The organism is Acinetobacter tjernbergiae DSM 14971 = CIP 107465 (genome assembly GCF_000374425.1).
Taxonomy (GTDB): domain Bacteria; phylum Pseudomonadota; class Gammaproteobacteria; order Pseudomonadales; family Moraxellaceae; genus Acinetobacter; species Acinetobacter tjernbergiae.
In genome coordinates, this window is the sequence record NZ_KB894354.1 from 172,131 (window position 1) to 229,133 (window position 57,003).

The 57,003-nt window shown below is 38.0% G+C and carries 61 protein-coding genes and 1 tRNA gene (2 of these 62 running past the window's edge); 37 read left to right on the plus strand and 25 right to left on the minus strand.

Translation table 11 applies throughout. The annotated features are described in order from the left end of the window. Nucleotides 1-171, minus strand: the 5' portion of a protein-coding gene (gene dapD, locus C502_RS0102120) for a 2,3,4,5-tetrahydropyridine-2,6-dicarboxylate N-succinyltransferase (RefSeq protein ID WP_018677217.1). 651 nt of this gene lie to the left of the window's left edge; only the first 171 of its 822 coding nucleotides appear in the window; the start codon lies at nt 169-171; the stop codon falls past the left edge of the window. A gap of 289 nt (nt 172-460) precedes the next feature. On the opposite strand from dapD, the gene carO reads away from it, so the two are divergent. Beyond that, on the plus strand, nt 461-1,216 hold the full coding sequence (gene carO / locus C502_RS0102125; protein ID WP_018677218.1) for an ornithine uptake porin CarO type 5: 756 nt from the start codon (nt 461-463) through the stop codon (nt 1,214-1,216). Between the two features lie 56 nt (nt 1,217-1,272). Here the strand turns inward: carO and C502_RS0102130 are convergent, their stop codons facing one another. From C502_RS0102130 to C502_RS0102155, 6 genes are all read right to left on the minus strand, one after another. Next, nucleotides 1,273-2,196, minus strand: a complete 924-nt coding sequence (locus tag C502_RS0102130) for a CysB family HTH-type transcriptional regulator (protein WP_018677219.1) — start codon at nt 2,194-2,196, stop codon at nt 1,273-1,275. Between the two features lie 76 nt (nt 2,197-2,272). Then, complete coding sequence (locus tag C502_RS0102135) at nt 2,273-3,343, minus strand: sulfate/molybdate ABC transporter ATP-binding protein (RefSeq protein ID WP_018677220.1); 1,071 nt, start codon at nt 3,341-3,343, stop codon at nt 2,273-2,275. An 11-nt stretch (nt 3,344-3,354) separates the two neighbouring features. After that, nucleotides 3,355-4,248 carry a sulfate ABC transporter permease subunit CysW gene (cysW, locus tag C502_RS0102140; protein WP_018677221.1) on the minus strand — a complete coding sequence of 298 codons (894 nt, stop codon included), beginning with the start codon at nt 4,246-4,248 and terminating at the stop codon, nt 3,355-3,357. Beyond that, a complete protein-coding gene (gene cysT / locus C502_RS0102145) occupies nt 4,245-5,078 on the minus strand; it encodes a sulfate ABC transporter permease subunit CysT (RefSeq protein ID WP_005215272.1) in 834 nt (277 codons plus the stop codon). The genes cysW and cysT overlap by 4 nt, the downstream gene beginning before the upstream one ends. Nucleotides 5,079-5,156: 78 nt before the next feature. Then, entirely contained in the window at nt 5,157-5,759 is a 603-nt protein-coding gene (locus tag C502_RS0102150; protein WP_018677222.1) for an RBBP9/YdeN family alpha/beta hydrolase, read from the minus strand. 31 nt (nt 5,760-5,790) lie between these two features. Continuing rightward, a complete protein-coding gene (locus C502_RS0102155) occupies nt 5,791-6,798 on the minus strand; it encodes a sulfate ABC transporter substrate-binding protein (protein ID WP_018677223.1) in 1,008 nt (335 codons plus the stop codon). 409 nt (nt 6,799-7,207) lie between these two features. Between C502_RS0102155 and pabC the strand changes: the two genes are divergently transcribed. From pabC to C502_RS0102190, 7 genes are all read left to right on the plus strand, one after another. Next, on the plus strand, nt 7,208-8,053 hold the full coding sequence (gene pabC, locus C502_RS18030; protein ID WP_018677224.1) for an aminodeoxychorismate lyase: 846 nt from the start codon (nt 7,208-7,210) through the stop codon (nt 8,051-8,053). Then, nucleotides 8,022-9,089 (plus strand): endolytic transglycosylase MltG, encoded by a 1,068-nt coding sequence (gene mltG, locus C502_RS0102165; protein ID WP_018677225.1) that lies wholly within the window; start codon nt 8,022-8,024, stop codon nt 9,087-9,089. The genes pabC and mltG overlap by 32 nt, the downstream gene beginning before the upstream one ends. Nucleotides 9,090-9,097: 8 nt before the next feature. After that, on the plus strand, nt 9,098-9,697 hold the full coding sequence (gene tmk, locus C502_RS0102170) for a dTMP kinase (protein ID WP_018677226.1): 600 nt from the start codon (nt 9,098-9,100) through the stop codon (nt 9,695-9,697). A gap of 10 nt (nt 9,698-9,707) precedes the next feature. Beyond that, complete coding sequence (locus tag C502_RS0102175) at nt 9,708-9,986, plus strand: DUF7660 family protein (protein WP_018677227.1); 279 nt, start codon at nt 9,708-9,710, stop codon at nt 9,984-9,986. 340 nt (nt 9,987-10,326) lie between these two features. Beyond that, a complete protein-coding gene (locus C502_RS0102180; RefSeq protein ID WP_018677228.1) occupies nt 10,327-11,910 on the plus strand; it encodes a hypothetical protein in 1,584 nt (527 codons plus the stop codon). 248 nt (nt 11,911-12,158) lie between these two features. Then, a complete protein-coding gene (locus tag C502_RS0102185; RefSeq protein WP_018677229.1) occupies nt 12,159-12,626 on the plus strand; it encodes a hypothetical protein in 468 nt (155 codons plus the stop codon). Between the two features lie 321 nt (nt 12,627-12,947). Then, a complete protein-coding gene (locus tag C502_RS0102190) occupies nt 12,948-13,307 on the plus strand; it encodes an immunity 22 family protein (RefSeq protein WP_018677230.1) in 360 nt (119 codons plus the stop codon). Between the two features lie 65 nt (nt 13,308-13,372). Here the strand turns inward: C502_RS0102190 and nadB are convergent, their stop codons facing one another. Next, nucleotides 13,373-15,010, minus strand: a complete 1,638-nt coding sequence (gene nadB, locus C502_RS0102195; RefSeq protein WP_171067602.1) for an L-aspartate oxidase — start codon at nt 15,008-15,010, stop codon at nt 13,373-13,375. 369 nt (nt 15,011-15,379) lie between these two features. Here nadB and C502_RS0102200 point away from each other — a divergent pair, with 369 nt between their 5' ends. The 11 genes from C502_RS0102200 (at nt 15,380) to miaE (ending at nt 24,694) form a co-directional block, all read left to right on the plus strand. Then, a complete protein-coding gene (locus C502_RS0102200; RefSeq protein WP_018677232.1) occupies nt 15,380-16,756 on the plus strand; it encodes a Do family serine endopeptidase in 1,377 nt (458 codons plus the stop codon). A gap of 115 nt (nt 16,757-16,871) precedes the next feature. After that, entirely contained in the window at nt 16,872-17,321 is a 450-nt protein-coding gene (locus C502_RS0102205; protein WP_018677233.1) for an acyl-CoA thioesterase, read from the plus strand. 157 nt (nt 17,322-17,478) lie between these two features. Continuing rightward, nucleotides 17,479-19,296 (plus strand): translation elongation factor 4, encoded by a 1,818-nt coding sequence (gene lepA, locus C502_RS0102210; protein ID WP_018677234.1) that lies wholly within the window; start codon nt 17,479-17,481, stop codon nt 19,294-19,296. A 69-nt stretch (nt 19,297-19,365) separates the two neighbouring features. Continuing rightward, on the plus strand, nt 19,366-20,229 hold the full coding sequence (lepB, locus tag C502_RS0102215; RefSeq protein WP_018677235.1) for a signal peptidase I: 864 nt from the start codon (nt 19,366-19,368) through the stop codon (nt 20,227-20,229). A 24-nt stretch (nt 20,230-20,253) separates the two neighbouring features. Beyond that, the gene (locus C502_RS0102220; RefSeq protein WP_018677236.1) at nt 20,254-20,631 is read left to right on the plus strand and encodes a DUF4845 domain-containing protein; all 378 of its coding nucleotides are present in this window, start codon (nt 20,254-20,256) and stop codon (nt 20,629-20,631) included. Next, nucleotides 20,600-21,295, plus strand: a complete 696-nt coding sequence (gene rnc, locus C502_RS0102225) for a ribonuclease III (protein ID WP_018677237.1) — start codon at nt 20,600-20,602, stop codon at nt 21,293-21,295. The genes C502_RS0102220 and rnc overlap by 32 nt, the downstream gene beginning before the upstream one ends. Before the next feature lie 4 nt (nt 21,296-21,299). After that, on the plus strand, nt 21,300-22,325 hold the full coding sequence (era, locus tag C502_RS0102230; protein ID WP_018677238.1) for a GTPase Era: 1,026 nt from the start codon (nt 21,300-21,302) through the stop codon (nt 22,323-22,325). A 16-nt stretch (nt 22,326-22,341) separates the two neighbouring features. Further along, nucleotides 22,342-22,542, plus strand: a complete 201-nt coding sequence (locus tag C502_RS0102235) for an NF038104 family lipoprotein (RefSeq protein WP_026315713.1) — start codon at nt 22,342-22,344, stop codon at nt 22,540-22,542. Between the two features lie 9 nt (nt 22,543-22,551). After that, a complete protein-coding gene (recO, locus tag C502_RS0102240; protein WP_023274570.1) occupies nt 22,552-23,259 on the plus strand; it encodes a DNA repair protein RecO in 708 nt (235 codons plus the stop codon). Nucleotides 23,260-23,313: 54 nt separating this feature from the next. After that, nucleotides 23,314-24,042: a pyridoxine 5'-phosphate synthase gene (pdxJ, locus tag C502_RS0102245; protein ID WP_018677241.1), complete on the plus strand. Its 729-nt coding sequence runs from the start codon at nt 23,314-23,316 to the stop codon at nt 24,040-24,042. A 4-nt stretch (nt 24,043-24,046) separates the two neighbouring features. Then, the gene (gene miaE / locus C502_RS0102250) at nt 24,047-24,694 is read left to right on the plus strand and encodes a tRNA-(ms[2]io[6]A)-hydroxylase (protein ID WP_018677242.1); all 648 of its coding nucleotides are present in this window, start codon (nt 24,047-24,049) and stop codon (nt 24,692-24,694) included. A 24-nt stretch (nt 24,695-24,718) separates the two neighbouring features. Here the strand turns inward: miaE and C502_RS0102255 are convergent, their stop codons facing one another. Together C502_RS0102255 and C502_RS0102260 are read right to left on the minus strand one after the other, a co-directional pair. Next, entirely contained in the window at nt 24,719-25,294 is a 576-nt protein-coding gene (locus C502_RS0102255; RefSeq protein ID WP_018677243.1) for a peroxiredoxin family protein, read from the minus strand. A gap of 136 nt (nt 25,295-25,430) precedes the next feature. Further along, nucleotides 25,431-25,506, minus strand: a tRNA-Asn gene (locus tag C502_RS0102260). A 235-nt stretch (nt 25,507-25,741) separates the two neighbouring features. Between C502_RS0102260 and C502_RS0102265 the strand changes: the two genes are divergently transcribed. Further along, a complete protein-coding gene (locus tag C502_RS0102265; RefSeq protein WP_018677244.1) occupies nt 25,742-26,173 on the plus strand; it encodes a hypothetical protein in 432 nt (143 codons plus the stop codon). A 23-nt stretch (nt 26,174-26,196) separates the two neighbouring features. Here the strand turns inward: C502_RS0102265 and C502_RS0102270 are convergent, their stop codons facing one another. Then, nucleotides 26,197-26,637 carry a PaaI family thioesterase gene (locus C502_RS0102270; protein ID WP_018677245.1) on the minus strand — a complete coding sequence of 147 codons (441 nt, stop codon included), beginning with the start codon at nt 26,635-26,637 and terminating at the stop codon, nt 26,197-26,199. Nucleotides 26,638-26,823: 186 nt separating this feature from the next. Between C502_RS0102270 and C502_RS0102275 the strand changes: the two genes are divergently transcribed. After that, nucleotides 26,824-27,243 (plus strand): GFA family protein, encoded by a 420-nt coding sequence (locus tag C502_RS0102275; RefSeq protein ID WP_018677246.1) that lies wholly within the window; start codon nt 26,824-26,826, stop codon nt 27,241-27,243. 65 nt (nt 27,244-27,308) lie between these two features. On the opposite strand, the gene C502_RS0102280 is transcribed toward C502_RS0102275, so the two are convergent. Beyond that, nucleotides 27,309-28,544 (minus strand): pyridoxal phosphate-dependent aminotransferase, encoded by a 1,236-nt coding sequence (locus C502_RS0102280; protein ID WP_018677247.1) that lies wholly within the window; start codon nt 28,542-28,544, stop codon nt 27,309-27,311. A 215-nt stretch (nt 28,545-28,759) separates the two neighbouring features. Between C502_RS0102280 and C502_RS0102285 the strand changes: the two genes are divergently transcribed. Then, on the plus strand, nt 28,760-28,942 hold the full coding sequence (locus C502_RS0102285; protein WP_018677248.1) for a hypothetical protein: 183 nt from the start codon (nt 28,760-28,762) through the stop codon (nt 28,940-28,942). A gap of 110 nt (nt 28,943-29,052) precedes the next feature. On the opposite strand, the gene C502_RS0102290 is transcribed toward C502_RS0102285, so the two are convergent. The 3 genes from C502_RS0102290 to C502_RS0102300 all read right to left on the minus strand — a co-directional run bounded on the left by C502_RS0102290 (nt 29,053) and on the right by C502_RS0102300 (nt 32,855). Next, a complete protein-coding gene (locus tag C502_RS0102290; protein WP_023274571.1) occupies nt 29,053-30,426 on the minus strand; it encodes a CmpA/NrtA family ABC transporter substrate-binding protein in 1,374 nt (457 codons plus the stop codon). Between the two features lie 284 nt (nt 30,427-30,710). Then, nucleotides 30,711-31,517: an A1S_2505 family phage non-structural protein gene (locus C502_RS0102295; protein WP_018677250.1), complete on the minus strand. Its 807-nt coding sequence runs from the start codon at nt 31,515-31,517 to the stop codon at nt 30,711-30,713. A gap of 186 nt (nt 31,518-31,703) precedes the next feature. Next, a complete protein-coding gene (locus C502_RS0102300; RefSeq protein ID WP_026315715.1) occupies nt 31,704-32,855 on the minus strand; it encodes a GGDEF domain-containing protein in 1,152 nt (383 codons plus the stop codon). A 258-nt stretch (nt 32,856-33,113) separates the two neighbouring features. Between C502_RS0102300 and uvrB the strand changes: the two genes are divergently transcribed. The 3 genes from uvrB (at nt 33,114) to rarD (ending at nt 36,899) form a co-directional block, all read left to right on the plus strand. Next, the gene (uvrB, locus tag C502_RS0102305; RefSeq protein WP_026315716.1) at nt 33,114-35,138 is read left to right on the plus strand and encodes an excinuclease ABC subunit UvrB; all 2,025 of its coding nucleotides are present in this window, start codon (nt 33,114-33,116) and stop codon (nt 35,136-35,138) included. A gap of 120 nt (nt 35,139-35,258) precedes the next feature. After that, nucleotides 35,259-35,843, plus strand: coding sequence for a lipocalin family protein (locus C502_RS0102310; RefSeq protein ID WP_018677254.1), 585 nt, complete (start codon nt 35,259-35,261; stop codon nt 35,841-35,843). Between the two features lie 105 nt (nt 35,844-35,948). After that, nucleotides 35,949-36,899, plus strand: coding sequence for an EamA family transporter RarD (gene rarD / locus C502_RS0102315; protein ID WP_018677255.1), 951 nt, complete (start codon nt 35,949-35,951; stop codon nt 36,897-36,899). Between the two features lie 42 nt (nt 36,900-36,941). Here the strand turns inward: rarD and C502_RS18730 are convergent, their stop codons facing one another. Continuing rightward, nucleotides 36,942-37,082, minus strand: a complete 141-nt coding sequence (locus tag C502_RS18730) for a hypothetical protein (protein ID WP_228129318.1) — start codon at nt 37,080-37,082, stop codon at nt 36,942-36,944. Nucleotides 37,083-37,563: 481 nt separating this feature from the next. Here C502_RS18730 and C502_RS0102320 point away from each other — a divergent pair, with 481 nt between their 5' ends. The 4 genes from C502_RS0102320 to C502_RS0102335 all read left to right on the plus strand — a co-directional run bounded on the left by C502_RS0102320 (nt 37,564) and on the right by C502_RS0102335 (nt 41,166). Beyond that, entirely contained in the window at nt 37,564-39,021 is a 1,458-nt protein-coding gene (locus C502_RS0102320; protein WP_018677256.1) for a glyceraldehyde-3-phosphate dehydrogenase, read from the plus strand. 124 nt (nt 39,022-39,145) lie between these two features. Further along, nucleotides 39,146-39,613: a hypothetical protein gene (locus tag C502_RS0102325; RefSeq protein WP_018677257.1), complete on the plus strand. Its 468-nt coding sequence runs from the start codon at nt 39,146-39,148 to the stop codon at nt 39,611-39,613. A gap of 132 nt (nt 39,614-39,745) precedes the next feature. Next, nucleotides 39,746-40,486 (plus strand): hypothetical protein, encoded by a 741-nt coding sequence (locus tag C502_RS0102330; protein WP_026315717.1) that lies wholly within the window; start codon nt 39,746-39,748, stop codon nt 40,484-40,486. Continuing rightward, nucleotides 40,486-41,166: a hypothetical protein gene (locus tag C502_RS0102335; RefSeq protein ID WP_023274572.1), complete on the plus strand. Its 681-nt coding sequence runs from the start codon at nt 40,486-40,488 to the stop codon at nt 41,164-41,166. The genes C502_RS0102330 and C502_RS0102335 overlap by 1 nt, the downstream gene beginning before the upstream one ends. Before the next feature lie 19 nt (nt 41,167-41,185). Here the strand turns inward: C502_RS0102335 and C502_RS19415 are convergent, their stop codons facing one another. Together C502_RS19415 and C502_RS18035 are read right to left on the minus strand one after the other, a co-directional pair. After that, nucleotides 41,186-41,401, minus strand: a complete 216-nt coding sequence (locus tag C502_RS19415) for a hypothetical protein (protein WP_018677260.1) — start codon at nt 41,399-41,401, stop codon at nt 41,186-41,188. A gap of 84 nt (nt 41,402-41,485) precedes the next feature. Beyond that, nucleotides 41,486-42,229: a hypothetical protein gene (locus tag C502_RS18035; RefSeq protein ID WP_018677261.1), complete on the minus strand. Its 744-nt coding sequence runs from the start codon at nt 42,227-42,229 to the stop codon at nt 41,486-41,488. A gap of 312 nt (nt 42,230-42,541) precedes the next feature. On the opposite strand from C502_RS18035, the gene cgtA reads away from it, so the two are divergent. Both cgtA and proB read left to right on the plus strand, forming a co-directional pair. After that, a complete protein-coding gene (gene cgtA, locus C502_RS0102345; protein WP_018677262.1) occupies nt 42,542-43,762 on the plus strand; it encodes an Obg family GTPase CgtA in 1,221 nt (406 codons plus the stop codon). Between the two features lie 15 nt (nt 43,763-43,777). Further along, entirely contained in the window at nt 43,778-44,911 is a 1,134-nt protein-coding gene (proB, locus tag C502_RS0102350; RefSeq protein ID WP_018677263.1) for a glutamate 5-kinase, read from the plus strand. A gap of 35 nt (nt 44,912-44,946) precedes the next feature. Here proB and C502_RS0102355 read toward each other — a convergent pair whose 3' ends face one another. Beyond that, nucleotides 44,947-45,621: an HAD-IB family hydrolase gene (locus C502_RS0102355; RefSeq protein ID WP_018677264.1), complete on the minus strand. Its 675-nt coding sequence runs from the start codon at nt 45,619-45,621 to the stop codon at nt 44,947-44,949. Next, on the minus strand, nt 45,588-46,796 hold the full coding sequence (locus tag C502_RS0102360; RefSeq protein WP_018677265.1) for a DUF1615 domain-containing protein: 1,209 nt from the start codon (nt 46,794-46,796) through the stop codon (nt 45,588-45,590). Before C502_RS0102360 ends, C502_RS0102355 begins: the two co-directional genes overlap by 34 nt. Before the next feature lie 83 nt (nt 46,797-46,879). Between C502_RS0102360 and dusB the strand changes: the two genes are divergently transcribed. Further along, complete coding sequence (dusB, locus tag C502_RS0102365; protein ID WP_018677266.1) at nt 46,880-47,905, plus strand: tRNA dihydrouridine synthase DusB; 1,026 nt, start codon at nt 46,880-46,882, stop codon at nt 47,903-47,905. Between the two features lie 57 nt (nt 47,906-47,962). Here the strand turns inward: dusB and oxyR are convergent, their stop codons facing one another. The 4 genes from oxyR to rubA form a co-directional block, all read right to left on the minus strand. After that, nucleotides 47,963-48,868, minus strand: a complete 906-nt coding sequence (gene oxyR, locus C502_RS0102370) for a LysR family transcriptional regulator OxyR (RefSeq protein ID WP_018677267.1) — start codon at nt 48,866-48,868, stop codon at nt 47,963-47,965. 6 nt (nt 48,869-48,874) lie between these two features. Beyond that, nucleotides 48,875-49,819 (minus strand): esterase EstB, encoded by a 945-nt coding sequence (gene estB, locus C502_RS0102375; RefSeq protein ID WP_023274573.1) that lies wholly within the window; start codon nt 49,817-49,819, stop codon nt 48,875-48,877. 81 nt (nt 49,820-49,900) lie between these two features. After that, nucleotides 49,901-51,082, minus strand: a complete 1,182-nt coding sequence (rubB, locus tag C502_RS0102380) for a rubredoxin reductase RubB (RefSeq protein WP_018677269.1) — start codon at nt 51,080-51,082, stop codon at nt 49,901-49,903. Between the two features lie 83 nt (nt 51,083-51,165). Then, nucleotides 51,166-51,330 (minus strand): rubredoxin RubA, encoded by a 165-nt coding sequence (gene rubA / locus C502_RS0102385; protein ID WP_004663059.1) that lies wholly within the window; start codon nt 51,328-51,330, stop codon nt 51,166-51,168. A 347-nt stretch (nt 51,331-51,677) separates the two neighbouring features. Between rubA and C502_RS0102390 the strand changes: the two genes are divergently transcribed. Both C502_RS0102390 and lysS read left to right on the plus strand, forming a co-directional pair. Further along, nucleotides 51,678-52,115, plus strand: a complete 438-nt coding sequence (locus tag C502_RS0102390) for an SRPBCC family protein (protein WP_018677270.1) — start codon at nt 51,678-51,680, stop codon at nt 52,113-52,115. A gap of 161 nt (nt 52,116-52,276) precedes the next feature. Next, entirely contained in the window at nt 52,277-53,803 is a 1,527-nt protein-coding gene (gene lysS, locus C502_RS0102395) for a lysine--tRNA ligase (protein WP_018677271.1), read from the plus strand. Between the two features lie 64 nt (nt 53,804-53,867). On the opposite strand, the gene C502_RS0102400 is transcribed toward lysS, so the two are convergent. After that, nucleotides 53,868-54,365 (minus strand): DUF2059 domain-containing protein, encoded by a 498-nt coding sequence (locus C502_RS0102400; RefSeq protein ID WP_026315719.1) that lies wholly within the window; start codon nt 54,363-54,365, stop codon nt 53,868-53,870. A 168-nt stretch (nt 54,366-54,533) separates the two neighbouring features. Here C502_RS0102400 and C502_RS0102405 point away from each other — a divergent pair, with 168 nt between their 5' ends. The 3 genes from C502_RS0102405 to cysD all read left to right on the plus strand — a co-directional run. Next, nucleotides 54,534-55,979: a capsule assembly Wzi family protein gene (locus tag C502_RS0102405; RefSeq protein ID WP_018677273.1), complete on the plus strand. Its 1,446-nt coding sequence runs from the start codon at nt 54,534-54,536 to the stop codon at nt 55,977-55,979. Between the two features lie 233 nt (nt 55,980-56,212). Next, nucleotides 56,213-56,311, plus strand: coding sequence for a hypothetical protein (locus C502_RS19710; protein WP_018677274.1), 99 nt, complete (start codon nt 56,213-56,215; stop codon nt 56,309-56,311). Then, a protein-coding gene (gene cysD / locus C502_RS0102415) for a sulfate adenylyltransferase subunit CysD (protein WP_005053074.1) crosses the window boundary here: on the plus strand, nt 56,304-57,003 show its 5' portion. Its footprint extends 209 nt past the window's final position; 700 of the gene's 909 nt are visible here — the first part of the coding sequence; its start codon is at nt 56,304-56,306; its stop codon lies off the right edge, out of view. The genes C502_RS19710 and cysD overlap by 8 nt, the downstream gene beginning before the upstream one ends.

Consider the following 57,003-nt stretch of genomic DNA (forward strand, 5'->3'; position numbering starts at 1 on the left):
TTGGTGAACAACCCACTCACCATCAATTTTTTCAGCGACACGAAGTGTACCGTTGTCTAAAGCCGTCAATGCTTCTTCAACAGCTTGACGAATTTCAGTTGGACAATCCGTTGCACTATAGTTTGCACGGTCTTCAAAGGCTTGCTCAATGATTGTAGAAAGCTGAGACATGATCTTCCTTCTTCCAAAAAATAAATTTCGGAGATTTTACACTAATTTGGATCAAGAATCTTTGAAAAAAGTCGTTACAATAAATTGTTGTAAGAATATGCAATAAAACGGTAATAAATACGGAGTTTATTGTTTTTTATCTATAATTTTTAATTATACAATTATCCTTAATTTGTATCAAAAAATAACAAAAAGTAATCAGTTTTTGTATAAAAAGTTATCGGTCGATCTTTTATGATGCGAATACAGAAACAATTATATTTAATAAGAGCATTTTGAGGAGAGTTCAATGAAAGCTTTGCGTCTTATTTTAGCAGCTGGTGCTTTAACTGCAATTGCAGGTACTACATTTGCAGCAGACGAACAAGTTGTTAAAGAATCAGTTTACGCATTTCCTTCTTATCTAGATCCTGTTTCGGTACGTGCGGAAGTAGGAACCACAGGTTATGGTGGTGCGATTTCTTATCGTGTGAATCCTTATGTAGCTTTAAGCCTTGGTTATAATGGTGGTGATATCTCTTGGTCCGATGAGTTGAAAATTGACGGCACTAAGTATGATATGGATATGGATAACAATAATACCTATCTAAATGCCGAAATTTATCCATGGGGTGCAAGCCAGAATACATTTGCACGCTCACTTTATGTAGCGGCAGGTGTTGGATACTTGGATAATGATTATGGTTTAACCAAGAATGTAGGCGGCAACAGTTTAGTCAAAGTGAATGGTGAGCGTTTCACGACATCTTCAACTCAAAGCGCTAAGATTGACGGTACAATGAGCTATGATAATAACATTTCACCCTATGTCGGTTTTGGTCTAAATACACCTGTATATAAGAATATTGGTGTATTTGGTGAAGTCGGTGCATATTACACAGGCAACCCAACAGTGAGCTTGAAAACTTCAGGCGATGATCAAATCATTGGTAGTAATGGTAATACCTTAGAAAGTGCTGTTGAAAAAGAACAGCATAATATTGAAAACAAGAGTAAATACGAATGGATGCCTGTGGCAAAAGTGGGTATGAGCTTTAAGTTCTAAGCTGTCATTCAATAAAAAAACGAGCGTAAAGCTCGTTTTTTTATGTCTTGATCTATTTATTCGTCAGGATAGGCTACTCTTTTGAGTGCTTTAATATCTGTTTTTGGAGAGCATAAAGAAATAAACTCATAGCCATAACCACGTAATAAATGCCCTTTACGTACGGCAATCCATGTTGTGTTTACACCAAAAATATCTGTTTTGAGTTGTTCTAAACGGTAGTCTTTATCATTGTCATAGGCGACATCATTGACAATACCGACCCCCATATTCAATTCAACATAGGTTTTAATGACATCGGCATCGAGGGCAGACATTACGATGTCTGCATGTAAATGTGCATCTTCAAATGCTTTATCAATTTTTGAACGTCCTGTAAAACCACCGTGATAAGTGATTAACGGATATTCAGCCAATACCTCTAAGTTAATTTTATCTAACTTGGTTAAAGGGTGGTCTTTCGGTGTAATGATGCTATGGTGCCACTCATAATAAGGTACGCTCGCAAGATTATCTTCAGTGGTTAATGATTCAGTTGCGATACCAATATCTGCTTCACCTTGTAGTAGCATTTCTGCGATTTCAACGGGGCTAGCTTGTTGTAAAACCAAATGTACTTTTGGAAATAATTTTTTAAATTGATTCACAATTGGGGGAAGAACATAACGTGCTTGGGTATGTGTGGTTGCAATCGTTAATGTGCCCTCATCAACTTTATTAAAATCATCTGCGAGACGTTTAATATTGTCAGCATCAACCAACATACGCTCCACAATGCTTAATAAAGATTGACCTGGTTCAGTCAAACCAAGTAAACGTTTACCTTTGCGTACAAAGAGCTGTACACCCAATTCATCTTCTAAATCTTTAATGTGTTTACTGACACCTGATTGGGAGGTATAAAGTGCCGCAGAAGCTTCAGTTAAATTAAAGTTTTGGCGAACAGTTTCTCGAATAATTCTGAGTTGTTGAAAGTTCATAATAATTTTTCCACATAAGAGATGAGAAACGGTTAAAGCTTCGCAAGGATATTTTAACCGTTCTCAAGATATTATTCTAAGCAACTTGAGTCGTTTGGTCTGCAAATAAATGAAGTTGAGCCGCACTAATCCAAACGGTTTGATTTGGTCTAAATTGATGTAAGTTTGCTTCTTCTACACTGAGTAAAATCTCAATGGTGCGTCCACTACGATCTTGTAATTCCGCAATAACTTTACCTGCAATCCATACCTCACGTATAAATGTCGCTTCTATGGTATTCGGTTGAGGTCGGGTATGAATATGTAATTCATTTGGTCGTGCAAATGCAATGACTTTTCCTTGCGGTGCTTCCAGTGATGTCGGTAATTGAATGCGATCATCACCGATACGGATAATACCGCCTGTATGTTCACCTTCAAAACGATTTGCTTGACCTAAGAAATCAAAAACAAAGGGGGTTGCAGGTTTTTCATACACTTCACGAGGTGAACCGATTTGCTCAACATCACCTTTGTTCATGACGATGATTTGATCCGCAACTTCTAAGGCTTCTTCTTGGTCATGGGTAACAAAAATTGATGTGATGTGTAGTTCATCATGTAAGGTACGCAACCAACGACGTAATTCTTTACGAACTTTGGCATCTAGCGCACCAAATGGTTCATCGAGTAATAAAACACGAGGTTCAACTGCTAAGGCGCGTGCTAAGGCAATACGTTGACGTTGCCCACCTGAAAGCTGAGCAGGGTAACGATCGGCTAAGAAACCCAGTTGAACCAAGTCTAATAAGCGCGTGACACGTTTTTTAATCTCGGCTTCTGATGGGCGTGTTGCACGTGGGCGAACACGTAAACCAAAAGCGATATTGTCAAACACAGTCATGTGGCGAAATAAAGCATAATGCTGAAATACAAAACCAACTTGGCGTTCACGGACATGAATATTGGTCGCATCTTCACCTTCAAGAAGAACCTGACCATGATCAGCAGATTCTAAACCCGCGATGATGCGTAGTAGAGTCGTCTTACCACAGCCTGAAGGGCCAAGTAACGCAACCAATTCACCTTCAGGAAAGTCTAAAGAGATATTTTTGAGTGCATGGAATGCACCGAAGTTTTTTTCAATATTTTTAACTTGAATACTCATGTGTTTATTCCTTAGTGACTTGGTTGATCTTGGTTAGATTGATATTCATTGTCTTGACGTATTTCTAACCAAGTTTTCAAGATCAAAGTGATGATCGCTAAAAATGCCAGTAACGAAGACACAGCAAATGCAGCACTAAAGGTATATTCGTTATAAAGAATCTCAACGTGTAAAGGTAAGGTATTGGTTTCCCCACGGATGTGTCCTGAAACCACAGACACCGCACCAAACTCACCCATTGCACGGGCATTACACAGAATCACACCGTAAATCAAACCCCATTTAATATTTGGCAATGTCACTTTCCAAAAGGTCTGCCAACCTGAAGCACCGAGGACAATCGCAGCTTCTTCTTCTTCAGTACCCTGTGCTTCCATAAGCGGAATTAATTCACGAGCAACAAAAGGAACAGTAATAAAAATAGTGGCTAAGACAATGGCAGGTACGGCATACAGGATTTTAATATCGTGATCCATTAACCAACCGCCAACCCAACCTTGTGAACCAAAAATCAGAACCAACATTAAACCTGCAATCACAGGGGAGACGGAGAATGGCATGTCAATAATGGTGGTTAAGATGGCTTTACCACGGAATTGAAATTTAGCCACAGCCCAAGCAGCCGCTACACCAAAAACCACATTAATCGGTACAGCAATTGCTGCTGTCAGTAAGGTTAGTTTGACTGCTGACAGTGTGTCTGAATCAGTTAAGGCATTGATGTAAACTGAAAGACCTTGTTTAAATGCTTCAACAAAAACCAAAATGAGTGGCAGCATCAAGCAACTTAAGAAGAAAATCAGTGCAATGCTAATTAAGGTATAACGGACCCATGTTGGTTCACGGGTTGAATCGCGAGACTGCAACTTCACGGCTAAAGCATTGCTATTGGTATTTAAACTCATTGTGCAGTTCTCCCTGTACGACGGCTCGCCCATGCTTGTACTAAATTAATTAAAAATAAGATGGCAAAAGAGAGAACAAGCATCACGACAGCAATCGTAGTCGCTCCAGCATAATCATATTCTTCTAAACGAGAGATGATCATGAGGGGGGCAATTTCAGTCTTATAGGGTTGGTTGCCTGCAATAAAAATAACGGAACCATATTCACCGACACCACGAGCAAATGCCAAGGCAAAACCTGTTAATAGTGCAGGGAATAGGATGGGTAAAATGATTTTAGTAATGGTCTGCCAGCGATTTGCACCGAGTGCAGAAGCTGCTTCTTCTAATTCAGTTTCAATGTCACTCAAAACAGGTTGTACAGTACGCACCACAAATGGCAAGCCAATAAAGATTAAGGCAAGCGTAATCCCAATTGGTGTATAGGCAACTTGGATACCAAGTGGTTCAAGATATTGTCCGATCCAACCTGTAGGCGCATATAAAGAGGTCAATGCAATCCCTGCCACTGCAGTGGGCAAAGCAAAAGGTAAGTCGACTAAAGCATCGACAATTCTTTTACCTGGAAAATTATAACGAACCAAGCACCAAGCCAGTAGTATGCCAAAGATTACATTGACTAAAGACGCAATCAATGCGGCACTAAAGCTGAGTTGTAACGATTTTAAAATTCGTTCTGAAGTTAAAATTTCCCATAATCCATCCCATCCAATCCCTAAAGATTTGATAAATACAGCTGATAAAGGAATAAGTACGATAAAAGACACATAAGCGAGGGTGAAGCCCAAAGACAGACCAAACCCAGGCAGCACTCGGGAACGCTGCGACATGATATTTCCTCAAAGAGAAATATTTGCTAAAACCAGCAAATAAATAACACTAAAACCAAAAAATACTGAGAGCGGAATCTAGGCAAATTTCAAATTAAAATTTGCCTGACGCATTCGATTTACAGGTTGCAGTTTTTTTTCAGGCAACATGTAATTAAGGATGTCTGGAAAAGGGCCAAACCCAGATGCCACATTAATATGACCTACTTGCCCCAAATTGATGGGTGTCAGTTTCCACGCTTGTGCCAGTTGTAAAGCATCGAAATAGCCTAACCAAGGATCATTTTCACTAATCAATAAGGTGGTTGGCACATCAATATTGAGCTGATGAAAATATTGTTTATAGTCAGTCAAACTGTGACGAGCAAAGCCAGCTTCGCCAAAACGTGCAGGATTTGCAGGGGCAACCAAAACTAAGTTCTTTACCTTTGCGCTTAATTCTGGATGTTCTGCAAGTGCAGCAACACTGGTTAAACAGCCAAAGCTATGCGCAACGATTTGTATGGGTGCTTTAACAGCTGCAACGGTTTTGACAAATTGGGCAACCCATTCACTTAATACTGGACGATCCCAATTTTTCTGTTGAACGCGAGAGCTAGACACGAGTTGTTGTTGTAACCAAGACTGCCAATGCTGTGCTTCGCTACCGCCAACACCGGGAACAATTACGGTATGAATCATGTCCGCTCTCCTTATTTACCTAATTAGTAAATTATTTTGTGGTGCTGTTGATCTTGACGATTTGATCGAAAATACCGCCATTATCAAAATGAGTTTTTTGTACTTTTGTCCAACCACCAAACTCTTTATCGATCGTGACAAGCTTAAGAGGTTTAAATGTGGTGCTGTATTTCTTTAAAACAGCTGCGTTGCGAGGACGATAGAAGTTACGTGCTGCAATTTCTTGACCCGCTGGAGAATATAAGTAGTTCAAATAGCCACGAGCGATTTGTAAATTGCCTTTTTTCTCAGCATTCTTTTCTACTACTGCAACGGGTGGCTCAGCGAGAATTGAAAGTGAAGGTGTAACAATCTCAAATTTACCCGGTTGTTCACGTACTGCGAGGAAAGCTTCATTTTCCCAAGCCAGTAACACATCACCAATACCACGTTCAGCAAATGTTGTGGTTGCACCACGCGCACCTGAATCAAGTACTTTGGTTTGTTTATAAATTTGGCGAACAAATTCTTGTGCCTTAGCATCGTTACCACCTTTTTGGTGTTTTGCCCATGCCCAAGCACCTAAGTAGTTCCAACGTGCGCCACCCGATGTTTTCGGGTTTGGCGTAATAATTTCTACACCTGGTTTAACTAAATCACCCCAGTCTTTGATTTGTTTTGGGTTGCCTTTACGCACAAGGAAAACAATGGTTGAAGTATATGGCGTTGCATTTTGCGGAAGTTTCTTCTGCCAATCTGCTGGAAGTAACTTTGCATTTTCTGCAATTTCATCAATGTCCGCAGCAAGTGCTAGTGTTACGACATCAGCATTTAAACCATCAATGACAGCACGAGCTTGTTTGCCTGAACCACCATGAGATTGCTTAAAATCAATATCCTGACCAGTGCGTTGTTTCCAAAAAGCACCAAATTGTTTGTTGAAATCTGTATACAGTTCGCGAGTTGGATCATAAGACACATTTAAAAATTCTTGTGCTGCAAATGAAGAAACTGAGAGTAATGCGGCAATAACACCGACTTTAACTTGAGAAAAACGCATGAGAACCCCTTAAATCGATCTGTTATCAGCAGACCTTCAATCATTGTTTGGAATATGGATGCAGCATAACGTCAGTTTTTTTGCAAAAAAAATAATTAAAATCGAATTTAATATGAATAAAAAAGAAATATAAAAAAGAGATAAGTTATGCTGATTTTTTGATAATAGATTGGTTTATAGCTATAAAATCATTATGTTAAAAGCATTTGGTTTTGAATGCTTATTTAAAAAATTAGTTGAGGTCGATTGGGGGGGGGGAGTTGTTTTGCATACCTCTACTTATTTGAGTTGTTTATAAACCATAAGATTCTCACTCATAATAAATCTGGCGAGGTTTCTGTGATCTGGCTTTTCCGAAGATTATGTTTCAAGGTATGATGAGGACAGACTTTAGACTGAACTCTCGATCATGCAGTGTTATAAAAATGGACAATTGATTGATTCGATCCCATTGTTAGATCGAGCCTTCCATTATGGAGATGGTTGCTTTACCACTGCACGAATTTTTCAAGATCGTTTTGAACTCAAACAACTTCACTTTGCACGTCTAACATTAGCCTGCCAACGTTTAAACCTTGATGCTGATTTATCCTTGATCGACACTGCACTGGCTCAGCTACAACAACAGCACTTTACTCTAAACGGCACGTTAAAAATCGTGATTAGTCGGGGCGAGGGAGATCGAGGATATAGTCTGCCGCTACATGCTGCCGATGTTTATGTCTGGTATTACCCTAAAGTCATGCAAGCTTTTCAACCTGAATGGATTGAGAGTGGGGTGTTAAACCATGCTCTAGGTTTAAACATGCCACATTTAGTGGGTTTGAAAACATTGAATCGCCTAGAACAAGTTGTATTGAAGCAAGAAGTAGACAAGCAAGGTTGGCTTGAAGCACTGGTGAGCGATGTACAGGGTTATATTGTTGAAGGGGTGAGCAGTAATTGTTTTATTCGTATAAATGATCGATGGATTACCCCTGAACTTCGTTATAATGGCGTCCACGGTGTCATGCGCGCCAAGATTTTGTCTCGAATGCAACAAAACAACATTGAGTGTGAGCAAGGCTGTGTAGAAATTAGTGATATTGGACGTATTCAGAGCCTATTTTTCTGTAATGCTTTGCATCCGATGAAAGCAGTGGTCCGATTTAATGGTCGGGCTTTTGAACAGCAACCCTACCTTGATTTATTTGAAACTTTAAAACTTAGCCAGATTGATGAATATGCCAAAGCCGCCAAGCTCAACGAAAAGTAAGAAAAAACCAAAAGCTAAACAGCAGTCTAGATTTTCTATGAAAACCTTGTTGATTGTAATGAGTGTTTTTATATTGCTGACCTTCGGTGTTTTATGGGCAAGTCTATTTAAGAATTATCCGATCGAAGGGAAGAAACAAGTTTTAGTCATCTCTTCGGGTGATACTTACTCAAAATTTATTGATCATTTATCTAAAGAAAATAAAATCAATTTTCCTATTATTTTAAAGCTTTACCAAAAGTTTATGATTCATGATAGCTTGAAAGCTGGCGTGTATGAAGTCAATAAAGGCATGAGTGTTCGTCAAGTACTCGAAATGTTATCTGATGCTGAAAATGCACAAATGAATCGTATTTTACTGATCGAAGGGACAACATTTAAACAATTGCTGCAAAATTTAAAGAAAGATCCGAATGTCAGCAAGACCATTTTAGATCTACCACAAGATCAATTATTAAAAGCTTTAGATATTCCTTATTCACATCCTGAAGGGTTATTTGCACCAGATACTTATTTCTTTGCTAAGGGTGAAACGGATAAAAAAATCTTAACAGATTTATATCGCCGTCAAATGAAATCATTGGATGAAGCTTGGGCAAAGAAAGCACCTAATTTACCTTATAACGATAAATATCAAGCTTTAATCATGGCTTCGATTATTGAAAAAGAAACCAGTTTAGATAGTGAGTTAGAACAAGTTTCAGGTGTGTTTGTGCGTCGTTTAAAAATAGGTATGCGCTTACAAACAGACCCAACCGTGATTTATGGGATGGGTGATAATTATAAGGGTAATATCACGCGTAATGATTTACGGACGCCAACACCTTATAATACATATACGATCAATGGTTTGCCGCCAACTCCGATTGCATTACCAAGTAAAAAAGCAATTGAAGCAGCGATGCATCCTGATGATGCTCAGAATATTTATTTTGTTGCGACAGGCAATGGTGGGCATAAATTTACGGCCTCTCTAGAAGATCATAATCGTGCAGTTCAAGAATATTTAACTGCGTTACGTGCAAAGCAAAAGTAGGATGAATGATGTTTATTAGTTTTGAAGGTACGGAAGGTGTAGGGAAAACGACACTCATTCGTAAAATTCATCAGTACTTTGAACAACAAGGTAAAGAAGTCGTTTTGACCCGTGAGCCGGGTGGAACGCCGTTAGCTGAACAGATTCGCTCCTTATTGTTGGCGGTGAATCATGAAGAGCAAATGAGTCATGATACTGAGCTATTATTGATTTATGCAGCACGTGCGCAACATTTACAACAAGTCATTATCCCTGCTTTAAATGCAGGCAAGATCGTTTTAAGTGATCGTTTTACTGATGCAAGTTTTGCTTATCAATGTTCTGGACGTGGTTTAAGTCAGGAAAAGTTGCAATTGTTAAATCAAACGTTTGTTGCGAAAATGCCAAATATTACCTTTTGGTTGGATGCCCCGATAGAGTTAGGCATGACCCGCGCTCGAGAGCGTGGAGCATTGGATCGTTTTGAACAAGAAAAATTAAGTTTTTTTGCGAAAGTTCGTGAGGGTTATGCAACCTTGTGGCAAGCAGAGCCTGAACGGATGAAGCGATTGGATGCAACGCAGAATGCGGATGTGGTGTTTGAAGAGGCTTTGCAATATTTGAAATAGGCCAGTTCTAATGAATAAAGATCATGATAGCTATCATTTAGATAAGGCAATTGATGCGATATCTAGTCATACTGAACTCGCTGTTTTTATTAAAAAATTACATCAGAATTTTATAGATGATCCAAACAATTGGGAGAATATTAATTTAGCTGATTTCCTTGCCGCTTTAGCTGCATGGACTGAAGATATAGATGGATATTATAAAAATACAGATCAGAGTGAGCGTTTAGATCAGCCTGATTGGAAAACTTTCGCAGAAATTCTTATGGCTGCTCGGATTTATGAGTAATTATCTGTGTTAAGAATATAAGGTCTAACTGTTATTTTTAGCACAGATATTGTTTTTTGAAAATTATTCAGTCTTTATGGTTGGAGTCTGTATATTAATTTAAAACTTAATAAAATAAACTATTGATATTTTTGGAAATGTTTAAATAAAATAAATTGAATGGTTAGATGTTTTTTATTTATAAGTGAATTTATTTTTTATTAATATTATTTTTGATTTAATTTTAACTTTTGTATATATTGGCTTTGTTTTAAATACAGGGGTGTTTTTAGTTTAATTATTTATTTTTACTTAATATTTTTTATTTATATAAACTTATAATTAATAGTGAGAGGGTGCTATGGCTTATTTAAAAAATTTTAAACAATTATCGTTGGTTATTGCATTAAGTATGAGTCTGGTTGCATGTAACGATAGTAATAATGATCAAGATCAAAAAAATGTAGTACAAACACCAGTAGTGACACCATCAGCGAGTATAGCCTTACAAGTATTTGATAACAGCACTGGAATACAGCTTACGACAGCAAAAGTAAGTGTGCTTAATACAGCCTTATCAGCAGACACCGATGCAGAGGGTAAAGCTGAATTAAAAAAGGTGACCATTGGGCGTACCGTTCTTAAAATTAGTAAGGCCGGATATGCAGACCAGTTTATTACCGTTGATTTAGTTGATAAACAGGAATTATCTGGGCTTTTGGTACAACTCATTCCCCTACAATTAGGTGGTACTGTATCTGCTGCGACGGGTGGAACAGTGACACTGACGGGGAGCACTGCACAAGTTATTATTTCACCAAACAGCCTTAAACGTACTGATGGGCAAGCGATTCAAGGCAATGTTTCTGTAAGCTTTGCTTTAATTAACACTGCACAAGAAATTCGCAATATGCCAGGTGATTTATCAACGCAAATTAATAATGTGCGATCACCTCTTGAGAGTTTTGGGGCAATGATTGTGGATTTGCGAGATAGTACAGGCGCAAAAGTTGAACTGATTGCAAATCAACTGGCAAATATCCGTATTCCATTAATGGCGAGGGGAACACCGCCGTCGACAATACCTCTTTATTATTTTGATTCACAGCGTGGGGAGTGGTTACAGGATGGTACAAGGGTGCTTACACTGCAATCAGATACTAATGGAAATAGATTCTATACAGGTAGTTCAACAACACTGGATACGGTGAATGCGGACGTTCCATATCAAACCACAAATGTTACAGGCTGTTTGGCTGAAGCAAATGGTAAGCGTGTTGCGAATGCTCAAATTCTATTAGAAGGAAAGAACTATTCTGGTTATAGCACAGTTAAAACAAATGCAAATGGTGAATTCACCATCTTGGCGAAACAAAATTCGATTGTGCTAATTAATGGGCAAAATAATAATTTGCGTAGTAATACAGTTGAACATACAGTATTAACTGCAAATACAACTTTAAATGAATGTCTTACTTTAACTGAGCCAAGTCAAAATATTACGGTGAGATTATCTTGGGGACAAAATCCTCAAGATATTGATTCACATATGATTGCACCTGATGGAAGTCATATTTATTATCAAAATGAAGGTGCATTATTACAACATCCATTCCTAAATTTAGATGTGGATGATACTGATAGTTATGGGCCAGAAATCGTGACATTAAGTAAATTGATGGTTGGTGAATATCATTATTTTGTCCATAATTATTCAGGAACATCAAATCCTGGGATTCTAGGTTCTCCAATAAAAGTAGAGTTAAACTCTTTAAAAGGAACTCAGATTTTTACACCAACGATTGGTTCTGGTGAAAGCTTTTACTGGAGTGCATTTAAGATTAAAGTTGCTGAAAATTGTGATGTGACTGTAATACCAACAAAACAGTGGTTAAGTGCTGAACCTACAGTTGCAGCATCTGCAGTTAAATATTGTTCTAAATAAGACTCTACTCTGATATTCCACTGTATAACAGTGGAATATCATGCATAAGTATAAAAATTATGCCTTTTAGAATGTTATCCTTTTGTTATTTGTTTCATACTACTTGCTTCGTAGAGGATCAATATCAAAGATTAATTGGGAGGTGCTGAACTTTTTACAATAATTCACTTAAATGCTGTTTTCTGATTGTAAATTTTTAGTCTGCTGATATATCCTATAAATTAATTACAATCAATAAAGGTTTATACATGAGAAAAATGCTTCTATTTTTTTTTCTTACTTGTTCTGCTCATACTGAAATTTTAGCTAATTCAGAAGTAGAAAATACAGAGCAGTTAATAAATAAAAAGACACAAGTAGTAGCAAAAGACAAGAGTAATATTATTAAAAAAGGTGACTCTCCTGTTATTAATATAATACAGGGGGTTAGTGAAAGCACTACAATTAAAGTGCATATTAACTTTGAAAATGAGCCAGATAAACCTTTAAGTGAATATACTGTTGCTTCAAAAGTTAATTACACTGCTTATAAAATAAGAGCGCAATTAGTTAATAAAGATTCATTTGTACCTAAAACAGTGATTATAACTGTTAATGGTGATAGTTTAGGTGTATCTATGGAGTACATTGCAAAAGATAGTCATGGTGAGAATGTTATTTCTTATTATGAAAGTAAATTCAAGCTTAATGATGAATACCGATACGAAGTACAATAAAATAGGTTCTCTATTTATTTACACTGATTATCTATTTGCAGTATTGAGTATTAGAACTCCAAATTTATTCATAGAGGGATTGGTAGGAAATAGTATTGTTGGTCAATCTGTTATTATGCATTTGTAATCTTTAAAAGGTTTGGGTAACTTTTTTTGGTGAGGGAAATCTAAGAAATTCTCAAGATGAGTTTTTATAAATTTATATGGAAGTAGCTTAAATATTTTATGGAAGATGATTCTAAACATTTAGAATTTTTAGAAAAAAGATCAAAATTTAGTAACTTTTAACTAGATGATTTATGTGGGATTAGGTGAAGATTGATGCAAAAAGATAATTATGTTTCTATTTGGGTTGGAGTATTAGATTCTAGCAATTCATTAGATAATTATACCTTTAATAATTATTCCTTAGATGGTGAGTGTGAAGGTTCTACTTTCTCAAATAAATTTGAAATTGATTTCGTTGATGATGATCTTATTGAAAAGAGTTTCTTTAGTTTGAGTAGTGATTTAGGTGTGGTTTTAGATGGTTTTTCTTATTGTGAAAAGATAATAAAAGAAATAAATTTAAAGCTGGATTTTCCTATTAACTCAATAATACTAGTTTATAATTATTTATATAATTTAGAGCGTAAGACATCAGAAGATATTACTTTCTTTTGTGCAGTTCCTTATAAGTAACTAATTGTTTTGTTGGGCTAACATTCATTTTATATAATGCAGCCCAACTACTAATGTTTATTTTATCACTCATTCACCAACAACTGTTCTACCTTAAAATTCGGTGGCGTTAAAACCGTCTTGCGAATCTCATTCGAGAGTTCTGGATAATCCAGTGTGTAATGCAAACCACGTGATTCTTTACGCTCCATCGCACAACGTACAATCATTTCAGAAACTAAAACTAAGTTGCGTAGCTCGATCAAGTTTTTACTAACACGATAGCCTTGATAATATTCGTTAATTTCACGTTTCAGCATTTCGATGCGGTGTAAGGCACGTTGTAAACGTTTAGTGGTGCGAACAATACCCACATAGTTCCACATAGTTGAGCGTAATTCATCCCAGTTTTGTAGAATCACAACATCTTCATCTGCATCAGTCACTTGAGATTCATCCCAAGAGGGTACATCTGGAAATTCAAAGCTAACATTATGTTTGCTTTGAATATCTTCTGCTGCACTCATGCCATACACGAAACATTCAAGCAGTGAGTTGCTTGCCATACGGTTAGCACCGTGTAAACCTGTATATGAAGTTTCGCCAATGGCATATAAACCATCTAAGTCAGTTTGGCTATGCTCATCTACAACGACACCGCCGCAGGTATAGTGTGCTGCTGGAACAACAGGAATCATATCTTTTGTAATATCAATCCCAAGTTCGAGCAAGCGTGCATAAAGAGTAGGAAAGTGCTCGGTGATAAATTCTGGTGATTTATGTGTGATGTCTAACCAAACATGACGAATACCAAGACGTTTGATTTCATAGTCAATCGCACGCGCAACAATATCACGTGGCGCAAGTTCAGCACGTTCATCAAGACGTAACATAAAACGCTCACCGTCAGGCAAACGTAAATAAGCACCTTCGCCACGCATGGCTTCTGTAATCAAGAAAGAACGAGCCTGAGGATGGTATAAGCAAGTTGGATGGAATTGGTTAAACTCCATATTTGCAACACGACAACCTGCACGATACGCCATTGCAATACCATCACCCGTTGCAATGTCAGGGTTGGAAGTATAGAGATAAGCTTTCATTGCGCCACCACAGGCCAATGCTGTGAAAGGGGCTAAGAATGTATGGACTTGTTCACTCTTTTCATTTAATGCATATAAACCAATAGCACGATTATTTTTGTCTTGATGACCAAGTTTATGTAATGTGATGAGGTCAATCGCAATGTAATTTTCAAAAATTGTAATATTTTTTCGTTCTTTAGCACGTTCAACAAGCGTGGTTGAAATTGCTTTGCCTGTTGCATCGGCTGAATGGATAATACGGCGTTGTGAGTGACCACCTTCACGGGTGAGGTGTAATTGCTCATCATCGTCTAAGGTGAATTGGACACCTTGGTTTAATAAGAAATCAACAGAAGGCTTACCGCCTTCGACCGTATGTTTGACTGCATCTAATTCACAAAGATGTCCACCTGCAATCATAGTGTCATTAATATGTTGTTGAATTGAATCAGTCTCGTCTAAGACCGCAGCAACACCACCTTGCGCATAAAAAGTACTGGCTTCTGTGAGCTCTGCTTTTGCTAAAATGGCAATGTTGTAATGACTCGGTAAAGAGAGTGCAAGACTTAAACCTGCACCGCCACTGCCCACAATAATCACATCAAAATGGTGAATTGTTTTTAAATCAGGCATGTCGATCTGCTTCAGTTTTAAACGTTCGCTAATGACAACGCTTTTTTACAAAAAAGGCAAGTGCCAATCTGCTTAGAATTGAACGATTTTTTAGCGAATGTTCACAAATTTTGTTGATATCAATTATCAATAACCTTGAGTCATTAAATGATCATGATTAATACATTGTTTTAATCTGGGTTTAAGCTGTTTATATAATATTCACAATATAGAATAACTCATGGATACAAACTCCATAATTTATTCACAATTCATCACGCTAGATCATTGTATGCATTGAAAATATAAACATATTTTTACGAAATCTTAGCTTGGGTTATGATAAAAACATAATCTTAATATTTTACAGATTATTCGCTCGCAGGTTCTCACTTCATGAAAAGTCGCTATTTACAACAAGGAATGTATGCTGCGGTATTTACGGTAGCAGCTGTACAAGTTAACGCAGCCTCACCAGTAGATTTTTCGAATCTCGTAGAGCAGGTAAGCCCTGCTGTTGTGAGTGTGAATGTTGTGAAAAAAATGACTCAGGAAGAGTTATTACAACAACAAGTTCCAGAAATTCTACGCCGTTTCTTTGGTAACCAAGTCATTATCCCTCAACAGCAGGGGCCACAAGAAAAGACGGCATACGGTAGTGCATTTTTTATTAGTAAAGATGGCTACTTGGTTACAAATCATCATGTGATTGCGGATGCGTCGCGTATCAGTATTACCTTAAATGATCGACGTGAACTTGATGCAACTTTAGTGGGAAGTGATGAGCGTACAGATGTTGCTGTACTCAAAGTAAATGGCACAAATTTTCCAGAATTAAAAGTTGGTAATGTAAGCCAGCTTAAAGTCGGTGAGCCTATTTTAGCGATTGGTTCACCTTTTGGTTTTGATTATTCTGCTTCTGCAGGAATTGTCAGTGCTAAATCACGGAATATGAGTGGTGAAACCTCTGTTCCATTTATTCAAACTGATGCAGCTTTAAATCCTGGTAACTCAGGTGGCCCACTATTCAACCAACGAGGCGAGGTTGTCGGTGTGAACTCACGTATCTTTAGTGGTACAGGTGGTTATATGGGCTTGTCATTCTCGATTCCGATTGATGTAGCGATGGATGTGGTACAACAGCTGAAAACCAATGGTAAAGTGACTCGTTCTTATCTTGGTGTGATGTTGCAAGATATTGATCGCAACCTTGCAGAAGCGTACAAACTACCAAAACCAGAAGGTTCACTAATCAATCAAGTTACGCCAAAGTCTCCTGCTGAAAAAGCAGGTTTAAAATCGGGTGATGTGATTTTAAAAATTAATGGTTCTTCTATTTCACGTACCAGTGATTTGCTGAATGTATTAAACCGTGTAGCGCCGAGCCAAACTGTTCAATTAGAAGTGTTGCGTGACGACAAAGTACGCACTATTTCAGCTACTCTAGGTACTGCACCAGATGATACGCCAGCCGCTGAGGATAAGAATAATCCAACCAGTGGTTTGGGAATGAGTATTCGTAATTTAACTCCTGAAGAGCAAGCAAAATTGGATGTTCGTGGGGGGATTTTAGTACAAGATGTTAAACGTGGTGGCTTAGCCTCGTTATCAAATATTGTTGCAGGTGATGTTATTCTTCAAGTAAATGGCACAGCAATTTCAAACAGCCAAATGTTTGCAAAAACTGTTGCGGCGTTACCAAAAAATAGTGTTGCGCGTATCGCAATTATTCGCCAAGGGCAGCGTGCAATTTTAGGTTTGCGTTTACCGTAATCGCTCCTAAATATTCTAAAACCACTCTGAAATAGGGTGGTTTTTATTTTGTAATACACAAGTGTTTAGACTAGTGTATGCAGTCGAGCATGGATTGATGAAATAAGTAAGATTTATGAGTACTATTTTTGATTTAAGAATAACAGTACAACCTGAACATATTGATGTTTTAGGTCATGTCAATAACGTCATGTATATTCAGTGGATGCAAGATGTAGCAGCAGCCCATATCGAAACATTAGGTTTGGGTCTAGCTCAATACTTAGAGCTCAGACATGCGATGGTGGCGGTTGAACATCATGTTCAGTATCGAAAAGCTGCACTTGAAGGAGAAGAAGTCATCTTGCGGACATGGTTAGATGATATTAATGCACTCTATTCTTTTCGTCAGTACGCATTTTACCGTCCCAAAGATCAAAGTATTTTATTTGTAGGGAATACCAAATGGGCGTGTATCGAGATCGCAACAGGTCGTCCGAAACGTATGTCACCCAGTTTTACCCATGCTTATCAGCCCATCGCTGCTGATTTAAACCCGATGGATTTTTCAATGTTATATGGGTAAATCGAATGGTTGAGATTCTTACCTAGTGGCTTCAAGGGAATAATTATTTTGAATACATTGAAAAGCTGTTCTGTTATAATCGGCAACAATTTTATTTAACCGCTTTGGCTCATAACTTTTTAAAAGTATAGGGCATTCTATTTTCTCAAGGTAACCCATGGCGCAAGCTAAAAAATCCGTAGATATCAAAAATATACGCAACTTCTCGATCATTGCTCATATTGACCATGGTAAGTCCACTTTGGCTGACCGTTTTATTCAAATGTGCGGTGGCTTACAAGATCGTGAGATGCAAGCTCAAGTATTAGACTCTATGGAGATTGAGCGTGAGCGAGGGATTACCATTAAAGCGGCATCCGTTACTTTGTATTACACGCATCCAAATGGTCAAGAATATCAATTAAACTTTATTGATACTCCAGGGCACGTCGACTTTTCTTATGAAGTGTCACGTTCTTTGGCTGCATGCGAAGGTGCTTTATTGGTTGTTGATGCTGCACAAGGTGTTGAGGCACAGTCAGTAGCAAATTGCTATACGGCAATTGAGCAAGGTCTAGAAGTTTTACCCATCTTAAATAAGATTGATTTACCTCAAGCTGAACCTGAGCGTGTGATCCACGAAATTGAAGAAATTATCGGGATTGAAGCAACAGATGCGCCGACGTGTTCAGCGAAAACAGGTTTAGGTGTTGAAGGTGTATTAGAGCGTTTAGTCGATGTCATTCCTGCACCAGAAGGTGATCGTGATGCGCCATTACAAGCGTTAATTATCGATTCATGGTTTGATAACTACCTCGGTGTTGTTTCTCTCGTCCGTATCAAGCAAGGTCGTATCCGTAAGGGCGATAAAATGTTGGTGAAGTCTACAGGACAAGCGCATCCTGTAACGTCTGTGGGTGTATTCAACCCTAAACATACTGAAACTGATATTTTGGAAGCTGGTGAAGTTGGCTTCGTTATTGCTGGGATTAAAGATATTTTTGGTGCGCCTGTAGGCGACACGATTACTTTGTCGAACACGCCAGATGTTGCTATTTTACCAGGTTTTAAAAAGGTTAAACCACAGGTCTATGCTGGTCTTTTCCCAATTGATTCAAGTGACTTTGAACCATTCCGTGAAGCACTACAAAAATTACAAATTAACGATTCAGCATTATTCTTTGAACCAGAAAGTTCAGATGCTTTAGGCTTCGGTTTCCGTTGTGGATTCTTAGGCATGCTACATATGGAAATCGTACAAGAGCGTTTAGAGCGTGAGTATGATCTTGATTTGATTAGCTCTGCACCGACAGTAATCTATGAAGCGCTCACCAAAAAAGGTGACATCATTTATATCGACAGTCCGTCGAAAATGCCAGATGGTTCAACAGTTGAAGATTTACGTGAACCAATTGCTGAATGTCATATTCTTGTGCCACAGGAATATTTAGGTAATGTGATGACTTTATGTATTGAGCGTCGTGGCATTCAAAAAGACATGAAGTTTTTGGGTAACCAAGTGTCGATCACTTTTGAAATTCCTCTAGCAGAAGTGGTGATGGATTTCTTTGATAAGTTGAAATCTTGTTCACGTGGTTTTGCATCTTTGGATTACAACTTTGTACGTTTTGAAAGTTCATCTTTAGTTAAGGTTGATGTGTTAATTAATGGTGAAAAGGTTGATGCCTTGGCTATGATTTGTCACCGTCAAGATGCACGTCATCGTGGTATCGCATTGGTTGAGAAAATGAAAGACCTCATTCCTCGCCAAATGTATGATGTCGCAATTCAAGCGGCGATTGGCGCACAAATCATTGCACGTTCTACTGTAAAAGCAATGCGTAAGAACGTATTGGCAAAATGTTACGGTGGTGATGTGTCACGTAAGAAAAAACTTCTTTCAAAGCAAAAAGAAGGTAAGAAACGTATGAAACAAGTAGGAAGTGTTGAAATTCCTCAAGAAGCGTTCTTAGCTGTATTGAAAGTTGATAGATAAAAAAAGAGAGGCTAGGTAAACGTATTTACCTAGCCGCAAGACGAGCAGCTAGACTGCGGGAGAGGTCGTGTGGATTTTGATTTTAATTTGATTCTGGTACCTGTTACACTGATTTTTTTTCTGGTGTGGCTGCTTGATAAATTTGTACTAAAACAACGTGCAAACAAAGGGCGTGATCAGGAAAATTTTGTCGTTACATGGGCATATGATTTTTGGCCTGTATTGGCTGTCGTTTTAATCCTCCGTTCTTTCTTATATGAACCGTTTAATATTCCATCTGATTCTATGGTGCCAACCTTAGAAACAGGTGATTTTATCTTAGTAAATAAATTTGATTATGGTGTGCGCTTACCGATTGTGAACGCTAAAGTTATTGATGTTGGCGCGCCAAAACGTGGTGAAGTCATTGTATTTCGTTATCCACCACAGCCAACGATTAGTTATATTAAGCGTGTGGTGGGTTTGCCTGGTGATCATATTCAGTTTAAATCGGGTCAGTTGATTATTAATGGACAGCAAATTGCTAAAGTTGCAACTGAATTTAAACGTGAAAAAGATCAATTGGAAACACCAACGGTTTATTACTTTAAAGAAACATTAGGTGAACACCAACATTTGATTCGTTATTTGGATGGCCGTAATCCTCTAGCGGAACAATTCCAGTTTGCAAAGTTACGTGGAGCAGAAGCATTAGTTCCGTTTGTTGCCAAAGAGAATAATGTATTTATTCAGAGTAATGGGCAAGATTGGGAAGTAACCGTTCCAAAAGGGCAATATTTCGCAATGGGTGATAATAGAGATCAGAGTGCAGATAGCCGTTTTTGGGGATTTGTACCTGAAGCCAATTTGACGGGGCGAGCTTTTTATATTTGGATGCATAAAGAGCCTGGTTTTAACCTGCCAAGTTTTAACCGAAATGGTAAGATTAACTAATAAAAATACATAGGGAGTATGAAGATGCGTAAATCTCAACAAGGTGCATCATATATCGCAATATTATTTGGGGTTATTTTATTTGCAATCGCTGTGAAAGCAGCAGTCGCGATTTGGCCTGCCTATTGGGATGATAAAATTGTTGATACACAAATTCAGGAATTACTAAAAGAAAGCCCTGATAATGTAACACCAGCAAAATTTGCTGCTCAAATGGAGCAGCGAATGGAAATGAATAATGTAAGAGACTTGCGATTTTCAGATATTGCTCAAGTTACATACGTAGATGATTTAGTTGTAAAGAAAAAGTATGAAGTGCGTAAGCCTTTCATGCTGAATATTAGTTTAGTGATGAATTTTGAGAAGACTTTTGACAAAAAATCTGCAAAACAAGCTCAATGATACTCGGCTGCAAGTACGAATAGGTCACCAATTTCAGCAAGCTGATTTGTTGAAATTGGCTTTGACCCATCGTTCTGTGAGTCATAAGCACAATTACGAACGCCTAGAATTTCTAGGCGATTCCTTATTGGGAATGATTGTTGCAAACTATTTGTATAATACCTATCCCTTAGAGAATGAGGGGCGTTTAACGCGGATGCGTGCGACCTTGGTTCGACAAGAGGCTTTAGGAAAGATTGCAAATGATTTACAACTGAGTCGGTCACTCATTTTGAGTACAGGCGAATTGAAATCAGGTGGACATCATCGAGAGTCCATTCTTGCGGATACTGTAGAAGCGATTATTGGTGCTATTTATTTAGACAGTAATGATCTCAACTTGCTAGAGCGCATTGTGTTAAAATGGTATGAACCATATCTTGATCATATCGAACCGACAGATCAACTGAAAGACCCGAAATCACGTTTGCAAGAGTATTTACAAGCACGTAAAAAACCTCTCCCAGTTTACGAGGTTGTAGATATTCAGGGTGATGCCCCTAATCAACATTTCAAAGTGGAATGTGATGTACTGGGATTGCCAAAAATTATAGGCGAGGGCTCAAGTCGTCGTTTTGCTGAACAAACAGCAGCGGCAGAAATTTTAAAATTATTGGAGCAATAACCTGATGTCACATTCAGAAGAAAATAAGCCAGAAGCAACTGAACAGCAAGCTGGCAATAATCTAGTTGATCAATTTTTTAGTTCTCAAGGAACAACAATTCCTTCAGATTTTAAAAGCGGTTTTGTTGCAATTGTTGGTCGTCCAAACGTGGGTAAGTCCACTTTAATGAACCATATCTTGGGTCAAAAACTATCAATTACCTCACGTAAACCACAAACTACACGCCACAAAATTGTTGGTATTGATTCGCGTGAAAAATCACAAGCAGTATTTGTGGATACGCCTGGGATGCATAAAAAAGAAGTGCGTGCCATCAATAAAATGATGAACCGTGCTGCACACTCAGCATTGCGTGACGTGAATTTGGTGTTGTTTGTAGTAGATGCGCAGAAGTGGACTCAAAACGATGAATTGGTTTTGGAAAAGCTTAAAAATGCAGAAATGCCAGTCATTCTTGTGATCAACAAGTTAGATACTTTTGAAAATAAAAATGAGGCATTGCCATTGATTCGTGAGCGTGCCAAGTTAATGAATTTTGCTGAAATTGTTCCAGTATCAGCATTACGTGGTGCAAATCTAGATCATTTACGCGACACGATTGAAAAATATCTGCCATACCAACCACCTTTATATTCATTAGATCAAATTACCGATCGTTCTGAGCGTTTCCTTGCGAGTGAAATCATTCGTGAGAAAATTATGCGTCAGTTGGGTGAAGAGCTTCCATATGACTTAACTGTGCAAATTGAATCATTTAAAACAGAAGAAGCCGTTGTTAATGAAAAAACAGGTCGTTTAAAACCACCTTGTACTTATATTGATGCAACGATTTTTGTTGAACGCCAAGGGCAAAAAGCGATTGTAATTGGTGATAAGGGTGCGAAGCTGAAAAGTATTGGTATGGATGCACGTGCAGACATGGAAAAAATGTTCGAACAAAAAATTATGTTGACACTTTGGGTGAAAGTCAAAGGTGGTTGGTCTGATGATGAGCGTGCGCTGAAAAGCTTGGGTTATAGCGATATTTAAGAAAATGAAGACTGGTATGAACACAATTGTTAGATTCTTTACTCTTGTGACATGTGTATGGATGTTACAAGGATGTATTTATAAAGTTGTGACCGTACCAGTTAAAATTGCTTATAAAACCACAAAAGGTGTTGTTAAAGGAACTGCTGCTGTTGTTGGTGCAGTGATTCCTGATAGCGATGATGAAGAGCATAAGAGTGAAAAACAAAAGGACTAGTATCATTCTATGATGCGTAACGAAGTCCTACATGGCTATTTAATTCATCACCGTAAATATCGCGAAAAAAGCCATATTGTGCATTTATATACGCAAGAATATGGTCGAGTAGATGGCATTATAAGACAAATCCCTCCACCGCAATATCAACCGATTCGTCTACAAGCTTCAGGCAAATCTGAACTTAAAAATTTCACCAAATTAGAAATTCTAAATCAGCCTGTATTCTTTCATGGTGATGCATTTTTTGCTGGTTTTTATTTAAATGAAATTCTATTGCGACTATGCCCCCTTGAAGAAGCGATGCTGCGTACTTTTGAGCAATATCAACTGACTTTATTGCAATTACAGCAACTCGCTTCACATGAATCCGCGGCTTTATTTTTGCGGCAAATCTTACGTCAATTTGAGCATGTATTATTACAAGAATTAGGATATGCGATTGATTTCTCGGTTGATGCAAGTCAACAAGAGATTCTACCACTTCAGCATTATCAATTTCAGTTGAATGATGGTTTCATCCCCGTTGCACAAGCTTCACGCTCAACAATTGCGGGTAGTTTGATTGCGACTATGCAAACTTATCAAGATGGGCAGGATTTTTCTCACGAACAGTTGCAATTATTGGGTAAACTATACCGCCAAATGATTAGCTCTTTGTTGGGTGATCGGCCGCTGAAAAGCCGGCAACTTTGGATTCAAAGTACACAAAATTGATATTCCTGATGTATTGAAAATAATTATTCAGGGCTAAACCGATAGGATATTTTTATGGCTGCAATCTTAGGTGTAAACATTGATCATGTTGCAACATTAAGACAAGCACGTGGTACAACTTACCCTGATCCAGTTCAGGCTGCTTTGGTCTGTGAAGAGGCAGGCGCAGAGGGAATTACTTTGCATTTGCGTGAAGATCGCCGCCATATCCAAGATGATGATGTACGCCGCATGCGTCCACTCTTGAAAACACGTATGAATCTTGAATTGGCTGTAACCGATGAAATGGTCGAGTTTGCCAAAGAAATTCAGCCACAGCATGTGTGTTTTGTCCCTGAACGTCGTCAAGAAGTGACCACCGAAGGTGGGTTAGATGTGGTTGGTAATTTTGACAAAGTCAAAGCGGCAACCGAAGCACTTAAGGCAATTGGTAGTGATGTATCATTATTTATTGATGCAGACTTTGCACAAATTGATGCCGCAGTTGCTTGTGGTGCGCCGACCATTGAAATTCATACAGGTGCTTATGCTGATGCCGAGACTGATCAGCAGCAACAAGCAGAATTAGCCCGTATTATTAAAGGTGTTGAATATGCGGCTGCCAAAGGTTTAATTGTGAATGCTGGGCATGGTTTGCATTTGGGTAATGTTGCTGCGATTGCTGCGATTCCACACATCCATGAATTAAACATTGGGCATTCAATTATTGCTGATAGTGTATTTGTTGGTCTAGCTCAAGCGGTCAAAGAGATGAAAGCAGCAATTCAGGCTGCTGCGAGATAAGTTGATGAGTAGTGTAAATTATGATGCGTTGATGCAGCCTGTAATCGAGTTTTTGGGTTGTAGTACTCCTCAAGCATGGTTAGATGAAGCAGTAAATAATCTTGATATTTTAATGCAAGACCATGCCAATTGTGAAAAGAAAGCAGCGGGTACAGCGATGAACTTGATGTTCCGCTACAGTTTCTTTACTGACTTACAGGTGAAGTTGGCACAACTGGTACGTGAAGAAATGCTGCATTATGAACAGGTTTTAGAATTCATGACCAAGCGTGGTCAAGAGTGGAAGGGTTTGAGTGCAGGGCGTTATGCAGGTGAATTGCGTAAAGAAATCCGTACTTATGAGCCTGAGGCTTTGATTGATGTCATGATTATCGGTGCATTTGTAGAAGCGCGTTCTTGTGAACGTTTTTATTCGCTTGCACCGATAGTGGATGATGAGTTGGGACGTTATTATCGTTACTTACTTAAATCGGAATCTCGCCATTTTGAAGATTATTTGGCACTGGCTTTGGATGTTGCAAAAACAGCGAAGCTCAAAGATCCAGAAGAAGATATACAGAAACGAATTGAATATATTCGTGAAGTAGAAAAAAATCTGATCCTCAGCCTTGATGATACTTTCCGCTTTCATAGTGGTGTGCCTAGTCGCTAAACACGCCATTTTTGCATAAATCAATTAAACACGAGGTGTTGTAGACTTCTTAGGGTTCTGATCAGCATTTAAAAATTCATAAATATTTTCAAATGGAATGTGGTCGCTAGCATCAGAACCGTAATATGTTTCAATAATATAACCTTGCTCATCAATTAAAAAATCTGCTGGCATAATATCACTTGGATTTTGTAGATTCTTTTTTAAACCTTCAGCCCCAATTATTTTGATGCCTAAAACCCATGAGACGAAATGTCGAAAAACGCTATAAGCAGAGCGTGCCATTGATCGTTCAATACCATAAGCCTGATAGGCGATATTTTCAGGATCGGCGACGATCGTAAAAGGGCGAGGGCGTTTTCTTACAAATTCATTGACTTCTTCATGTGTTGATGAAAAAAATGCAATGATTTCTAAGCCTTCATCCGAAAGTTTTTTATAATGTTGTGTTAATTGGAAAATTCTAAAATTACAAAAAGGACAGTTTGTATCACGAAAAAATGCGAGTAAAGTGCGTTTACCTGAGTCTAGTCGAACTACTCTGCCATGGCTATCTATAAGTTGAAATTTTGGTGCAGTTTCTGGCGATATAAGACGCATTATGATAAGACCATATATTTTTAATTGTATCGATCATATTTTTATATTTGAGCAACTGTCAAGCAGTGTTTTATTGAAGGTATGCATTGTGCTTAATATAAAAAACCCATATCAATGATATGGGTTTTTAGAATCTTGGCTCTCCCACCTGGGCTCGAACCAGGGACCTGCGGATTAACAGTCCGTCGCTCTACCGACTGAGCTATGGGAGAATCTGAGTGCCATTATAGGCAGCTTTTAAAATTGGTCAAGTTGAAAATGTCATGTTTTCTTCATTTTTAGGTTGTATGCTTTTTATTTGCACAATTATGATGAGTTGAGAAAAATAACTTGAACTTTGAGTAGGCTGTTGTTAGATTCAAATGAGAAAAACGTTTAGATATTTATCTAAACAGTGTGGATTTAACCCTACTTGCCAGCACTAAAATGGCTAAATCGGAGGTCAAAATGACTACTCTTCGTATTCAATCTATTTTTGCTAATTTGTGTTTTTATCAAGAACACTATCTCGAAATTATCCAAAGTTCTGAGCAATATTACACGCCAGTAGAACATTCATTTTTAAATACTTTTCCATTTAAGCAACAAACCTTATTTTTAGGTGATTTATTGCAACTTTGGTTTGGTCATAAATGGAAAATTCAAAATTATGAAAATTTATTAATCGCAAAGAATACATTGACGATTAATCAAAATTCACCTTTGTATTTATTTCAGTTGGGTGGTGAGCTTATTCTAGGTGCAAATACGGCATTGGCTTGGTCAGTTGCGGAAGAGAGAATTGTATCAGTGCAGGTGAAAAGTATTTGGCAATATGCGGTATTTAGCCACCTATGTACTCGACCGAAAGTATTTAAGGAAAATAAAGCAATTGCATAGGGCTGAATAGTCCCTTTGCCATATCATGATGGTCGAATAATCATGCAGGTTGCAGTTGCATGTGCATACAATTTTCCATCAGCATCAACGATTTTTCCTTCAGAAATCCCTAAATTTTTGCTGATGTTAATAATGTTACCTATTGCTGTGAGCTTTTGGTTTTTAGGAATAGGGCGGCACATTTTAATATTGAGATCAATTGTGCCATATCCTACACCTACTTCTAAAAGAGTATGAATGGCACAGCCTGTTACTGAATCCAGTACAGTTGCAGCAAAGCCACCATGTATGCCACCTAGTGGATTGAGGTGTCGATGGTCGGCTTGAACTTCAAATTTGATATATCCTTCGGCAACTTCTATTGGCTGCATGGGAATGGTCTCACTGATACTGGCAGGTGGAATGTTGCCTTCACACATCGCAGTTAAAAACTCAAGTCCATTCATTTCTTTAGGGTGCTTCATCTTTAGATTCCTTTATTAAGTTCCAATATGGAACTTAATATTTAAAATAATCGGTGTATGTAAAGGTGTCAAGGTTCTTATTCACTAACATGATGTTTTACAAATTGTTCGTTGCTAAATATAGGCTTTGTTTTATGCTCTTTAAAACCGTATTGATAACAATTTTGAATAAAAGGTAAATGAATAATGAACGGACAATGTGTTTGTGGTGAAACCACGTTTGAAGTTGAATTAAGAAATCATGATGTTCATGCTTGCCACTGTTCAATTTGTCGTAGGCAGACTAGTGGTGTGATTATGACCATTGATGTAGAGCAGGGAAGTCTAAAGTTTTTAAAGCAAGCGCATCTCTCAATTTATAATTCTTCTGCTTGGGGGGAGCGAGGTTTTTGTAATGCCTGTGGTACGACCTTATTTTGGCGGACTAAAGATCAGAGCTATTGCAATATCAATGCATTTTCGTTAAATGAACAGCCGAATGATTTAAATTTTGATATGGAAATTTATATTGATAGTAAACCTGAATTTTATGCTTTTCAAAACTCAACCAAAAAATTGACTGAAGCGGATGTGGTCGCTTTGTTTAATGGTGTATCAGCGGAATGAGTTGAATGGATTAAATAAAGGCGTAAAAAAAGAAGCTTCATGGGAAGCTTCTTTTTATTAAAAAATTATTGAGCTGCTTTTTCAGCTTCGATAGATGCGATTGCAGCATCTACACCATCAATTGAATCAGCTGCTTTTTTAATACGTGCTAAAGCATCAACTAACACTTCGTCAGCAGTCGCATAAGAAATACGCATAAAGCCACCTAAACCAAATGCATCGCCTGGTACAACAGCTACACCAGTTTCTTCAAGTAACCATTCAGAGAACTCTGTGCAAGATTTTAAACCTTTGGCACGAATCAATGGACGGATGTTTGCATAGGCATAGAATGCACCGTCAGCAGGTAAGCAAGAGATACCGTTGATTTCGTTTAAACCATTTACAACTAAATCATGACGGCGTTTAAATGCCTCAATCATTGGTTGAAGTACATCTTGTGGGCCATTTAATGCCGCTTCAGCCGCAACTTGTGAAATTGACGTTGGGTTAGACGTTGATTGAGATTGGATGTTTTTCATCGCACCAATCAGTTTTGCAGGGCCGGCTGCATAACCAATACGCCAGCCTGTCATTGCGTAGGCTTTTGATACACCATTCAACACAATGGTACGGTCATATAAATCAGGTGCAATTGTTGCGATATTGTAGAACTCATCTTCCCAGCGGATTGGTTCATACATATCATCAGAAGCAATCAGAACTTGTGGGTGACGGCGAAGAACATCAGCCAATGCTTCTAATTCAGCTTTGGTATAGATCATACCTGTTGGGTTTGATGGGCTATTTAATACCACTAAACGTGTATTTGCAGTAATTGCTGCTTCTAATTGTTCAGGTGTGATTTTGAAACGCTGTTCTTCACCACATTTCACAATAACTGGCGTACCTTCAGCAATGATGACCATATCTGGATAGCTTACCCAGAATGGCGCAGGAATAATGACTTCATCACCTTTGTTTAGTAAAGCAAGTGCTAAGTTAAAGAAACTTTGTTTACCACCGCAAGAAACCAAGATTTGGTTTGCTTGATAATCTAAATTATTATCGCGCTTTAATTTTGCAATAATTGCTTTTTTCAAGCTTGGAGTGCCGTCTACAGCTGTATATTTTGTAAAGCCTTTATTAATCGCTTCAATTGCAGCATCTTTGATATGTTGAGGGGTATCAAAGTCTGGTTCGCCTGCACCTAAACCAATCACGTTTTTACCCGCAGCTTTAAGCTCAGCAGCTTTATTGGTTACTGCAAGTGTAGGGGACGGTTTGATGGCATTGACACGATCAGAGAGACGTACGTCCACGGCATTATTCCTTCTTATGGGATTAGAAAATAAAAAAGCACGCCATTTTAGCCTAAATCGATTGGATTGTGGCTGAAACTTACCTTGATTGAATAAAAAGTTACCAAATTATAGGTCTTGGTGTGATTGAGATTTTTTTACATATTTTATTTTTATCAAAATAGCAAAAATCTATTACAATGGGCGCTAGAAATGTAGATTTCGAGAGAATTCCAATGACTGCGCAACAACCAAAAGCCAAAAAAGCTTTGGTGAAATTACCATTCCCTTTACCATCGACCCAAGATGATTCGGATGAACAAGCAACGCATAATCAGGTGCGACCAAAACCTGAGCAATATGCGGATCGAACTTGGATGCCACCTCGTGGAACGCGTCGTTCGATGGGGAAACGATAGTTTTTGATGGAGGATACTTTCGCAGTAGCTTCCTAAAAGATGAGTCGATAAAAAAGCCAATGACATGTTTATATAAACGTATCATTGGCTTTTTTTTATTTGATTAATTTTTATTTATTACCAATCTTAAACGCTGCTAAGAATGCGGTCGGTTTATTGGCATCAAACACAACTCCGTCTAAACGGCTGGTTTGTGGTGGTTTTATGAATGTTGCTGTTGCAAGGTTTGGAAATTGTTCTTTTTTCATTTTACCTTCAGCGATTAAACTATTTGCAGCCTTTGTGTAGATGTCGGGGCGATAGGCTTTTTGAGCGGTTTCAAGATACCAATTATTTGGTTTGGTCTCCGCAATTTGTCCCCAACGGCGCATTTGAGTTAACCACCAAATTGCATCTGAATAGTAAGGAATACCGTACTGTCCTGTAAAGAAGGTATTAAATGATTTTAAAGGACGAACATCTCCTTTTTCGTATTCAAAAACACCGGTCATGCTATTTAAAATAATATCTTCATCGACACCAACATAGTTTGACTGAGCGATGAGTTTAGCGGCTTCTTTACGATGCGCATAATCATTTTCATCTAACCAGCTTGATGCACGAATAAGTGCTTTCACAACTTTTACGGTGGTGTTTGGATTCTGTTCAGCAAAAGATGTTGTAACTCCAAATACTTTATCAGCACCATTATCCCATAACACATCAGATGTAATGACGGGAACACCAAAGCCTTTTTTCACTGCTTTTTGATTCCATGGTTCACCGACTGAGTATCCTAAGGTTGTTCCTGTTACCATTTTTGCCATCATTTCTGGTGGTGGTACAACTGAAAGGGTTACATCGGCACCAATATTGCCACTCAAATCATTTTTATTTGGATCGTACATACCAGGGTTGATACCGCCAGCAGCTAACCAATAGCGCAACATATAATTATGTGTGCCTGTTGGAAAAGTCATGCCTAAATTAAAAGGCTTATGTTGTTGTTTGTATTGATCCACAATCGGTTTAAGTGCCGATGCGCTAATCGGATGCTGCGGTTTACCGTCTTCTAGTGGAATATTATTTTTCATTTCTGACCATATCGCATTTGAAACGGTGATCCCCGCGCCATTGTAAGACATGGTAAATGGCGTGATAATTTCTGTACCGCTTGGTTTTGCAGTCATGGACGCAAGTGGCATTGCGGCAAGCATTTGCGCACCGTCTAATTCACCTTTTTGTACACGTGTATATAACAGCTTCCAGTTGGGTTGTACTTCGAGTTGGACTAATAGTCCTTCATCTTTAAAAAAACCTTTTTCAACAGCAACTGCTAAAGGGGCCATATCGGTTAGTTTAACAAAACCAATTTTTAGTGTTGTTTTCTCTGTGGCTGATTGAACTGCATTACTATCAGGGGATGGATGGCAACCAGTTACTAATAAAAGAAGGCTCGCCATAGAAGATATGATGAATGCCTTATTAAAAAATACTTTTCTCATTTAATTCCCCGTCAATAATAAACATCAATAGGTACAAAGCAAAAAACATACCATTATTGTTGTTTTATGTAAGTCATTGATATTGCTTTAATTTTATACACTTGTGTGGATTTGGGGGGTTATGGCTTTTATGACGATTTTTATTTATTTTTTATTAAATTATTTAAATATCAGTGTCTTATTGTTTTAGACGTGCGTGTTTTTAATAGTGTAACCAAATTGTAATTATTGGAAGAATCAAGTTTTATGCTTGAAGGATAAAACCTGATTCACCATCAAGTGAGTTAATGTTTTTTTACGGTGCGGTGAAGAGGATGCTGAATGTTGATTTTGCCCTGCCATAAAGCAATAAAGTCTTGCTCATCGAAATCATAGAGCTCCATTAATGCAATAATTGCACTAACAAAGATCATAGGACCTTCAGAATTGTCATGAAAATCAAATATTTTGCCATTTAACTTGGCTAAGATATCGTTAATTTCATGCTCTCGTCCACGCCCATAACGGTCACGAGGGTACAGCTCTTCATTCAACACAATTAAGGCGATTGCTTTTTCGGCAGTCGATAATTGAGTTTGCTCTAATGCTTCTTCAAAAGATTCATAGCCGTGATTAAAATAAAAAATAACTTCATCACAGATAAAGCTATGCACCATTTCTGCCGTTAAATCTGGAAATTGAGAAATGGCATCTGCTTCTATATAAGGTCGAAAAGATTCTGGAAAAATCACATTTGGGTGAATGCCTTTAAATAAAGGTGCGATCTCAGAAACTTTGTATCCAGCAATGCCACAGCCAAGCGCTGTTAAAAAGTATTTCATCTTTGGATGATGTTTAGCGTAGACCTTAAAATCATCGACATAGTGCTCAATTTGAGAAAGTGGCATTTGTTGGATATGTTCATTTAATGTTGGAATGGCAAAACTTTGCCCAGCCCATCCACGTCCAACACCTTTGACCGCAGCAAAATGTTGTGCGGCGACACGTGCTGCACCGCTATCATGTATTCCAGCCAAATTACTGCCAAATACAAATACGGTATCTTCTGGAAGTTCGGTAACAATGCTTTCATCGTGATATTGATAAGACATATTTTTTATCATTCAAATGTATATTGATCTCATGTTGCAACTGATTGAATGAGGGGTCAATAGTGCTTTCGATATTTCTTTGTGATGATTTTAGTATTGCTGCTTGAGTTTGCTATGATGTGATGGTTTAAGCGAAAATTGATGGATAAATATTGGAAAAGAAACGAAAGTTTGAGCGGAATGCGATTAGAGCATCAAATCAAAAGAGATCTGATTTCGACCATTGGTTTTTGCTTGGTAAAGCAAATCATCTGCGCGTTGTAATGCATATTCAATGTCATGCACATTGTGGATATGTGTGAGTCCATAACTCGCCGTCATTTTAATTTGGTAATGGGTAAAGCTCGTTTGTTCAAGTAACATTTTATAGTGTTCTATTCGTACTAACGCTGCTGCCGCATCTTCTGCTAAAAAGAGACAAATAAATTCTTCACCACCAAAACGAGCAATAAGATCATTTGGTTGCTTATCCTGTAACATCATTTGGCTGACGCCATACAAGATTTGATCACCAATATAATGTCCCCATGTGTCATTAATTGTTTTGAAATGATCTAGATCTAGGCTAACTAGGAAATAGGATTGAGATGTCACTGGAAGCGTGGCACTTTTTTCAAAAAAACCACGACGGTTTAACAAATGCGTTAATGGATCGTGTAAGCGTTCATTGTTGAGATGTTGAATCACATCTTTAATTACACAACCGCTTAGCACAATTGCAAATAAGATATTTAAAATAATATTGACAGACATTCCTAATAACCACCATGTTGAGGAGGTTAATGTAAAGTGATCATGATCAATATTTTCTAAAAATAAGAAATTAATAGTTGCTCTGACAAATGAGTACAATACGTTCAGAAAATAAAAAATGGATACCCAACGATCAAAAGAACGCGTTTGAGGTAATTGGCGTAATAACGTTGGGATAACTAGTAATCCAACACTACCTAGTGCTAAATTAAGAATAATCAGGCGAAACCAAATTTGCGGTTCAACATATGAATAGTAGGTTAATGCTAAAACCGCAAAAAAAATAATCCAAAAAGCTAGCTTATGTTGGAATACTGTATTTAGTTTTAAACTAATTGCATATGCGCCAAGCCAACTACCTAGCAAGTAAAGAATAGCAGTAAAAGGTGCAGCAAGTGTGAGTTGAGGATTGGACATTAGGCATTGCGCAAACAATGCAATAGAGGGAATGGTATATGCTAACCCTATCCACAATAAGAAAATATCTGCCCTAAAAAATAAACGACAACATGTAAATGCCAAACCGATAAAAAATAGGCAGCTGGGGACAATTAATATAAAATATTGCGCATTAAGTGAATTCACAGCAATTTTTCTAAATTCTTGGTATTTTTGATGGTGTAGATTAATGTGCTTTTATATGAAAATTCAATATACATAGCTAAAAATTCAAAAAAAGTTAAGTAAAAACTCTAGAATTTTAAGCCTAATATGAGTCTTTGATAAATATTTATGGTTATAGCGTATATGAACCGTAATATTTTACGACTAAATATAGAAAAATAATTGTAAATTGAGAAAATTGCCTCCATGAATAAGGCATATTTTGAAAAGAGTATTCTTGTGAGCGAAAACCAACCTTTTGATTTAGTCACCAATTATCAACCTGCGGGTGATCAACCACAGGCGATTGAAAAACTGGTCAGTGGTATTGACCAAGGTTTTCGTAAGCAATTGCTACTTGGCGTGACAGGGTCGGGAAAGACCTACACCATGGCAAATGTTATTGCTCAAACGCAAAGACCAACCATCGTCATGGCGCATAATAAAACATTAGCAGCACAACTATATGGGGAATTTAAAGCATTTTTCCCAAATAATGCGGTTGAGTATTTCGTCAGTTATTACGATTACTATCAACCAGAAGCATATGTTCCATCATCAGATACTTTTATCGAAAAAGACTCGGCGATTAATGATCATATCGATCAGATGCGACTATCTGCCACGCGTTCGTTATTAGAACGTCGAGATGCCATTATTGTGGCATCCGTTTCTGCAATTTATGGTTTGGGTGATCCAAATGCTTATATGCAAATGCTTTTGCATATTGTGCAAGGTGATCGAATCAGTCGTGATGAGATTATTCGTCGTTTGGTTGAGATGCAATATACCCGTAATGAACTGGAGTTCTTGCGCGGTACCTATCGTATTCGTGGTGAAATTATTGATATTTTCCCTGCAGAATCGGATAAGGATGCAATTCGGGTTGAGTTGTTTGATGATGAGGTTGACTCGATTCGTTGGTTCGACCCTTTAACTGGTAAATTGGTGCGTAAGGTTCCGCGTGTGACGATTTATCCAAAAAGCCACTACGTTACGCCAAAAGATCATTTAACTCGTGCGATTGATACCATTAAAGATGAGTTAAAAGACCAACTCAAATTTTTTAAAGATCATGACAAATTATTAGAAGCGCAACGTATTGAACAACGAACTCGCTATGATTTAGAAATGATGCAGCAGTTGGGTTATACCAATGGGATTGAAAACTATTCACGTCATCTTTCTGGGCGTACAGCTGGTGAAGCACCGCCAACCTTATTTGATTATATCCCAGAAGATGCTTTGCTGATTATTGATGAATCACATGTGACTGTTCCGCAAATTGGTGCAATGTATAAAGGTGACCGTTCGCGTAAAGAAAATTTGGTCAATTATGGTTTCCGTTTACCAAGTGCCTTGGATAACCGTCCCATGAAATTTGAAGAGTGGGAGCGAATTGTTCCGACGACAGTCTTTGTGAGCGCAACTCCCGCACATTATGAACTGGAAAGATCAGAGCAAATTGTTGAACAAGTGGTACGACCAACTGGTTTGATTGATCCTGAAATTGAAGTGCGTCCAGTGCTTACACAAGTCGATGATGTGCTGTCAGAGATTAATATTCGTAAGCATTTAAATGAACGGGTTCTCGTGACGACTTTAACCAAACGCATGGCGGAAGATCTAACGTCTTATCTCAAAGAATACGGTGTCAAAGTTGCTTATCTGCATTCTGATATTGATACGGTGGAGCGAGTGAAGATTATCCACGAGTTGCGTTCAGGTGTTCATGATGTGTTGGTTGGAATTAACTTACTGCGTGAAGGTCTCGATATGCCAGAGGTTTCTTTGGTTGCGATTTTGGATGCAGACAAAGAAGGTTTCTTGCGTTCAGAACGGTCATTGATTCAAACCATTGGTCGAGCGGCTCGTAATGTGAAAGGGAAAGCGATTTTGTATGCTGACCGTATCACCGATTCGATGCGTAAGGCGATGGAGGAAACAGATCGCCGTCGTAATAAGCAAATCGAATTTAACCAGTTGCATGGCATTATACCGCGGAGTACGGTTCGTCAAATTGTTAAGGAAATCGATACAGGAGAGATTCTGACTGACGACCAAATTGATGAAAGTATATTGCAGCAAGCTCAGGCTATGAGTGCAGATGAACAACATCTTTTATCTGATCCAAAGTTATTTGCGAAGCATATTACCAAACTTGAAAAAGAGATGTTAAAAGCCTCTAAAGAGTTGCAATTTGAACAAGCAGCAAGATTACGAGATGAAATTGTTCGCTTAAAAGCATATATGTTGCAATCATAATCTCAGGTGAAAGTCCTCAAAAGTGATACATATCGCAACAGTTTTTGTTTATAAAGTAGGCTATGTTTAAGAGCTAAATATATGACTATTGATAACAAATTTCTGTTTTGAGGATTTCCCATGCCTTTTATTAAAAATTTCCCAAAAGCGAGTTGGCGCCTTGCAAAGATTGCGATTGGTGGGGCTGTCTTAACTGGGTTGGCTGTTGGAACCATTGCTTATGCACAAGCAAAACCGTTACCGACAGTAGATAAAATTGAACTCGATAAGTATTTGGGTGTTTGGTATGAGGTTGCACGTAAACCGATGTTTTTTGAACGTAAATGTGCCTATAACGTTACAGCCACTTATACTTTAAATGAAAATGGCAATGTTGTTGTTGATAATAAATGTTATGACAGCGAAGGAAATTTACAGCGAAGTTTAGGTGAAGCATTTGTTGAAAATGCACCATTTAATACTAAACTTCGTGTTAGTTTTTTACCAGAAGGCGTACGTTGGATTCCTGTGGCGAGAGGTGATTATTGGATATTAAAGTTAGACAATGATTATCAAACCGTGCTTGTGGGTGAGCCACGCCGTAAATATTTATGGGTGTTGTCACGTACACCTCAGCCGAAAAAAGAAATTATTCATGAATATCTAAATTATGCCAAATCATTAGGCTATGATATTAGTGATGTGATTTACCCTGAACATCGTTAAATCAGTTAGGCTTGTTGGAAACCATGCATGCATGGTTTTTTTATTTCTATATAGTAGATAATTCACGTTTTTGTTAACATAATCTCCCAATCACAAAGGCTTAAAATGTTTAAAGGCATTGCTTATTCAGTTCTGGCATCGGTGACGTTTGGTGTTTTGTATTTTTATACGCAACTGCTTGGTGCATTGGATAGTGAACAAACTTTTGGTTGGCGTATCATTGCGACTTTGCCATTTTTAACGCTGTTTATGTGGTTTAGTGGCGATTTGACTCATATCAAAACCATATTGAAGCGAATTTTAGCCAAACCAAGTTTATTACTGCTTTTAATGACAACTTCGCTGCTGACCTCAGCGCAATTATGGTTGTTTTTATGGGGACCTATGCATGGTCGTGGGTTACAAGTCTCTTTGGGATATTTCTTGTTGCCTTTGGTTCTTGTGCTTGCTGGAAGCTTTTTATATGGTGAGAAATTATCTAAGTTACAGTATCTCGCAGTATTTTTTGCAGTGTTTGGTGTTGGGCATGAGATTTGGCGTTTAGGGACAATCGCATGGGAGACAGCTTTTGTTGCTTTAGGCTATGCAGCTTATTTCATTCTTCGTAAAAAAATTCAAACTGATCACTTAGGTGGTTTTTGGTGGGATTTATTCCTGATCTTGCCAATTGCGATTTTCTTCACTCAAACGGGGGATACACCCTATTTAAAATTTGTAGAGCATCCAAGTCTAGGACTGGTCGTTTTAGGTCTTGGCTTATTCAGTGCAATTGGTTTGGGAAGTTATATTTTAGCGAGTCGTTATTTGCCGCTGATTATTTTTGGCTTATTGGGCTATTTAGAACCCGTTTTATTGGCATTGGCTTCATTGATGCTCGGTGAAAAAATTGGTGAAGGTGAATGGTTGACCTATATTCCTATTTGGTTGGCCGTATTGGTGTTGGTGATAGAAGGGGCATTACACCTCTTAAAACAAAGACAACGAAAACAACAGTTGGAGTTGAATATCAAACAGTATTCCAAGCGTTTAGGTGATGATGAAGAGATTGGGCGCTGAATAAACCAGTTAAACTGGTTTTTCTTGTTTTAATTTTGAATATCAATAATAGCTTAAGTTTATGAGTAGAAACATTAAGATACGACCATATTCTTTAGGTAGGCAGCCTACTTCGCCATTACAATTGAAGAATGGTTCTCCAAACCAAGAATAGGCAATATTTGTCAGAACTAATCTGGTCATGCCAATAACACCCATCGATACTTCGCAAGCAAGGGGGATGCTGATGAGTAATAACCATAATTTAAAATTCATTTTAGCTGTTTATGTGTTGTAGATAATTAGAGATTATTCTAAATACTTTATTCTTTTTATTTCATGTTTTTACATTAATTTATACGATTTCTCTCGCTAAATGATTTGTCATGTATCGCTTCAGTTTTTGCTTATTCTTAGTATACTCTTTGGATCAAACAACGATAGCATTAAGTTATCAGTAAAACTGTTATTAAAGTTAAACAAACAGCATGCATTTAGATGATTGCAAAAGGGTTTCCCTAAAATCACAAAAATAATTATAGGTATTTTATGAATTTATAGTCAATTAGGACAAAATCTTAGCTCAATTAACAGCTTTTGATTCAATCTTGATGATAATTCCATTACAATTATGGCGTTTTAAAAATTCACGCCCAGTATAGATATTAAATTAGAGGACGTAACTGTGAGCAAAGACACTATCGTTGCCCTACACGCAGAACATCAAGGCCGTTGGAAAAACCGTGAAGAAATCGCGGAACGCATGATTGCTTTGATTGGTCAATTATACCGTGAGAAAAATATTGTTGTTTCTGTTTACGGTCGTTCTTTAATAAACCGTTCAGTGATTCAAATTTTAAAATCACATCGCCGTACACGTATGCTTGATGTAGAACTTTCAGTTGTTCATACCTTCCCTATTTTGGAAGCGTTAATGAAAATTGAAAACATTGGTTCTGCTGAAGTTGATATCGGTAAACTTGCTGTTGAATATAAAAACCAAGGTGGTGATGTAGACGCTTTTGTTGCAAAAGCAGTTGAATCAATTGAAGGTAAAGCTAAAACAGAACAACCTAAAGATGTCGTTCTTTACGGTTTTGGTCGTATCGGTCGTATCTTAGCGCGCTTAATCATCAGCCAATCTGGTTTAGGTCGTGGTTTAAGCCTTAAAGCGATTGTAGTTCGTAAATCATCTGACGGTGACTTGGCGAAACGTGCTTCATTATTACGTCGTGACTCTATTCACGGTACTTTTGATGGTACGATTTCTGTTGATGAAGAAAATGAAGCAATCATTGCAAACGGTCAATTCATTAAAGTAATTTATGCTTCAAGCCCAAGCGAAGTGGATTACACCGCTTACGGTATTGAAAATGCGCTTTTGATCGACAATACAGGTAAATGGCGTGATGCTGAAGGTCTAAGCCAACACTTGAAATGTGCAGGTGTTGCACGTGTAGTATTGACTGCACCAAGTAAAGGCGAGATGAAAAACGTTGTATTTGGCGTAAACAACTCAGACATCTTAGATGAAGACAAAATTATCTCTGCTGCAAGCTGTACGACTAATGCAATTACACCTGTATTAAAAGTTTTAGATGACAAGTACAAAGTATTAAATGGTCATGTTGAAACAGTTCACTCATTCACCAATGACCAGAACTTAATTGATAACTATCACAAGGCTGACCGTCGTGGCCGTGCTGCAACATTGAACATGGTAATTACTGAAACTGGTGCTGCTAAAGCGGTTGCTAAAGCATTACCAGGTCTTAAAGGTAAGTTAACAGGTAACTCTGTACGTGTTCCTACACCAAACGTTTCACTTGCGATCTTGAACTTAAACTTAGAGAAAGAAGTTGATCGTGAAGAAGTGAACGAATACATTCGTCAAATCTCGATTAATTCTAGCCTACAAGGTCAAATTGGTTATACAAACTCGACTGAAGTTGTATCAAGTGACTTTATTGGTTCACGTACTGCAGGTGTGTTTGATGCGCAAGCAACAATCACTTCTGGTACACGTTTAACAGCATATGTTTGGTACGATAACGAAGTGGGTTATAGCTGCCAAGTATTACGTATCGCTGAACAAATGTGTGGCGTAAGTTATACAAAAATTCCAGCTGAAACAAATGCGTAATTTGTAAGAGCGGTAAAAAGGAGCTTATATTAAGCTCCTTTTTTATATCTATTTGAATCTAAGTCATTGTGTTTTAATTTATCGTATGTTTAATTATGTTTCTAATAAATAAAAGTGTTTCATAATGAAAAAATATATATTCACTATTTTAGTTGCAAGTATCAGCATGCATATACATGCAAATCCTCAAACTTTTGATTTAACGCCAGTTTTACAAGATCGTTATGAAAAAGATTGTGCAGTTCGCTTTGATTATGACTTATATAAATTTCCTGATATTTCGAAAAAACTACAAGCCTATGTAGTCAAGAATGAATTGGAGGAAGAACCTGCCTTTGTTAGTAATGTTTTTATATTGAAAAATGTGGAATATCGGGGTGTACCCGTTACTAAGATAGAGTTCTCGTATGGGAATCTAGCTAAACAAATGAATCAAGCTCTATATTTCGATCTTTCAACCGCAAAAGCGAAACAGAGCTTTAGTAAAATTCAATTTAAGCGTAAGCAAACTAAAGCAGATGCAAGCCTAGATATTACCAAAGAGGGGAATATGACATCTGTATATTGCTCTTGGACAGATCAAAAAAACTAGATACCGTCTGTGGGGGTATTTAGAAACACGAATACTCCTTATTAATCTTAATCGTACAAAATAAGGGCTGAACAACATAGATAAATGAATGAAAATAACTGCATAGGAAAATAGTTCGATAAGGATATGTCATTGTTGCAGTTGAAGCGTTTATTTGTAGTTTTTGCTCTTATTGTTGTCGCAAACTTATGTGGTGTATATATTGCCATGTGGGTATTTAAACATTTTAATATTTATATTCCATTGAAAAATCAAGATGTCGCGATTGATTTACAGGAACCCCTACAAGTAAGCGTAAAGGTCAAAGATGCTTTAAATGTCGATGTAAATGGGCGCGTTGATGCAAAAATTCCAATTGATGAGCAGCTCAATGTTCCTTTAACTCAAACACTCACCCCCCGAGTTTATTTCGATAACTTAGTTCCAATTAGTACTACAATTCCTGTAAAAGAAACCATTAAAGTAAATCAAAGTTTACCGATTGATACCAAGGTTCAAGTCAAGATTTTGGGTCAGGAGGTCACTTTACCTTTAAAGGGTTCGATTCCTTTAAACTTAGATGTTCCAATTGATATTCAAGTACCATTACAACAGAAAGTACATTTAAAATTCGATGCACCTGTTCGCACTGTTTTGAAGGAAAACTTAAATATTCCTTTGAAAGCTCAGCTAAATGCCAATATTCCAATTCAAGGAAAATTAAATGTCCCGATTACATCGGAACTTAATGCTTCGGTAGATGTAAAAAATACGTTGCCAGTAAAAATCGCGAAGGGAGAGCTGAAAATTCCTTTATCAACAATGCGTTTAAATCGGATTGAAGACCAGCACGCAGGAGTACCTAATACACAGCAACCTATTAAAGGTGAATGATGCTGATGATGAAATCTATGAAGAGTTTATTGATTAGCTTTGTCATACTCACGACTTTGGTTGCAATCTTGTTTTGGTTTTATCTTAATATCCAAGCATCGCTGATTGTTTCTGCTCAGCAAACTGATATTCGTTTGCCAGCGTCTCTTGCCACTAAAATTCAAGTCGGTGAGCATTTACGTGTCCGATCCGAAGGGATGTTAAAAACTGCTGTTGCTATTGATCGAAATTTACAGTTGCCTTTAAGAGGTAAATATTTGGCTGACTTAAGTTTTGAAGTAGAAACACCGATTACCGTGAACATCAATTATGAAACGATGTTAAAAGTTGATGAGGTGATGCCTGTTCAGACCACGACGGATTTAATTTATCAGAGCAAATTATTGCCAAAATTTCCCCTAAATCTAGATGTGCCTGTGAAATTGGATATTCCATTTCAACTTAAACGTAGTTATACCATTCCTGTAAAAATAGTATTTAATCGACCTGTTTACTTTGCATTTGATGAATCAGTAAATTTGCCGATTAAACATGAGTTTAAAACGAATTTTTATATGAATGATGCGATTAATATGAGCAATATTTCATCTTTTAATGCACTTATGTTTAATTCGGTTCAACAGACCAAAGCAAATTTAGATATGCAAATGGATTTGCCATTGAAGAATGTCAAACCTTGATTAATAAAATCCTATATGTTTATGATATAAAATAATTTATTTCGTAAAGGGTTTTCCCCTCAAAAGAGAATAGGCCCTGACGAGCTAAATGTTGTTTTTGCTTTCGATGATTTTTAAGTTGTGATGTTAGGTTTTTGCTTGCAATATTATAAAAAGAAATATTTTCGCTCCCCACTACTATCAAATGTTTATCAGTCGCATAAATATGAAATATTTCTTGTCTTTGTTCAGGCATTTCCCAAAGTAAATCTGGATTTCCTTTCTTAAGTGATCGTATATGGACTCCTAATTTATTGATGGATTCATATTCTTCATCGTCTCAAAGTTCAATATGCCATAAGGCGATAGTGTCATTGTCTAGCCAGCAAAGAGGTAAGTCCCAATTTTCTCTATAACAAAGTTTTTGTAAACTAGCCCCATCTTCACTTTCAAATGCATTTTTATTTAACCATTCAGAAAGTGACCATGTACGAGGTATACCAATTGGATGCCATATCCAACCATCATCTAGAATATGTAGCCCATTGGGACTTACATACAATGCACCATGAAAATAATCTAAATAATGTTCAGGTTCATTTTGTTCATCATGAGATGCAATGTTCCGATGTGTTGTACTCTTATTGTTTGTCAGGTTAAAGGTTTCGAGTCTATTCCAGTCAGAGCGATAAATAACAATATCCTCATCTTGGATTCGAGTAAAAGCGATTGAAAAGGGAACTGTATCTTTGTGATAGTTTTTTCCATCTAAGCGCAAAATAATATTGCCTGTTTCTGTATTTAGAATGATGCCAAATTGTCCATAATCAACAACGACTGCTACATATAAACCATTCATCGAGCTATGAAGTCGGTATTCAGATTGTTTGTAGCCATCCTTTTTTTCATTGACTAAGTCAGGGAGTTTAATCAGGGCAATATGCTTGAGTTGCTGAAGTTCAACTTCATAATGATATAAGTGTGCTTGTTCAGTTAAGATGATGAGAGCATTTGTTTGCTGAATTGGTGAAATTGCTAAAATTGAGCTTTCGAGTCGTTCTATTCGTATTTGATTTTGCTGCATGAATTTTCTATATCGTTTTGGTGTATACCTTTTATTTCTATATTTTACTTAATTAAGAAAAATATAGTTATATAAAAATAAAAAATCTTCGGTTTTGCAAAGCTAAATTTTAGTATTGAATCTGGAATTTAAGTTGGTAAGTTGAGCATTAGAAATTATGTGAAAAATAATTAAAAATCAGATTTATTTGAGTTTTTTAAACAAGTTGATTGATTGCTTAATAAAATTCATGTTTAGCTGAGTAATTCTATTCGAGAAATTTATTAAAATGTGGCAAAATAGTCCGCTTTTAAGAATTTATAGGATTGGCACATGCGCTTTGTTGATGAAGCAGTCATAACCGTAGAGGCTGGCGACGGTGGCAATGGCGTAGCCAGTTTTCGCCGTGAAAAGTTTGTCCCTTTTGGTGGTCCAGATGGTGGAGATGGGGGACGTGGTGGAAGTGTTTATATCCAAGCCGATGATGACACAGGTACGCTCGTAGATTATCGTTATACACGTCGATTCCGCGCTGAACGTGGTAAAAATGGTCGTGGTGCGAACTGTTCAGGTCGTGGTGGTGAAGAGATTATTCTAAAAGTACCTGTGGGTACAACCATTGTCGATACTGAATCAGGTGACATTATTGGTGACTTAGTTGCCGATGGTCAACGTGTCAAAGTTGCCAATGGTGGTGATGGTGGTCTAGGTAATACTCACTTTAAATCTTCAACCAACCGTTCACCACGTAAATGTACCCATGGTATTAAAGGTGAATACCGCGAAGTACGTTTAGAGTTAAAAGTGCTGGCTGATGTTGGTTTGTTAGGCATGCCAAATGCGGGTAAATCAACCTTTATTCGTGCGGTGAGTGCGGCAAAACCAAAAGTTGCAGATTATCCATTTACAACCATGATCCCGAACTTAGGCGTAGTTGATGCTGATCGTCATCGTTCTTTCGTCATGGCAGATATTCCTGGTTTGATCGAAGGCGCAGCAGAAGGTGCAGGTCTTGGGATTCGTTTCCTGAAGCATTTGGCACGTACACGTATCCTGTTGCATATCGTTGATGTTCAGCCAATTGATGGTTCTGATCCAGCGCACAATGCCAAAGCAATTTTGGGTGAGTTGGATAAATTCTCTCCAACATTGGCAAAACTTCCAATTGTTCTAGTACTTAATAAACTTGATCAAATTGAAGATGAGTCAAGAGACGAGTGGTGCCAACATATTCTTGATGAATTACAGTGGAAAGGTCCTGTCTTTAAAACTTCTGGTCTGATGTCAGAAGGGACGAAAGAAGTGGTGTATTACTTAATGGATCAAATCGAGCAACAGCGTGAGCGTGAACTCGAAGATCCTGAGTATGCCGCAGAGATGAAAGCATTCCGTGAACAGCTTGAAGCTGAGACACGTGAACAAACCATCGCAGCAAAAGAAGCTTATCGTGCTATGCGTAAGGCTCAGCGTGAAGCGGGCTTGGAAGACGATGAAGATGACTTTGAGGACGATGAGGACGAAGGCGACGTAGAAAGTATTTACGTTCGTGATTAGTGAACCGAGGAAAAAATGATAGAAGTGGTCGATGGGCAACGTCAGCTCAATGCGTGTAAACGAATCGTTGTTAAAATCGGATCATCTTTACTGACTGCAAATGGGCAAGGTTTAGATTTAAATGCAATTTCGCATTGGGCGAAACAAATTGCAGATCTACACAAGGCTGGACATGAGATTATTCTGGTGTCTTCAGGTGCAGTTGCAGAAGGGATGGTACGCATGAAACTTGCGAGTCGACCCACTGATTTACCCAGTTTGCAAGCTTGTGCTGCTATTGGTCAAATGGGTTTGATTCATACATGGTCGAGTGTATTAGATCAGCATGGTATTCAAACAGCACAAGTCTTACTCACGCATGATGATCTTGCAGATCGTCGTCGTTATCTCAACTCTTGTGATGCTTTGCAGAACTTGATTGATTGGCGTGTGATTCCTGTTATTAATGAAAATGATACAGTCTCGACCGATGAAATCCGTTTTGGAGATAATGACACTTTAGCTGCAATGGTAGCAGGACAGGTTCAAGCTGAGTTGCTGATCATTTTGACGGATCAGCAAGGTATGTTTGATTCAGATCCACGCAGTAATCCGAATGCCAAGCTATTTTCTTCAGTGCGTGCCTTAGATGATACGTTATTTGAAATGGCGGGCGGCGGTGGAGTCTTAGGTCGTGGTGGTATGGTGACTAAGGTTCGTGCTGCACGTCTTGCGGCGAAGTCTGGTTGTCCTACTTTAATTGCAAGTGGTGAAAGTGACCATGTTTTGGCTCGTTTAATGGCGGGTGAAATGTTGGGTACCTTATTCACAACCGATAATGATCGTATGACAGCACATCAGCAATGGTTGGCGGCTCATTTGCAAACAGCGGGTCGTTTAGTGATTGATGATGGTGCTGTTGAAGCGATTAAACTCAAGCATCGCAGCTTATTGCCTGTGGGTGTAAAAGCGATTGAAGGGCATTTTGATCGTGGTGATGTAGTTGAATGTGTTGATAAAACAGGTGCTCGTATTGCTGTAGGGCGTGTGAACTTTAGTTCTCGTTCGGCAGAAATGGTTAAAGGCTTGCCTTCTGAAAAGGTTTACCAAGTTTTAGGTGAAGCACGTTCTTTAGAAATGATTCACCGTGACCACATGGCAATTTACTAAATTTGTTTATAAGAAACTCGCTTAGGCGAGTTTTTTTATGCCCGTTTGGGGCTTTGATAAAGACCTATCTCTCTGGGTTTTAGCTCAGGTAATGACTTTCTCTGACCCATCATGTAGGGATGGTCAGCGAGTGAGAGCATGTCTAGATCTTCTTCGCTATTTCCATAAGCATAAATATGTTGATAATCTTCTAAATTATATCGTTGCAAAATCCGTAATTTTTTCTGTTCACGGCTACAATCCTGAGAGCTATAACGACCCGTTAAAATACCATGTCTAATTTCTGTTTCTGTACAAATCAACTCAATATTGAGCAGTTCGCAGATTGGTGCTAAATACAAATCGACTGATGCAGAAACAAGAACGATATGATCACCACGTTCTTGGTGTAGATAGAGTTGTTGTAGTAAATCGGGATCTAACTTTTTAACGAGTTGTTTCGCATATTCATATACTAAATTTTCTACAACATCTGCTGAGATTCCCCCAAACATAGTTTGAAATAAACGAGGTCTCATCGCATGCGCTGGATACAAGCGTAAATAATAGGCTTGTATCCAAGGTAATATCGTTAAGCCTTTTTTGACGATGTGACGCTTTGATAGAGTAAAGAAAATGAACCCCGTAAAACTATCTTTAGGATAGAGTGTGCCATCAAAGTCAAATAAGGCAAGATTTATAGTTTTATGCGTTTCGCTCTTTGCATGCATGTCTCATATCGTCCATTTACACGGCTTGCAAACCAATTGGTATTATAATCACGACTCAGTTTAGGTCCTGAAATAACGACTTGTGGCATGACAGCGTAGATTGGTTCTTTTTTAGTTTTATTTTGATAAAGCTTTTGTACTGCTAAATAGGTTTGAGTATCTTCGAAATTTTTCTCTTTTTCTTTTTTTAAATCAGCACGAATTTGACGTGGTGTTACAAGAATATTGTTTTGTGAAAAAATAGCAATTAACTCTTTTTCAGTTTGGCTTTGCGTTGCTTTGATATCGCCATCTTTACTATAAAGTAATAGGTCACCATCTAGGCTAATTTCAGTTTTCGTGAGTGCATTTAACATGGTTTGGAATGCTGCGTTACGGCTCGAATAAACACCTGAGTTGTAGTCTGCAAAACGATAGATTGCCTTATCATAATCAGCTGGGTATTCCATTAAACGATGAATACCATAATATAATCCACCATATTGGGTATACAGATCATTGCGTAGCTCGGCAATGCTACCACTTTGGCGTTTATGTTCTTTTGCATAGTTAATATGAACTTGCATTGAACCTAAAGTGGTAATTGGATTCATTTTTTCGCCAATGTCTTGCCCAACAAGTTTAGCTGCACCTGTTAATGCACTAACATGGTAATGCTTTGACATGTAATCGAAAATTTCACGGTAGAGTAAATCGAGTTCACGTTCCGTTCTGACTTTGCGCATTTGGCTCATGTAATTATTTTCAGGAGATGGTTGATTCTTCAGTACATCCTCAAAATAGCCTGCGACTGTTCCACCTATCGTTTCGCCCAACTTTGCTTCAAATTTTTCTTTGAGTCGGGTATTAATCTCTTGTACTGCTTTTTCCCCAAGTCCAGGTACGGCAGGGTCAGCAACAAAATTTGATTCCTGATCAACGACTGCAACGATACTGCACACATTCTGCTTCGTTTTAGGAATATCAAGTTGTTGCATGATATCAAAGATATCTTTTGCCCACGATTGACGATCGTTTACACGGGGAGGAATGACCTTCTTAATCTGTTCTGCTTCCATTTCTGGCTCTTTACCATTAGACCACCATGCTTTATCTCCACAAGCTGATAAGCTGAGACATGCAGTAATGATGCTAACAATTTTTAATAAAGGACGAGTCGGGAATGATTTATTCATAATCAGAACAACACCACATAATAAAGATGAGTCAAATGGGCGAATGAAGTATACTATGTTGCTCAGAATTTGTAAGAATATATATGTATATTGGTTCATATCAACTGTCAAATAATTTGATTGTTGCACCTATGGCAGGTGTAACGGATAGACCCTTTAGGACACTGTGTAAATACTTTGGCGCAGGTCATGCTGTCAGTGAAATGATGACGGCTGATAAAACCCTGCGTATGAGTAAAAAGAGTTTATATCGGGCAAATTTTGAGGGTGAACTAGCACCCATATCAGCACAAATTGCAGGTTCTGACCCTGAACAGCTTGCTGAAGCTGCGCGTTATCAAGTGGCAAATGGTGCGCAAATTGTTGATATTAATATGGGTTGCCCAGCCAAAAAAGTCTGTAACAAACTTGCAGGTTCCGCTTTGTTACAAGATGAAGACTTAGTTGCTCGTATTTTAGATGCCGTGGTGGCTGCGGTTGATGTGCCTGTGACTTTAAAGACTCGATTGGGTTTTTTAAATGGACATGAAAATATTTTACGTGTTGCAAAACGCGCGGAAGAATCGGGAGTTGCTGCTCTAGCGTTGCATGGTCGTACCCGTGAAGATATGTATTTGAATACAGCACGGTATGATCTGATTAAACAGGTTAAAGAATTGATTGATATTCCTTTGATTGCGAATGGAGATATTGATAGTCCTGAGAAAGCCAAATATGTTTTAGATTATACAGGCGCAGATGCCATTATGATTGGGCGTGCAGCACAGGGGCGACCTTGGATCTTTAGAGAAATTGCACATTATTTGAAAACAGGCGAACATTTGGCAGCACCTGATATTGCTGAAGTGAGAACTGTATTGTTAGGGCATTTGGCTGAACTCTATCAATTCTATGGTGAATACTCAGGTTGTCGTATTGCACGCAAGCATATTGCTTGGTACACCAAAGGCTTGCGTTCGAGTAATGAGTTTCGCCAAAGTATGTATAAAGTAGAGAATACTGCTGATCAGGCAAAGGTTGTAGAAGCATATTTTGATCAATTGCTTGATCTAGGGCAGCGTATGAGTGATGTGCAAGTTGAACAAGTCAATTTGTTAGAAATTAAATAGTTGTGTTGTTTTCAGTGGTTTTAAAAACCCTGTAATGATCATTACAGGGTTTTTTTATTATTCCAAATGCGCAGTGATTTTTTGCAAAATTTGCAAGATCACATCAAATTCACTTTGCAATGGTGTGCTTTTTCGTGTCACCAAAGCTAAGGTACGGCTCGGCGCAGCTTCAATTGATTTAACGGCAATTTCTTCATTGAAATGAATCATACTGTTTTTCAATGCAATTTCAGGTAGAAGCGTAAAGCCAAGATCAGATGAAACCATTTCGATGAGTGTTGGAAGAGAGCTTGCTTTCAAACGATGATCATTTTTACGCTCACCTACAGGACAAGCACTTAAAGCATGATCACGTAAGCAATGCCCTTCCTCTAGCAACATTAGACGTGATAAATCCAAATCATCTAGTGAGTTTGCATTCTCAGCATTCTTGTCATTTTTATTGTAGACAACGAATAAGTTTTCTTTTGTGATTTCAGCAACTTTTAACCCACGCGTATCGAAAGGAAGCGCAAGCACAATCATATCCAGATTGCCATGTTCTAATTTTTCTACGATTTTTTCGCTTTGAGCTTCATGTAAGTGAAGTTGAATCTTTGGTAATTGCTGATGCACTTCATCAAGAAGTTGGGTCAAGATAAATGGTGCGATCGTTGGGATAATCCCAAGGTGTAAATCACCCGTTAGTGGTTCACTCATTTCTCGACTTAAACGCATCAAGTCTTGCGCATCTGCAAGTAATACACGCGCACGTTCGACAACTTGTTCGCCTAAAGGGGTTAAACGAACATTTTGACGATCACGCTCAACTAGGACGCCACCTAAGAGACGTTCCAACTCCATGATGCCACCCGATAAGGTGGACTGAGTAACAAATGAACGACGTGCAGCTTCAGTAAAATGTAAAGTTTCTGACAACGTAACTAAATACGATAGCTGTCTTAATGAGGGTAATGCAGCCATAGAGTCCTAGTGTGATGATCTAAAGTGGTGAGCAAACAAACCGCTAAGTTGTGGAATGAAATGAGCAGGAATATCATGCCCCATTCCTTGAATTAATTCAAATTTAGCACCCGAAATTGCCTTTGCAACGGCTTTCCCATGACTTGGCGGTAATAAACGATCTTTTGAGCCATGTACAACCAAAGTCGGTTGGGTAATATCTTTGTTCAATGGTAATAGCGAACCTGTACATAATATTGCTAAAAACTGTTGAAGTACACCCGCTGGATAGAAACTACGACGATATAGTTTGCGAATTGTTTGAATTGCTTCAACTTGATTTACATACCCTGGAGAACCAATGATGTGAAAGACCTTTAAACTGTGATTAACAATCGCTTCTTCATCATGTGCTTCAGGCTTACCAATTAAACTGAGAAGTTGTTTTGGAAATGGTGGCGGAAGGAAGGGCTGATTGTTACTGGTAAATAGCAATCCAATTTTTTCAACTTTTTCTGGATATTTTGCAGCTACAATTTGAGAAATCATGCCACCCATTGACGCACCTAGGAGATAGGTTTTTTCTAGCCCTAATTGGTCGATTAGCATTGAGACATCTTCAGCCATATCATAAAGCGTATAGGGTGCGCCTTCATTGCCAAGCCCCATGATAAAGCGACCCATTAATTTCATGGTATTGAGTCGTTTTCTTTTTTCACGAATTTTTGAAGATAAACCAATATCTCGATTGTCAAATCGAATAACACGAAAGCCTTGGTCAATTAATGATTTACAAAAAAAGTCAGGCCAAAACAACATCTGAGCACCTAAACCCATCACCAATAAAATTGTTGGGTGTTCTGGGTTTCCCCCAATTTCAACATGCAGTTGAATACCATTGCCTAAAGTGACTTTGGTTTCTTGCATAAATGGGGCGTAAGGTGACACATTAAATTGTAAGGCGCTGTTCATGGCATTCATTCCGAGTTGAATTCTTTTTATCGAATTAAAGTCTGTTGGAAATTCCTTTCTCAACAGACCCTAATTTAAACCTTAAACTTGTGCTGGAATCAAGTCAGGAACCAGTTTGGTTAAGCTTAAACGTTGTTTACTTGCTGTTGCACCTAACAGTACAAAGCCTCGTAATGTTCCTTCACTATCCGCAGCTTTTGCAAGCATACCATCATCAAATTCTTCTGTTTCCCAACTTACATCAATACCGATTGGTGCAGGTAAAACAGTTAATGGCGCAGCAGGTGTTTTTACTGCAACAGGCATAGCAGGGTAGTGTACCGCAGTGCTTTGACCACTCAGGGTTTTGGCTAAGGCACGTGCTTGTTGCATGATTGGCATCACAAATGGCAATAATGTTCCATTGACTTCAGCACAGTCACCCACCGCATAGATATCTGCTTGATTGGTTTCCAATAAGGTATTGGTCACGATACCGCGACTGGTTTGAATATTTGCAGCTTTTGCCAAGCTTGTATTTGGCTGTAAACCAATTGCTGAAAGGACGATATCGGCAATAAGGGTTTGACCATTTGCAAGTGTAACTGCATAGTCTTCGCCATTATTCGTTTTTGTTACTTTCTCTACCGTAGTTGAAAGTGCAAATTTAATACCTGCTTGTTCTAAATTGGTTTTAAATGCATCTGCAACATGGTTTGGGAGTAAACGACCGAGCGGTTGTGGTGCAAGATCAATCACAGTGACATCATAGTTACTATGAAGTAAATCGTTGGCAAATTCGCAGCCAATTAAACCCGCACCTAAAATCACAACCCGTTTATCTTTGCGGTTTGCTAAATTTTCACGGAATGTACGATAGTCACTGAGTGAGTTCACCACATGAATATCATCGCTACCATCACCAGTAATGGCTAAACGAATTGGATTTGCGCCAACGGCAAGCACAAGTTTTGAATAAGGTTGAGTTATGCTTTCACCATTTTTTTCTAAGGTGATTTCATGATTTTCAGCATTAATCTCTTTCACCAAGGTTTCAGCTTCAATACGCATATTGAGCTGAGCTGTCATTTTAGCTGCATCGCCTAGAGCAATTTGTTCAGGTGCTTTATTGCCTGCAAAGGCATTAGATAATGTTGGTTTTGCATAATTTACCGCATCATCTGCGCAGATCATAACCAGTTCTTGTTCAGGGCTTAGTTTGCGAAATTCTCGTGCAACAGTATAGCCTGCCATGCCCGATCCGATGATGACGATAGGATGCATTATATTCTCCAGTATTTTTTCAATAAAAAACAAATGATAGGAAAAAAAAGACCATGATCATGATCACGGTCTTTTAGATCTATTTAGATTTCAATCATTTCAAAATCAGCTTTTGAAACGCCGCAATCTGGGCAAGTCCAATCATCAGGGATATCTTCCCATTTGGTACCTGCTGCAATGCCGTCTTGTGGCCAACCATCTGCTTCGTCGTAAATCCACCCACAAACGATACATTGATATTTTTTCATGTGACTCTCCAAACTGATAGGTATGCTCAAGTTGCCTTTCAGTAAAACTATTCCATAATGTCGCTACGATCGCTGCAATACAACAAACTTGTGTTGATCAGGAGTTAGATTTTTACGCAGAACGCCATTTAAGTAAAGCAAATGCAAGAGTTTAATCATTTATGTAGAAAGTGGAATGGCAATTTGTTCTGAAAGTCTTGTTATTTGAGCAATTACTCTAATTTTTATAGATATGTATATGTTTATAGTATTTTAAAAATAGTAAAAGTATAAATATAGGGTGGGTGAAAAATAACCATTTAAAATTAAAAGATCAAAATATCACCATAATTATGAGGAAAATAAAAATGCAAACCTTATCTTATGAAATTGAAATTCATGCTTCTAAACAAAAAGTTTGGGAGATTTTATGGCAAAAAGAAACTTATCAAGCGTGGACGCAATTTTTTTCTTGCAACTCGACCATGCAATCAGACTGGAAAGTAGGCGGTAAAACCTATTTCTATGATGATAAGGGAGATGGCATGATTTCAACAATCGAACGTTTAGATGAACCTAATGTGATTATTTTTAAACATATTGGAATGATTCAAGATGGAGAGCAAGATACTGAAAGTGACGATGTAAAATCTTGGGCAGGTGCATTAGAAAAGTACATGTTATTTGATTTGGATGACGTTACTCAACTCTATGTGGAAGTGGATATTCAACCCGAATATATTGAAATGATGAATCAAGGATTTGAAAAAGGGTTGGCTTTGGTTAAACAACTCGCTGAGCAATAAAATCACTTTTGCCGTACATTTATTGCAAGATCAGCGTACTATTTGTGCTTGGAAATGGATAAATCTTTGCTTTTTTCACCTTTGTGGTACTGAAATGATGCGAAAATGGGCTGTGATCTGCTATCCTATGCCACTTCAATTTTACTTAGATCGAGGCAGAGATGACGCAACAAAACGCTCAATCGACTTCTGAACAAACACTTTCCGAAAACGATTTAATCGCACAGCGTCATGCCAAATTAAAGCAAATCCAAGAGACTGCCAAACAAACAGGTAAGAGTCCTTGGCCGAATACGTTTAAACGTGAGCACTATACGGGTGACTTACAAGAACAATTTAAAGATCAAGATAAAGCACAAATCGAAGGTGCTGAAAAAGTTTATGTAAAAGTTGCGGGTCGTGTCATGTTGAACCGTGGGTCATTTATTGTGATCCAAGACATGACAGGTCGTATCCAACTTTATGTGGATCGTAAAGGTTTACCAGCTGACATTTTAGAAACCATTAAAAGCTTAGACCTTGGCGATATTATTGCTGCTGAAGGTTATATTGGTCGTTCTGGTAAAGGTGATTTATATGTACACCTTGAAGGTTTTGAATTATTAACCAAATCACTTCGCCCACTTCCAGATAAATTCCACGGTTTAACGGATACTGAAGCGAAATATCGCAAGCGTTATTTAGATTTGATCGTCAACGAAGAAACACGTAAAACCTTTGAAATTCGTGCCAAAGTCGTTGCGGGTATTCGTGCATTCTTGACCAATGAACGTTTCATGGAAGTTGAAACGCCAATGATGCATATCATTCCGGGTGGCGCATCGGCTAGACCATTCGTAACGCATCATAATGCTTTGGATATGGAACTCTATTTGCGTATCGCGCCAGAGCTCTATTTAAAGCGCCTTGTAGTGGGTGGTTTTGAGCGTGTGTTTGAAATTAACCGTAACTTCCGTAATGAAGGGGTGTCAACACGTCATAACCCTGAATTTACCATGATCGAGTTTTATCAAGCTTATGCTGATTATAAAGATTTGATGGCATTGACTGAAAACATGCTTGAGAAATTGGCGATCGACATTTTAGGTTCTACTGATTTGCCTTATGGTGATGAAGTGTATAGCTTCAAAGGGCCATTCAAGAAAATTTCAATGTTTGATGCTATTCTTGAACATAATCCTGACTTCACACCTGAAAATGTGAATGATCGTGAGTTCTTGGCTAAATTTACTCAAGATGTGTTGAAAGAAAAAGTGAAGCCAGGTTTCGGTTTAGGTAAGTTGCAGACGATTGTCTTCGAAGAAACGGTAGAAACGAAGCTACGTCAGCCGACATTCATTACAGAATACCCTGCGGAAACTTCACCGCTTGCGCGCCGTAATGATGATAATCCTCATATTACAGATCGTTTTGAGTTCTTTATTGGCGGTCGTGAATTGGCTAATGGTTTCTCTGAGTTAAATGACCCGATTGATCAAGCGGAACGTTTCCAAGCACAGGTTGAGGAAAAAGACGCAGGTGATGATGAAGCGATGCATTATGATGCAGACTTTATTGAAGCATTAGAATATGGTTTACCGCCTACAGCAGGTCAAGGGATTGGTATTGATCGTTTAGTCATGCTATTTGCCAATGCACCAAGTATTCGTGATGTATTATTGTTCCCACACATGCGTCGTAAAGATTAATTTTAAGTTAAATAAAAATAGCCACATCTGATTTGTGGCTATTTTTTTATCTGTACTTTATTGATTATTTTGTTTGCAGTTCTTTTGCGAGTTTTTCAGCGGCTTGCATGATTTTAGGTGTTAATTGCCCCATTTGCTGTTGACCAATTTTCATGCTTTTTTCCATTACAGTAGGTAATTTATTAATTGTCGATTGACCAACAGGTGTTTTATAAAATTCAAGCATGCCGTTGATTTCTTCTTGGGTAAATTCTTCAACATAGAGTTGAATCATTTCAGGCTCTAATTTAGCCCAAGTAAAATCCTGTTTTACAATGTTTGCAATGTCTTGATTAAAATTCTCAATCGCTTTCTTTTGTTTGGCATTGAGTTCTTGCCCTTGAGTGGCTTGTTCAATACTTGAAGCCATAATTTGGTGGACGTATTGGTTTGATTGATCAATTAATTGTTCGGATTTGGTGACTTTTAAGAGCTCTTTTACTGATTTTTTTGATGCTTGTTGAGCAAAAGTAGGCATAGAAATCGCTGCGCCCATGATAAGGGTTAGAATAAATTTTCTCATTATTTAGTTTCAATGTTGCGATAGAAAGCATGAATGGTACTGAGTCATCTCTTTTATTGTCAATTTCTTATTGCATGTTAAGAAATGTAATTGTTTTGTTTGATGATTGAAAAGTACCTATAAAAAAACGATGATGTGTTCATAAATAAACGTGAGAACAGTTTCGATATGTTTTTAAAAAAATCGCTTTATATCGCATTATTTGCGTCTATTTCATCTGTAGCATTTGCTCAGGGCTTAGTTCTTAATGATGAAAATCTACGCACTGATTTAAATTGGTTAAATCAGCAAGGTGTTATTCAAATTAGTACTTCAACATGGCCTTTAAGTGGCGATGAAATTCAACGCGCATTATCCCAAGCCAAAGTGAGTGATAACGCACAGCAAAAAGTGATCAATTCTGTAATAAATGCACTCCAGATCGATAATGAAACAGTAAAACTTGGTTTGCATGCAGACACAGATCTTAAAAAAATTCCTCAAACATTTGCTGATAATCAAAAATCACAATATCAGGCATCGGTCGAATTTAATGCAGGTGCTGAGAACTGGGATGCTAAGCTTCGGATCAATGCTGAGAAAGACCCGCTAATTGATCATGGTCATGATGTAAATGTTGAAGGCTCTTATATTGCAGGCAAGCTTTGGAATCAATGGATCGTTGCTGGTCAAATTCCAACTTACTGGGGACCTGGGCATGATGGTAGTTTGATTCGTGGAGATGCAAGTCGCCCTGTGTATGGAGTTACAGCGCAACGTGCTGTTCAAAATGCTTTTGAAACAAAATGGTTATCTTGGATTGGTCCTTGGCAATATCAGGCTTTTGCTGGTCAACTAGATGATTATAAGGCTATTCCAGATGCAAAATTAATTGGGTTACGTTTGACTGCTCGCCCATTTCCAGCATTGGAAATAGGTGCGTCTCGAGCACTTCAATGGGGAGGTGATGGTCGACCTGAGAGTCTAAGCTCATTGTGGGATGCATTTACTGGTACAAAAGATAATGGTGGAACGGGCAAAGCTGATCCATCTAATCAGATCGCTGGCTTTGATGGTCGATTATTGTTACAACCTCTTTTTAATATTCCCGTGAGCTTGTATGGTCAATTTATTGGGGAAGATGAGGCAGGCGGTTTACCTGCTAAATATATGTATCTAGGGGGGGCAGACTTTTCTTCAAGTTATAACAATATGCCTTACCAACTTTATGCTGAATGGGTAGATACACGTACCAATGGCGAGGTGAGGAGTATTTCTTATGCACATACTATTTATAAGGATGGCTATTATCAACATGGTTTTCCATTAGGTCACTCAATTGGCGGTGATGGGCAAATGTATTCAGTTGGTGGTGATATTCGTTTTGATGTGATGAATCGTCTAAGTGGGCGTGTTTTATATGCAAAAGTAAATCAATCGAATTTAGCAATTAATACAGCATTTTCGAAAGAAGATACAGTTAAGGGGATTGATTTGACTTGGACACATTATTTAAAACCAACAATTCCACTGAAAATTAATGGTTGGGTCAGTGATTCTGATCGTAATGGTAATGATGGTGGTCTTTCAGTAGGTGTTGAGATTCCGTTAGAAAAAAATATGTTCCGTTTCTAAGCATTACTGCTGAAAAGAAGCCTGTTAAAGGCTTCTTTTTTATTTGAATAAATTTTCAGCATATTTTGAATGATATTCTTCTATTTTACATCTATACATATCACAATTTTGCATATTGATATGAAAAAACAAGCTAAAGAAGCCGATCTAAATTATTATAATGGATAACCTTTACTAGATTGCTGATTTGTTCACTAGTAAGAATATCGATATCACGAAAAATTGGAGTTGTTATGGTACTCGTTCCTCCACACGGTCTTCCAAGTGGTGGTTTAATACCACTTATAGATTTTATGGGTAACATGGATAAAGGGGGATATGTACATGACTGAAAATAGATTAACTCACCTCAAGCAACTTGAGGCTGAGAGTATTCATATTATTCGTGAAGTTGCTGCTGAATTTGAAAACCCTGTCATGCTTTATTCTATTGGTAAAGATTCAGCTGTAATGCTACATCTTGCAATGAAAGCATTTTACCCTGCAAAACTTCCGTTTCCACTCCTGCATGTAGATACAGGTTGGAAGTTTAAAGACATGATCACATTCCGTGACAACATGGCAAAAACACATGGCTTTGATTTGATCGTACATCAAAATAAAGAAGGTCGTGATGCAGGAATTAACCCATTTGATCATGGTAGTTCAAAATATACCGACATCATGAAAACTCAGGGTTTAAAACAAGCATTAGATAAATATCAGTTCGATGCTGCATTTGGTGGGGCACGTCGTGATGAAGAAAAATCACGTGCGAAAGAACGCGTCTATTCATTCCGTGATACTAAGCATCGTTGGGATCCAAAAAACCAACGTCCAGAACTCTGGAATCTTTACAATGGTAAAGTGAACAAAGGCGAAAGTATTCGTGTTTTCCCTTTATCTAACTGGACTGAGTTAGATATTTGGCAATATATTTATTTAGAAAATATTCAACTTGTTCCTCTTTATTTCTCAGCTGTACGTCCGGTTGTAGAGCGCAGTGGCACGTTAATCATGGTCGATGATGAGCGTATGCGTTTAA

What these genes read in the sequence shown, in the direction of transcription:
- C502_RS0102355 (WP_018677264.1), bottom strand. Translation starts at nt 45,621, where the DNA reads ATGCATGCAAAGAGCGAAACGCATAAAACTATAAATCTTGCCTTATTT.
- carO (WP_018677218.1), top strand. Translation starts at nt 461, where the DNA reads ATGAAAGCTTTGCGTCTTATTTTAGCAGCTGGTGCTTTAACTGCAATT.
- proB (WP_018677263.1), top strand. Translation starts at nt 43,778, where the DNA reads ATGATAGAAGTGGTCGATGGGCAACGTCAGCTCAATGCGTGTAAACGA.
- C502_RS0102295 (WP_018677250.1), bottom strand. Translation starts at nt 31,517, where the DNA reads ATGTCTTATCAATATCACGATGAAAGCATTGTTACCGAACTTCCAGAA.
- rarD (WP_018677255.1), top strand. Translation starts at nt 35,949, where the DNA reads ATGTTTAAAGGCATTGCTTATTCAGTTCTGGCATCGGTGACGTTTGGT.
- C502_RS0102405 (WP_018677273.1), top strand. Translation starts at nt 54,534, where the DNA reads ATGTTTTTAAAAAAATCGCTTTATATCGCATTATTTGCGTCTATTTCA.
- C502_RS0102275 (WP_018677246.1), top strand. Translation starts at nt 26,824, where the DNA reads ATGAACGGACAATGTGTTTGTGGTGAAACCACGTTTGAAGTTGAATTA.
- C502_RS0102190 (WP_018677230.1), top strand. Translation starts at nt 12,948, where the DNA reads ATGCAAAAAGATAATTATGTTTCTATTTGGGTTGGAGTATTAGATTCT.
- pdxJ (WP_018677241.1), top strand. Translation starts at nt 23,314, where the DNA reads ATGGCTGCAATCTTAGGTGTAAACATTGATCATGTTGCAACATTAAGA.
- cysW (WP_018677221.1), bottom strand. Translation starts at nt 4,248, where the DNA reads ATGAGTTTAAATACCAATAGCAATGCTTTAGCCGTGAAGTTGCAGTCT.
- rubA (WP_004663059.1), bottom strand. Translation starts at nt 51,330, where the DNA reads ATGAAAAAATATCAATGTATCGTTTGTGGGTGGATTTACGACGAAGCA.
- dusB (WP_018677266.1), top strand. Translation starts at nt 46,880, where the DNA reads ATGTATATTGGTTCATATCAACTGTCAAATAATTTGATTGTTGCACCT.
- cgtA (WP_018677262.1), top strand. Translation starts at nt 42,542, where the DNA reads ATGCGCTTTGTTGATGAAGCAGTCATAACCGTAGAGGCTGGCGACGGT.
- C502_RS0102360 (WP_018677265.1), bottom strand. Translation starts at nt 46,796, where the DNA reads ATGAATAAATCATTCCCGACTCGTCCTTTATTAAAAATTGTTAGCATC.
- C502_RS0102205 (WP_018677233.1), top strand. Translation starts at nt 16,872, where the DNA reads ATGAGTACTATTTTTGATTTAAGAATAACAGTACAACCTGAACATATT.
- C502_RS0102180 (WP_018677228.1), top strand. Translation starts at nt 10,327, where the DNA reads ATGGCTTATTTAAAAAATTTTAAACAATTATCGTTGGTTATTGCATTA.
- C502_RS0102235 (WP_026315713.1), top strand. Translation starts at nt 22,342, where the DNA reads ATGAACACAATTGTTAGATTCTTTACTCTTGTGACATGTGTATGGATG.
- mltG (WP_018677225.1), top strand. Translation starts at nt 8,022, where the DNA reads ATGCCAAAGCCGCCAAGCTCAACGAAAAGTAAGAAAAAACCAAAAGCT.
- pabC (WP_018677224.1), top strand. Translation starts at nt 7,208, where the DNA reads ATGCAGTGTTATAAAAATGGACAATTGATTGATTCGATCCCATTGTTA.
- miaE (WP_018677242.1), top strand. Translation starts at nt 24,047, where the DNA reads ATGAGTAGTGTAAATTATGATGCGTTGATGCAGCCTGTAATCGAGTTT.
- tmk (WP_018677226.1), top strand. Translation starts at nt 9,098, where the DNA reads ATGTTTATTAGTTTTGAAGGTACGGAAGGTGTAGGGAAAACGACACTC.
- C502_RS19710 (WP_018677274.1), top strand. Translation starts at nt 56,213, where the DNA reads ATGGTACTCGTTCCTCCACACGGTCTTCCAAGTGGTGGTTTAATACCA.
- C502_RS0102270 (WP_018677245.1), bottom strand. Translation starts at nt 26,637, where the DNA reads ATGAAGCACCCTAAAGAAATGAATGGACTTGAGTTTTTAACTGCGATG.
- C502_RS0102285 (WP_018677248.1), top strand. Translation starts at nt 28,760, where the DNA reads ATGACTGCGCAACAACCAAAAGCCAAAAAAGCTTTGGTGAAATTACCA.
- rubB (WP_018677269.1), bottom strand. Translation starts at nt 51,082, where the DNA reads ATGCATCCTATCGTCATCATCGGATCGGGCATGGCAGGCTATACTGTT.
- C502_RS0102200 (WP_018677232.1), top strand. Translation starts at nt 15,380, where the DNA reads ATGAAAAGTCGCTATTTACAACAAGGAATGTATGCTGCGGTATTTACG.
- cysT (WP_005215272.1), bottom strand. Translation starts at nt 5,078, where the DNA reads ATGTCGCAGCGTTCCCGAGTGCTGCCTGGGTTTGGTCTGTCTTTGGGC.
- lysS (WP_018677271.1), top strand. Translation starts at nt 52,277, where the DNA reads ATGACGCAACAAAACGCTCAATCGACTTCTGAACAAACACTTTCCGAA.
- C502_RS0102150 (WP_018677222.1), bottom strand. Translation starts at nt 5,759, where the DNA reads ATGATTCATACCGTAATTGTTCCCGGTGTTGGCGGTAGCGAAGCACAG.
- C502_RS0102310 (WP_018677254.1), top strand. Translation starts at nt 35,259, where the DNA reads ATGCCTTTTATTAAAAATTTCCCAAAAGCGAGTTGGCGCCTTGCAAAG.
- oxyR (WP_018677267.1), bottom strand. Translation starts at nt 48,868, where the DNA reads ATGGCTGCATTACCCTCATTAAGACAGCTATCGTATTTAGTTACGTTG.
- C502_RS18730 (WP_228129318.1), bottom strand. Translation starts at nt 37,082, where the DNA reads ATGACCAGATTAGTTCTGACAAATATTGCCTATTCTTGGTTTGGAGAA.
- estB (WP_023274573.1), bottom strand. Translation starts at nt 49,819, where the DNA reads ATGAACAGCGCCTTACAATTTAATGTGTCACCTTACGCCCCATTTATG.
- recO (WP_023274570.1), top strand. Translation starts at nt 22,552, where the DNA reads ATGATGCGTAACGAAGTCCTACATGGCTATTTAATTCATCACCGTAAA.
- C502_RS0102130 (WP_018677219.1), bottom strand. Translation starts at nt 2,196, where the DNA reads ATGAACTTTCAACAACTCAGAATTATTCGAGAAACTGTTCGCCAAAAC.
- C502_RS0102255 (WP_018677243.1), bottom strand. Translation starts at nt 25,294, where the DNA reads ATGCGTCTTATATCGCCAGAAACTGCACCAAAATTTCAACTTATAGAT.
- era (WP_018677238.1), top strand. Translation starts at nt 21,300, where the DNA reads ATGTCACATTCAGAAGAAAATAAGCCAGAAGCAACTGAACAGCAAGCT.
- C502_RS0102325 (WP_018677257.1), top strand. Translation starts at nt 39,146, where the DNA reads ATGAAAAAATATATATTCACTATTTTAGTTGCAAGTATCAGCATGCAT.
- C502_RS0102155 (WP_018677223.1), bottom strand. Translation starts at nt 6,798, where the DNA reads ATGCGTTTTTCTCAAGTTAAAGTCGGTGTTATTGCCGCATTACTCTCA.
- C502_RS0102265 (WP_018677244.1), top strand. Translation starts at nt 25,742, where the DNA reads ATGACTACTCTTCGTATTCAATCTATTTTTGCTAATTTGTGTTTTTAT.
- C502_RS0102185 (WP_018677229.1), top strand. Translation starts at nt 12,159, where the DNA reads ATGAGAAAAATGCTTCTATTTTTTTTTCTTACTTGTTCTGCTCATACT.
- C502_RS0102135 (WP_018677220.1), bottom strand. Translation starts at nt 3,343, where the DNA reads ATGAGTATTCAAGTTAAAAATATTGAAAAAAACTTCGGTGCATTCCAT.
- C502_RS0102220 (WP_018677236.1), top strand. Translation starts at nt 20,254, where the DNA reads ATGCGTAAATCTCAACAAGGTGCATCATATATCGCAATATTATTTGGG.
- C502_RS0102335 (WP_023274572.1), top strand. Translation starts at nt 40,486, where the DNA reads ATGCTGATGATGAAATCTATGAAGAGTTTATTGATTAGCTTTGTCATA.
- lepA (WP_018677234.1), top strand. Translation starts at nt 17,479, where the DNA reads ATGGCGCAAGCTAAAAAATCCGTAGATATCAAAAATATACGCAACTTC.
- C502_RS0102290 (WP_023274571.1), bottom strand. Translation starts at nt 30,426, where the DNA reads ATGAGAAAAGTATTTTTTAATAAGGCATTCATCATATCTTCTATGGCG.
- C502_RS0102390 (WP_018677270.1), top strand. Translation starts at nt 51,678, where the DNA reads ATGCAAACCTTATCTTATGAAATTGAAATTCATGCTTCTAAACAAAAA.
- C502_RS19415 (WP_018677260.1), bottom strand. Translation starts at nt 41,401, where the DNA reads ATGCCTGAACAAAGACAAGAAATATTTCATATTTATGCGACTGATAAA.
- C502_RS0102175 (WP_018677227.1), top strand. Translation starts at nt 9,708, where the DNA reads ATGAATAAAGATCATGATAGCTATCATTTAGATAAGGCAATTGATGCG.
- C502_RS0102400 (WP_026315719.1), bottom strand. Translation starts at nt 54,365, where the DNA reads ATGAGAAAATTTATTCTAACCCTTATCATGGGCGCAGCGATTTCTATG.
- C502_RS18035 (WP_018677261.1), bottom strand. Translation starts at nt 42,229, where the DNA reads ATGCAGCAAAATCAAATACGAATAGAACGACTCGAAAGCTCAATTTTA.